Annotated in this window: 54 protein-coding genes, 1 tRNA gene and 1 pseudogene (2 of these 56 cut by a window edge); 23 read left to right on the forward strand and 33 right to left on the reverse strand. The window is 62.2% G+C overall.

What is annotated here, in order from left to right:
• A protein-coding gene (locus AC56QP_RS05625) for a fatty acid desaturase family protein (protein WP_497100639.1) crosses the window boundary here: on the reverse strand, positions 1-578 show its 5' portion. It extends 313 nt beyond the left edge of the window; only the first 578 of its 891 coding nucleotides appear in the window; its start codon is at positions 576-578; the stop codon falls past the left edge of the window.
• Between the two features lie 112 nt (positions 579-690).
• Here AC56QP_RS05625 and AC56QP_RS05630 point away from each other — a divergent pair, with 112 nt between their 5' ends.
• Entirely contained in the window at positions 691-1,602 is a 912-nt protein-coding gene (locus AC56QP_RS05630; protein ID WP_489860581.1) for a LysR substrate-binding domain-containing protein, read from the forward strand.
• An 18-nt stretch (positions 1,603-1,620) separates the two neighbouring features.
• On the opposite strand, the gene AC56QP_RS05635 is transcribed toward AC56QP_RS05630, so the two are convergent.
• From AC56QP_RS05635 to AC56QP_RS05675, 9 genes and pseudogenes are all read right to left on the reverse strand, one after another.
• Positions 1,621-1,893, reverse strand: coding sequence for a DUF3303 domain-containing protein (locus AC56QP_RS05635; protein WP_489860580.1), 273 nt, complete (start codon positions 1,891-1,893; stop codon positions 1,621-1,623).
• Between the two features lie 22 nt (positions 1,894-1,915).
• Positions 1,916-3,379, reverse strand: a complete 1,464-nt coding sequence (locus AC56QP_RS05640) for a RimK family ATP-grasp domain-containing protein (protein ID WP_256749593.1) — start codon at positions 3,377-3,379, stop codon at positions 1,916-1,918.
• Positions 3,376-4,482 (reverse strand): peptidase C39 family protein, encoded by a 1,107-nt coding sequence (locus AC56QP_RS05645; protein WP_489863676.1) that lies wholly within the window; start codon positions 4,480-4,482, stop codon positions 3,376-3,378. Before AC56QP_RS05645 ends, AC56QP_RS05640 begins: the two co-directional genes overlap by 4 nt.
• 207 nt (positions 4,483-4,689) lie before the next feature.
• The gene (locus AC56QP_RS05650; protein WP_489860579.1) at positions 4,690-5,481 is read right to left on the reverse strand and encodes an anti-sigma factor family protein; all 792 of its coding nucleotides are present in this window, start codon (positions 5,479-5,481) and stop codon (positions 4,690-4,692) included.
• Positions 5,478-5,996, reverse strand: coding sequence for an RNA polymerase sigma factor (locus tag AC56QP_RS05655; protein ID WP_091577120.1), 519 nt, complete (start codon positions 5,994-5,996; stop codon positions 5,478-5,480). The genes AC56QP_RS05650 and AC56QP_RS05655 overlap by 4 nt, the downstream gene beginning before the upstream one ends.
• A 174-nt stretch (positions 5,997-6,170) precedes the next feature.
• Positions 6,171-8,914 (reverse strand): annotated as a pseudogene (locus AC56QP_RS05660) (DUF2339 domain-containing protein).
• Positions 8,915-8,987: 73 nt separating this feature from the next.
• Entirely contained in the window at positions 8,988-9,506 is a 519-nt protein-coding gene (locus AC56QP_RS05665; RefSeq protein WP_489860577.1) for a PaaI family thioesterase, read from the reverse strand.
• Positions 9,503-10,279 carry a DNA repair protein RecO gene (gene recO, locus AC56QP_RS05670; protein WP_489860576.1) on the reverse strand — a complete coding sequence of 259 codons (777 nt, stop codon included), beginning with the start codon at positions 10,277-10,279 and terminating at the stop codon, positions 9,503-9,505. The genes AC56QP_RS05665 and recO overlap by 4 nt, the downstream gene beginning before the upstream one ends.
• Positions 10,280-10,415: 136 nt before the next feature.
• Entirely contained in the window at positions 10,416-11,510 is a 1,095-nt protein-coding gene (locus AC56QP_RS05675; protein ID WP_489860575.1) for a porin, read from the reverse strand.
• Positions 11,511-12,261: 751 nt separating this feature from the next.
• On the opposite strand from AC56QP_RS05675, the gene AC56QP_RS05680 reads away from it, so the two are divergent.
• Together AC56QP_RS05680 and AC56QP_RS05685 are read left to right on the forward strand one after the other, a co-directional pair.
• A complete protein-coding gene (locus AC56QP_RS05680) occupies positions 12,262-13,065 on the forward strand; it encodes a CPBP family intramembrane glutamic endopeptidase (protein ID WP_489860574.1) in 804 nt (267 codons plus the stop codon).
• 101 nt (positions 13,066-13,166) lie between these two features.
• A complete protein-coding gene (locus AC56QP_RS05685; protein ID WP_489860573.1) occupies positions 13,167-13,349 on the forward strand; it encodes a hypothetical protein in 183 nt (60 codons plus the stop codon).
• Positions 13,350-13,525: 176 nt separating this feature from the next.
• Here the strand turns inward: AC56QP_RS05685 and era are convergent, their stop codons facing one another.
• The 9 genes from era to rpoZ all read right to left on the reverse strand — a co-directional run bounded on the left by era (position 13,526) and on the right by rpoZ (position 21,066).
• Positions 13,526-14,458 carry a GTPase Era gene (gene era, locus AC56QP_RS05690; RefSeq protein ID WP_489860572.1) on the reverse strand — a complete coding sequence of 311 codons (933 nt, stop codon included), beginning with the start codon at positions 14,456-14,458 and terminating at the stop codon, positions 13,526-13,528.
• Positions 14,455-15,204, reverse strand: coding sequence for a ribonuclease III (gene rnc / locus AC56QP_RS05695; RefSeq protein ID WP_489860571.1), 750 nt, complete (start codon positions 15,202-15,204; stop codon positions 14,455-14,457). Before rnc ends, era begins: the two co-directional genes overlap by 4 nt.
• Before the next feature lie 2 nt (positions 15,205-15,206).
• Positions 15,207-15,956 (reverse strand): signal peptidase I, encoded by a 750-nt coding sequence (gene lepB / locus AC56QP_RS05700; protein WP_269903848.1) that lies wholly within the window; start codon positions 15,954-15,956, stop codon positions 15,207-15,209.
• Positions 15,957-16,034: 78 nt separating this feature from the next.
• Positions 16,035-16,448 (reverse strand): holo-ACP synthase, encoded by a 414-nt coding sequence (gene acpS / locus AC56QP_RS05705; protein ID WP_489860570.1) that lies wholly within the window; start codon positions 16,446-16,448, stop codon positions 16,035-16,037.
• Positions 16,445-17,044, reverse strand: coding sequence for a DUF2062 domain-containing protein (locus AC56QP_RS05710; RefSeq protein ID WP_489860569.1), 600 nt, complete (start codon positions 17,042-17,044; stop codon positions 16,445-16,447). The genes acpS and AC56QP_RS05710 overlap by 4 nt, the downstream gene beginning before the upstream one ends.
• 254 nt (positions 17,045-17,298) lie before the next feature.
• Positions 17,299-17,679 carry a VOC family protein gene (locus AC56QP_RS05715; RefSeq protein WP_489860568.1) on the reverse strand — a complete coding sequence of 127 codons (381 nt, stop codon included), beginning with the start codon at positions 17,677-17,679 and terminating at the stop codon, positions 17,299-17,301.
• Between the two features lie 13 nt (positions 17,680-17,692).
• The gene (gene pyrE / locus AC56QP_RS05720) at positions 17,693-18,271 is read right to left on the reverse strand and encodes an orotate phosphoribosyltransferase (RefSeq protein ID WP_489860567.1); all 579 of its coding nucleotides are present in this window, start codon (positions 18,269-18,271) and stop codon (positions 17,693-17,695) included.
• 30 nt (positions 18,272-18,301) lie between these two features.
• Positions 18,302-20,530: a RelA/SpoT family protein gene (locus AC56QP_RS05725; RefSeq protein WP_489860566.1), complete on the reverse strand. Its 2,229-nt coding sequence runs from the start codon at positions 20,528-20,530 to the stop codon at positions 18,302-18,304.
• A gap of 134 nt (positions 20,531-20,664) precedes the next feature.
• A complete protein-coding gene (gene rpoZ, locus AC56QP_RS05730; protein ID WP_091577099.1) occupies positions 20,665-21,066 on the reverse strand; it encodes a DNA-directed RNA polymerase subunit omega in 402 nt (133 codons plus the stop codon).
• A gap of 327 nt (positions 21,067-21,393) precedes the next feature.
• Here rpoZ and AC56QP_RS05735 point away from each other — a divergent pair, with 327 nt between their 5' ends.
• On the forward strand, positions 21,394-21,975 hold the full coding sequence (locus AC56QP_RS05735; protein ID WP_091577098.1) for a LabA-like NYN domain-containing protein: 582 nt from the start codon (positions 21,394-21,396) through the stop codon (positions 21,973-21,975).
• A gap of 11 nt (positions 21,976-21,986) precedes the next feature.
• Complete coding sequence (locus AC56QP_RS05740; RefSeq protein ID WP_489860565.1) at positions 21,987-22,643, forward strand: uracil-DNA glycosylase; 657 nt, start codon at positions 21,987-21,989, stop codon at positions 22,641-22,643.
• A 21-nt stretch (positions 22,644-22,664) separates the two neighbouring features.
• Here AC56QP_RS05740 and AC56QP_RS05745 read toward each other — a convergent pair whose 3' ends face one another.
• The 3 genes from AC56QP_RS05745 to dapA all read right to left on the reverse strand — a co-directional run bounded on the left by AC56QP_RS05745 (position 22,665) and on the right by dapA (position 24,777).
• Complete coding sequence (locus tag AC56QP_RS05745) at positions 22,665-23,246, reverse strand: glycoside hydrolase family 25 protein (protein ID WP_489860564.1); 582 nt, start codon at positions 23,244-23,246, stop codon at positions 22,665-22,667.
• 144 nt (positions 23,247-23,390) lie between these two features.
• On the reverse strand, positions 23,391-23,870 hold the full coding sequence (smpB, locus tag AC56QP_RS05750; protein ID WP_256749577.1) for an SsrA-binding protein SmpB: 480 nt from the start codon (positions 23,868-23,870) through the stop codon (positions 23,391-23,393).
• A 25-nt stretch (positions 23,871-23,895) separates the two neighbouring features.
• On the reverse strand, positions 23,896-24,777 hold the full coding sequence (gene dapA / locus AC56QP_RS05755; protein WP_489860563.1) for a 4-hydroxy-tetrahydrodipicolinate synthase: 882 nt from the start codon (positions 24,775-24,777) through the stop codon (positions 23,896-23,898).
• Positions 24,778-25,068: 291 nt separating this feature from the next.
• Here dapA and AC56QP_RS05760 point away from each other — a divergent pair, with 291 nt between their 5' ends.
• Positions 25,069-27,099, forward strand: a complete 2,031-nt coding sequence (locus AC56QP_RS05760) for a lytic transglycosylase domain-containing protein (protein ID WP_489860562.1) — start codon at positions 25,069-25,071, stop codon at positions 27,097-27,099.
• 153 nt (positions 27,100-27,252) lie between these two features.
• Complete coding sequence (locus AC56QP_RS05765; protein WP_489860561.1) at positions 27,253-28,155, forward strand: alpha/beta fold hydrolase; 903 nt, start codon at positions 27,253-27,255, stop codon at positions 28,153-28,155.
• Positions 28,156-28,233: 78 nt separating this feature from the next.
• On the opposite strand, the gene AC56QP_RS05770 is transcribed toward AC56QP_RS05765, so the two are convergent.
• From AC56QP_RS05770 to AC56QP_RS05780, 3 genes are all read right to left on the reverse strand, one after another.
• Positions 28,234-29,289 (reverse strand): tyrosine-type recombinase/integrase, encoded by a 1,056-nt coding sequence (locus AC56QP_RS05770; RefSeq protein ID WP_497109025.1) that lies wholly within the window; start codon positions 29,287-29,289, stop codon positions 28,234-28,236.
• A 243-nt stretch (positions 29,290-29,532) separates the two neighbouring features.
• Positions 29,533-30,639 (reverse strand): porin, encoded by a 1,107-nt coding sequence (locus AC56QP_RS05775; protein ID WP_489860559.1) that lies wholly within the window; start codon positions 30,637-30,639, stop codon positions 29,533-29,535.
• Between the two features lie 139 nt (positions 30,640-30,778).
• Positions 30,779-30,869 (reverse strand) — tRNA-Ser (locus AC56QP_RS05780).
• Between the two features lie 451 nt (positions 30,870-31,320).
• On the opposite strand from AC56QP_RS05780, the gene AC56QP_RS05785 reads away from it, so the two are divergent.
• Positions 31,321-32,451, forward strand: a complete 1,131-nt coding sequence (locus AC56QP_RS05785) for a porin (RefSeq protein WP_489860558.1) — start codon at positions 31,321-31,323, stop codon at positions 32,449-32,451.
• 238 nt (positions 32,452-32,689) lie between these two features.
• Here AC56QP_RS05785 and AC56QP_RS05790 read toward each other — a convergent pair whose 3' ends face one another.
• Positions 32,690-34,354 carry a tetratricopeptide repeat-containing sulfotransferase family protein gene (locus tag AC56QP_RS05790; RefSeq protein ID WP_489860557.1) on the reverse strand — a complete coding sequence of 555 codons (1,665 nt, stop codon included), beginning with the start codon at positions 34,352-34,354 and terminating at the stop codon, positions 32,690-32,692.
• A gap of 189 nt (positions 34,355-34,543) precedes the next feature.
• Between AC56QP_RS05790 and AC56QP_RS05795 the strand changes: the two genes are divergently transcribed.
• Positions 34,544-35,656, forward strand: a complete 1,113-nt coding sequence (locus AC56QP_RS05795; RefSeq protein WP_489860556.1) for a pyridoxal phosphate-dependent aminotransferase — start codon at positions 34,544-34,546, stop codon at positions 35,654-35,656.
• Positions 35,657-35,691: 35 nt separating this feature from the next.
• Here the strand turns inward: AC56QP_RS05795 and AC56QP_RS05800 are convergent, their stop codons facing one another.
• Complete coding sequence (locus AC56QP_RS05800; RefSeq protein ID WP_489860555.1) at positions 35,692-36,684, reverse strand: bifunctional helix-turn-helix transcriptional regulator/GNAT family N-acetyltransferase; 993 nt, start codon at positions 36,682-36,684, stop codon at positions 35,692-35,694.
• 163 nt (positions 36,685-36,847) lie between these two features.
• Here AC56QP_RS05800 and AC56QP_RS05805 point away from each other — a divergent pair, with 163 nt between their 5' ends.
• From AC56QP_RS05805 to AC56QP_RS05815, 3 genes are all read left to right on the forward strand, one after another.
• Positions 36,848-37,132: an acylphosphatase gene (locus tag AC56QP_RS05805; protein WP_489860554.1), complete on the forward strand. Its 285-nt coding sequence runs from the start codon at positions 36,848-36,850 to the stop codon at positions 37,130-37,132.
• Positions 37,133-37,203: 71 nt separating this feature from the next.
• Positions 37,204-37,845 (forward strand): TetR/AcrR family transcriptional regulator, encoded by a 642-nt coding sequence (locus tag AC56QP_RS05810; protein WP_489860553.1) that lies wholly within the window; start codon positions 37,204-37,206, stop codon positions 37,843-37,845.
• A 65-nt stretch (positions 37,846-37,910) separates the two neighbouring features.
• The gene (locus AC56QP_RS05815) at positions 37,911-39,074 is read left to right on the forward strand and encodes an isovaleryl-CoA dehydrogenase (protein WP_489860552.1); all 1,164 of its coding nucleotides are present in this window, start codon (positions 37,911-37,913) and stop codon (positions 39,072-39,074) included.
• Positions 39,075-39,091: 17 nt separating this feature from the next.
• On the opposite strand, the gene AC56QP_RS05820 is transcribed toward AC56QP_RS05815, so the two are convergent.
• Positions 39,092-39,484, reverse strand: a complete 393-nt coding sequence (locus tag AC56QP_RS05820) for a hypothetical protein (RefSeq protein ID WP_489860551.1) — start codon at positions 39,482-39,484, stop codon at positions 39,092-39,094.
• A 245-nt stretch (positions 39,485-39,729) separates the two neighbouring features.
• Here AC56QP_RS05820 and AC56QP_RS05825 point away from each other — a divergent pair, with 245 nt between their 5' ends.
• From AC56QP_RS05825 to AC56QP_RS05840, 4 genes are all read left to right on the forward strand, one after another.
• Positions 39,730-41,337: a carboxyl transferase domain-containing protein gene (locus AC56QP_RS05825; protein ID WP_489860550.1), complete on the forward strand. Its 1,608-nt coding sequence runs from the start codon at positions 39,730-39,732 to the stop codon at positions 41,335-41,337.
• 1 nt (position 41,338) lies between these two features.
• A complete protein-coding gene (locus AC56QP_RS05830; protein ID WP_489860549.1) occupies positions 41,339-41,860 on the forward strand; it encodes an O-acetyl-ADP-ribose deacetylase in 522 nt (173 codons plus the stop codon).
• 129 nt (positions 41,861-41,989) lie between these two features.
• Entirely contained in the window at positions 41,990-42,367 is a 378-nt protein-coding gene (locus AC56QP_RS05835; RefSeq protein ID WP_489860548.1) for a hypothetical protein, read from the forward strand.
• A gap of 130 nt (positions 42,368-42,497) precedes the next feature.
• Positions 42,498-44,480: an acetyl/propionyl/methylcrotonyl-CoA carboxylase subunit alpha gene (locus AC56QP_RS05840; protein WP_489860547.1), complete on the forward strand. Its 1,983-nt coding sequence runs from the start codon at positions 42,498-42,500 to the stop codon at positions 44,478-44,480.
• A gap of 249 nt (positions 44,481-44,729) precedes the next feature.
• On the opposite strand, the gene AC56QP_RS05845 is transcribed toward AC56QP_RS05840, so the two are convergent.
• The 3 genes from AC56QP_RS05845 to AC56QP_RS05855 form a co-directional block, all read right to left on the reverse strand.
• Entirely contained in the window at positions 44,730-45,029 is a 300-nt protein-coding gene (locus AC56QP_RS05845) for a hypothetical protein (RefSeq protein WP_497100638.1), read from the reverse strand.
• Positions 45,030-45,522: 493 nt separating this feature from the next.
• Positions 45,523-46,644, reverse strand: a complete 1,122-nt coding sequence (locus AC56QP_RS05850; RefSeq protein WP_489860546.1) for an ABC transporter substrate-binding protein — start codon at positions 46,642-46,644, stop codon at positions 45,523-45,525.
• 388 nt (positions 46,645-47,032) lie between these two features.
• The gene (locus tag AC56QP_RS05855) at positions 47,033-47,299 is read right to left on the reverse strand and encodes an SEL1-like repeat protein (RefSeq protein ID WP_010915070.1); all 267 of its coding nucleotides are present in this window, start codon (positions 47,297-47,299) and stop codon (positions 47,033-47,035) included.
• A 449-nt stretch (positions 47,300-47,748) separates the two neighbouring features.
• On the opposite strand from AC56QP_RS05855, the gene AC56QP_RS05860 reads away from it, so the two are divergent.
• The 5 genes from AC56QP_RS05860 (at position 47,749) to AC56QP_RS05880 (ending at position 51,432) form a co-directional block, all read left to right on the forward strand.
• On the forward strand, positions 47,749-48,093 hold the full coding sequence (locus AC56QP_RS05860) for a DUF2147 domain-containing protein (RefSeq protein WP_256749558.1): 345 nt from the start codon (positions 47,749-47,751) through the stop codon (positions 48,091-48,093).
• 225 nt (positions 48,094-48,318) lie between these two features.
• Positions 48,319-48,477 carry a hypothetical protein gene (locus tag AC56QP_RS05865; protein WP_489860545.1) on the forward strand — a complete coding sequence of 53 codons (159 nt, stop codon included), beginning with the start codon at positions 48,319-48,321 and terminating at the stop codon, positions 48,475-48,477.
• 39 nt (positions 48,478-48,516) lie between these two features.
• Entirely contained in the window at positions 48,517-48,711 is a 195-nt protein-coding gene (locus tag AC56QP_RS05870; RefSeq protein WP_091577065.1) for a hypothetical protein, read from the forward strand.
• 116 nt (positions 48,712-48,827) lie between these two features.
• Positions 48,828-50,291 (forward strand): AMP nucleosidase, encoded by a 1,464-nt coding sequence (locus tag AC56QP_RS05875; RefSeq protein ID WP_489860544.1) that lies wholly within the window; start codon positions 48,828-48,830, stop codon positions 50,289-50,291.
• A 106-nt stretch (positions 50,292-50,397) separates the two neighbouring features.
• Positions 50,398-51,432 carry an endonuclease/exonuclease/phosphatase family protein gene (locus AC56QP_RS05880; protein WP_489860543.1) on the forward strand — a complete coding sequence of 345 codons (1,035 nt, stop codon included), beginning with the start codon at positions 50,398-50,400 and terminating at the stop codon, positions 51,430-51,432.
• 93 nt (positions 51,433-51,525) lie between these two features.
• On the opposite strand, the gene AC56QP_RS05885 is transcribed toward AC56QP_RS05880, so the two are convergent.
• Both AC56QP_RS05885 and AC56QP_RS05890 read right to left on the reverse strand, forming a co-directional pair.
• The gene (locus AC56QP_RS05885; RefSeq protein ID WP_489860542.1) at positions 51,526-52,122 is read right to left on the reverse strand and encodes a DUF922 domain-containing Zn-dependent protease; all 597 of its coding nucleotides are present in this window, start codon (positions 52,120-52,122) and stop codon (positions 51,526-51,528) included.
• A 143-nt stretch (positions 52,123-52,265) separates the two neighbouring features.
• Positions 52,266-53,945, reverse strand: a complete 1,680-nt coding sequence (locus AC56QP_RS05890) for an electron transfer flavoprotein-ubiquinone oxidoreductase (RefSeq protein WP_489860541.1) — start codon at positions 53,943-53,945, stop codon at positions 52,266-52,268.
• 218 nt (positions 53,946-54,163) lie between these two features.
• Here AC56QP_RS05890 and AC56QP_RS05895 point away from each other — a divergent pair, with 218 nt between their 5' ends.
• Both AC56QP_RS05895 and AC56QP_RS05900 read left to right on the forward strand, forming a co-directional pair.
• A complete protein-coding gene (locus AC56QP_RS05895) occupies positions 54,164-54,808 on the forward strand; it encodes a hypothetical protein (RefSeq protein WP_489860540.1) in 645 nt (214 codons plus the stop codon).
• Between the two features lie 50 nt (positions 54,809-54,858).
• Positions 54,859-55,666, forward strand: partial view of a uracil-DNA glycosylase gene (locus AC56QP_RS05900; protein ID WP_489860539.1) — the 5' portion only. The gene runs 71 nt beyond the window's last position; the window shows 808 of its 879 coding nt (coding positions 1-808); it begins with the start codon at positions 54,859-54,861; its stop codon lies beyond the right edge, outside the window.

Raw genomic sequence — 55,666 nt, forward strand, 5'->3', positions numbered from 1 at the left:
CGGAAATACACCGCGAGGAAAATGACGACCGCATAGAAGGCAATCATGGCGCGCGCCTCGACCCGCACCTTGGCGTGGCCTTTTGGCGGAACGTAGCTTTGCCGGGCTCGATCTATCGCATTGGCATAAAGCGTCTTCAGGTGCCCCCACCATAACGGGATGCCTGATATGTGGATCAGATATTGCCGCAGGGTTTCCGGTTTGGGGAAGGCCAGTTCCGGGTCGTTCCGTGGGTCCTGCGTGTATCGATGGTGAGCGAAATGGAAGTAGCGGAACCAGTCCGCTGGCAGCGCGATCGCCAGGCTACACACCCGCGCCACGGCATCATTCAGCCACTGCGTCTCAAAAGCCGTGCGATGAACCGTCTCGTGCAGCGGCGTGAACAGGAACACGATCAGGATGCCTTGCGGCAGCATCAGCAACGGCCAGAACGGCACCTTCGCGGCAATCAGCGATCCAATGATCACGATCGCCCCCCAATGAGCGCCGAGTTGGACGAGACCCGCAACGTCGGACTTGGCGGTCAGGCGATTGCGCTCTTCGGGCGTCATGGATGCAATAATGTCGCGATGGTCCATCGGCCTCGATCCCGGCTTGGATTTGACGAAGCCCACCGTAGCCGATGAAAAAACTTTCCAAAAACGACGATTTCTGCGATTTGGATAAGCTGAGCTTATCTATCTGGCAATCATGGTCGCACTTCCATCCCTGAAAGGACTTCAGGCCTTCGAGGCCGCGGCACGCACGGGCAGTTTTGCCGCGGCGGCGGAAGAGCTTTCGGTCTCGGCCGCGGCCGTCAGCCAACTCATCCGCACGGTGGAGGAGCAGATCGGCCGCAAGCTGTTCCACCGCGTCAACCGCCGTGTCGTCCTCACCGGGGCCGGCGTCGAGATGCTGCCCAGGCTGACCATGGCCTTCCAGGAGATTGGCGGCGTCTCACGCGAACTGGGCGGCGACGCATTCCGCCCGCGCCTGGTGGTCTCGGTACCGCCATCGATGGCCATGGGCTGGCTTTCCCGGCGTCTCACCGGCTTTGTCACGAGCCACGGCGCCGTCGACATATCGCTCAGAGGTGATGACGATCCGGTATCGTTCGACCGTGAGCTGATCGACATCAGGCTCTCCTACGGTCCACATTATCGCGAACACCCGACCGAGGACATTGTTCGTGACGCCGTCTATCCCGTCTGCGCGCCCAGGCTCACCCACGCTACCGAACCCGACAGCCTCGGCGGCCTGCCGCTCATCCATACCGATTGGGGACCGACCGGTGCATCCTTTCCGTCCTGGCGCAACTGGTTCGAGGCGGCCGGCATCGAGCCGGGCCGGGCAGCGCAGCGTGGCCTCTCGGCCAACTCATCGCGGGCAGCACTCGACCTTGCCATTTCGGGGTTGGGCGTAGCATTGGCGCAAGGCGTCTATTGTGCCGAAGCGGTGGAGGACGGCAGGCTGGTCCGGCCCCTCGCCCGCGCGCTGGAGCTGCGCCAGCCTTATTGCCTGACGATCCCGGAGCGGAGCGCGAGGCGCGACGTCGTTGCGGCGTTCCGTGCCTGGCTGATCAACGAATGCAGGCGCGCAGTGGGCTCGCCAGCGCTGCGTTGACCCGACTGGCGACAATGGTCAGAGGTGCCCGCTCAATGCCTCCGCCATGTCCTTGCTCGTCGCCACGGGAACAATCTCGAATTCCACCAGATCCGCCCATTCGATGACCCAGCGCTGCAGTAGCGTGACGTCATCGGCCTCCACCAGCATGAAGCAGCGGCTCATATCCGCCGCGATCCAGCTGTGGTGCACGACAAGCTCATCCGGCTTCAGGCGGCCCCGGTCGCGAAAGCGGCGATAGATATCCTTGCGGTCGCAGCCGGTGAAATCCTCGATCACGATGAACTGCATGGTTCCCTCTCGGTTGAAACTATTATCGCCCCGGCCGGTCCAGCCGCTCCAGGAACCACTGCGTCAGCCGCACCCAGACCTCGTCCTTCTCGCCGGAATCCTCCCAGCCATGATCGAGGTTCGGATTGTCGTTGACCTCGATGACGAAGACACCGTCCTTGGTCTCCTTAAGGTCGACGCCGTACAGGCCATCGCCAATGCAGCGCGCCGCCTTCACCGCCGTCTCGACGACATGGGCCGGCGTTTCCTTCAGCGTGAAGGTCTTGATGCCGCCCTGGTCGGGCTTGCCGTTGGCCTTGTGGTTGACGATCTGCCAGTGCTTCTTGGCCATCAGATAGTGGACGGCAAACAGCGGCTGGCCGCCGAGCACCCCGACGCGCCAATCATATTCGGTCGGAATGAATTTCTGCGCGATCAGAAGATCGGAATCCTCCAGCCACTCGGTGGCGAGCGTCTTCAGCTCCTCGAAGTTGGCGCATTTCTTGACGCCACGAGAGAACGACGAATCCGGGATCTTCAGCACCAGTGGAAAGCCCAGCGTCTGCGCCGCCACCTCGAGATCCGACGTACCGGCAATCATCACTGTCGGCGGCACCGGCACCTTGTTGTAGGCCATCAACTCGTTGAGATAGACCTTGTTGGTGCAGCGGATCATCGACAGCGGGTCGTCGATGACCGGCATGCCTTCCTGCTGGGCGCGGCGGGCGAAGCGATAGGTGTGGTTGGAGATCGAGGTGGTCTCGCGGATGAACAGCGCGTCGTAATTGGCGAGCTTGGCCAGGTCCTTCTTGGTGATCGGCTCGATTTCGACGCCCATCTTTTCGGCGATCTTGGCCCAATAGCGCAGCGACGAGATCTCCGACGGCGGCAATTCCTCATGCGGATCGACCAGCGTGGCGAAGGTGTAGCGCGCCGGCGTGCGGCCCTTGGTGTCGCGCCACTCACGGTTGGTGTAGGTCTCCAGGCACTGGATGAAGCTTTTTTCCTCGTCTTCGGTCATCCGCGCCAGAGGATGGAAGCCGATCTTGCGGATCGAGGCCCATTCAGCGCTGTCCTTGATGTGGACTTCGAGCGCCGGCGCCCGGAACCAGTCGAACAACAGCTTGGCGAAACGGTCCCAGACCTTGGACGGGCCGATACCGAAGAAGATGCAGACCTTTGCCGGAAAGGCGCCGCCGAGATCCTTGCGGCACTTGTTGAGCGCCAGTTCCAGTTCCGGCAGCGCGTGCTCGTAGAGCTTGCGCTCCGACAGGTCGATCATCGTCTCGACGGTGGGGATGACCTTGTGGCCGCGCGAGCCCGCCAGCAGCGAGGCATAGTAGCCGCGGCTCTGGTAGGCGTAGTTGTTCGACAGGTTGATGACCTTCGGCCGCTGACCGCGAAACAGCGACGGATGCGCGAGATAGTCACGGTTGGTGATGATCTTGTGCGGCGTTGCCACCTGGTCGAGATCGCTTTGCCGGCCGGTAAGGATGACCCAGGTCATTGTCTGTCGCGCTTCCCCAGAGTTATGGCTGCACGCAGCCCGTCGCGGCCGAACTGCGCCATGTTCATGAAGATGCCGTAGGGCACCGGAATGTTGGCGGCATCAAGGATGGTTTCTTGCCTTTCGTCCTCGACCCAGGGATCGTGGATCAAGATATGGTCGCCGTCGTCGCCGATGGCCAGCACCCAGTGCGGCACCTTCTTGCCGAACATAAGGAAGCCGCTGATCAGCACCAGCACCAGTTTTCCCCCAGCGATCGCATCACGAATGTCGTCGATGGTGAACGGACGGTAATTCACCGGGATGCCGTATTGTTCCGCGCGACGGCGAAAGTCGACCTGGGCCAGTTCCATCACCCGGCGCTTGTCCTCGCTGCGCACCGATTGCAGGAACAGCGCGCCGTAGAACGAAACGTAGATCTCCGCCGCGAGCCCGCTTTCATAACCCGAGACAGCCAGGCCGAACGGCTCGCAACCCCCAGGTCCCGACATCATGAACACGGTCGTTGCCTCGCGCCACAGGCGGATTTCCATGACCGGATCCGGCACGAAGTCGGGGTCGAAATTGGCCATGGCCATCATCAGGCAGCATGGGCCGCAGGTGAATTCGCAGGTTTGCTGGTAGAACGGCACCCTGGTGGCGATCGGAACATCGCCGCGCAGGGTCTTTTCATAGCGAAGCGCGGTCTGGCCGTCCTCGTAGTAGCCGGGTTCACGGCCGATCTTGCGATAGCCGCCCTGCTCGTAGATGCGGATGGCACGGCTGTTGTCCTCGCGCACCTCCAGACGCAACATCATGCGGTCATGTTCGAAGGCTGCGTCTTCCGCGGCCCCGAGCAACTGGCGGCCGACACCGAGCCCGCCGAAGAAAGGGCCGGTGGCGATGGAATAGAGCCGTGCCACACCGCTGCCCTTGCGGAACAGCACGATCGCATAGCCGGCAACGCGGCCATCGACTTCGGCGACCAGCGTCTCGGCGGTCTCGCGCTCGATGAACAGGCGGAAGGAGCGGCGGGAAATGCGATCGCTCGAGAAAACAGCTTTCTCGATGGCGGCGAGATCATCGACGTCAGACGCGCGGGCCGTGCGGATCTCGGCAGGCATGCGGCTTAAGAAAACCCCGATTTCGTTGCCGAAACGGCCCCGGCCAAAGACGTCGTAAACACCGGCCGAAGCGCCGGTATTGATCAAGCGCTATCGCACCTTGATTAGGGCCGAATTGTGACAGGTTCCGTGGCGGTAAGGAAGCGCGCGGACTTTGAACGGGATTGCCGTTTTGAAAGGCCGCCGGCTGCGGAAGTCGCTGCCGACTCAGCTCGCGAGACCCGCCAAAAGCTGGCCATAGGCGCTCTTGGCCACGACCGCCAATTGCTCGCGCGGCAGCGAGCCGACGACGGCGCAGCCATAGCCCTTGTCCAGCCAGTAGACGGCCTGCGGGCCGTCCTGCGCCGCCATGTAGGTGCCCTTGGCATTCTCGGTCGATTCCGTGGTGACGAAGAGCGATATGCGCTCGCCTTTGTCGTCCTCGTAGAGCAGCATCGCGGCCTTGCTCTCGCCGGCCGGCAGCAACCGGCCGCCGACCAGTTGAAAACCGTTCGCGGTCAAATCCGGCGCCACCAGCTTCAACCCAACTCGGTTGGACAGCCAGGTCTGCAGATGATCCTTGTCGCTGGCCGGCACTTCCACCGCATGGCGCTTTTCGGCGGCATAGATGACATGGGCGGCAATTGCCTGTTCGGCGAGCCGATCCTCCGCCGGGTCCTCCTGTCCGATGCCGTCGATGCCGGCAAGATAGCCACTGAGCCCACCGGCGACCAGAAGCACCGCCGCAGCGGCAGAAAGCCACCAGCGCGAGCGCGAAGCCGCAGCCTTGACCGGCGTCTCGCCAAGCACGACCTTGCGCAACCGCACTGGGACGGTCTCGTCCAGCACGCCGGCGAAGGCGGCCTGCAATGCCGCCCGGTCGGCGGTGAAGCGCGTGCTCCTGGCCTTCATTTCGGGATTGGCGTCGAGCCAGGCATCGTAAGCGGTGCGCTCATCGGCTGGCAGCTCGCCGTCGAGCGCCATGTGGATGTCACGTTCGGAAAAATCGCGACGGATCATTTCTCGACGATCCTTATTGCGCGGCGGCGTGCTGTGTCGTCCAGCAGCCCGCGCAGTTCCTCACGCCCGCGCGCAATGCGCGACATCAGCGTGCCCGCGGGCACGCCGAGAATGTTGGCGGCTTCGGCATAGGAAAAACCTTCGATGGCGACCATGACGAGAGCCGCGCGGCGGTCGGGGCTGATCGCCTGCAATGCGTCGATGATCTCGCGCGAGGCGATGCTCTCCATCTGCTCGGCCGGCTGGGCAACTGCCTCGCCAGCCTCCAGCGGCAGCATCGCCGCTTCGCCGCGACGGTTCACCTTTCGCATCTGGTCGATGAACAAATGATGCATGATCGTAAACAGCCACCTCCTGGGGCTTTCTCCTGTCTGCCAGTTGTCGAGCCGCACAAGCGCCCGTTCGAGGCAATCCTGGACGAGGTCGTCGGCAGAATCGCGGTCGCGCAAAAGCGAGCGCGCATAGCGGCGCAGACGCGGTATTTCGCCAAGGATCGCTGCCTTCTTTTCGTCCATGACCGCTGGTTCTGAGGTCGCCTTTGTTGAGCCCAATTGAACGCGCCTTCCCGGCGCGGCGCAAGCGGCCAGCGCGAAGCGGTCCGCCGCTCCGGTCACCCAGGCAATCAGATAACGAGCCCATTGGCCGATTTATTCCCGGCTGGACTGAAATTTTATTGCTCTTGCTTGCCTTTATCCGCTTTCCTTCGCCGCCCGCGTCAGCAGCCGCTGATAAAACAGGCCAATGCCGATCAGCACCGCGCCGAGGCCAATGAAGGACAGCGCCCTCAGCACGCCTTCCAATTCCGACATGTCGAAGATGAACACTTTCAGCACGGCGATCGAGATGAGCGCCGCCGAGGCGATGCGCAGCACCTGCGACTTCAACCAGACGCCGGCGGTGAGCAGCGCCACGCCGATAATCAGCCAAAGCGCCGAATAGGTGTAGGTCTCCAACTGGCCGAGGCCGCTCCACAGGCCGATGAACTCGCCCTTGAACAGCCGCCTGACCGACAGCGTGGCATAGGCCAGGGCAAGCACGGTCGCCACCACGGCCAGCATCTGCGCATACCATTTCGGCCGCTTGTCCCTGGCGTAGAGCGCCAGCCCCCGGCGGCGACCGCCGGCAGGAGATAGGCGAGGAACAACAGGTTGAACACCGGGATCCGGCCTGTCGATTCGTCGGTGAACAGCGGATTCAGCACCACGAAATGCCGGATGACGATGAAGGCGACCGAAACCACGCCGGCGGCCATCGAACCATAGCGCAGCACCGAGCTTGGCGAGCGCCTGTCGATGGCGACCAGGATGGCGCCGGCGCCGATGGCGATCAGCGTATAGATCGCCTGCTCGGCGAGCGTCATCGCACCCGTGTCGATGACGCCGCCATGCATGGCATGGCGTACCAGCATGGCGAGCGTGAGCAGCGCAAACAGTGCCGCCGCCGCTTCCATGGCGAGGCGCGGCCGGCCATTGGTGGTGCGGGCGAGTTGCCAGGCGGCGAAGCCGAAGGCGAGCGCCGGTATGCCGTAGCCCGGCAGCAGCCAGTTGAAGACAGGTGTCCTGGAGAGGAATTCAGCGCCGACGATGGTCGGGTCGAAGGCGACGCGGCCAAGCACCGCGATCACCGCACCGACCGAAATCCAGCCGAACGCCGGATAGGAGCGCCAGCGCGTGGCCAAGGCCGGCACGATAGCCGAAGCACCCAGCAGGATGGTGGTCCAGCCGGAATCGAAAGCCATGTGCAGCATCAAGAGGCCGGCTATCGCAGCACCGCCCAAGGCAAACGACACCGCCGCGCCGCCCTTGAGCGGCGGCTCTTCACCGCGCGCGATCCACTCGGCGCCGGCGGCAAAAATCACGACGAGCAGTGCCGAGACCGCTCCGTAGACAAGATCACGGTCGAGATTGCCGAAGGTGAGCCAGAGCGCGAGCAGAATGACCAGAGGCACGATGACGCCCCACGCCCCCCATGAGGCGGCGCGGATCTGTGCCGAGGCAGCGAAGCGGCGCGCGGCCCAGAAGCCGGCGCCGATGAAAGTCAGGCCAAGCGCAATGCCGATGCGCAACGTCGAGGCATCGGACACCACCACCGGCTGGCCGTCGACACCCAGAGCGCCGCTGGAAAAATCCGATGCCACGGACGTCGGTGGGATGATGCCGAGATAGATCAGCACCGTCACCAGTCCGGCCGCGTAAAGCAGCGGCAGCGCCAATGGGCGATAGAGCGCGACAGCCACCATTGCGGCGAGGATCACGGCGCCCGGCAAGGCATCGCCGGCGGCGGCGAAGGCCGGGTCGACCGACAGGCCCAGCGCCGAGAATGCGACGAACAGGCCAGGCGCGATGGACGGCCAGTCGAAGGCCCTGGTTGGTCCGGTTTCGTCGTCACGGCGGCCGAGCCAGACAAGAGCGAGCACGGCCAGCGTGACGGCATCGATGAACAGGATGGCGGAGAGGTTCGCTCCCGGCGCATCCGTCATGTAGAGGATGGTCCATATACCGGTGCCGACAAAGGCCGCCGCCATCAACAATTTCCAGTCGCGCATGCGGGCGATGACGCCGGTTGCAACAAGCACGATCGAGAGATAGCCGAACAGCGCCCAGGGATTAGGCGCCTGCGAGGCGACGAGCATTGGTGTCACCATGGCACCGATGAGGCCGATGCCGGCCAGCGCCTGGCCATGGACAAGGGCCGCCGCGATCGTCGCCACGCCGATGGCGCCAAGCAGGGTGAAGGCAAGCGCCGGGCCGATGAAGCCGTAAATGCCGTGCGCGGCATAGACGGTGCCGAACAGGATGAAAGCGCCAGCCGCCGTCAGGATCGCCGGAATATAGGCGCCGGCGGCACCTTGCACCGGCACCTGGAAGCCGGTGCGGCGAATGAACTCGCCGCCGGCGACCAGCACCAGCCCGAGAACCGCGGCCATGGCAAGCCGCACGCCGGGACCGAAAATGCCGGCTTCGATCGTGTAGCGGATCAGGAACAGGCCGCCCAGCGCCAGCGCTATGCCGCCGACCCAGACCGCCCAGCGGGTGCCAAGCGCGGTTTCGATGTCCGGTTTGCCGGGCGCCTTCGCCGCCGCGGCGGGCTCGGCAGGTTCGGCTGCTTTCGGCTCGCCTGCGGTCCACGGCCCGGGCACGGCCTCGCCTAATGGAGCTTCCGCTTCCAGAGCCGGCGCCTGCGCGGTAACCGGCTCGCTCACCGCTGGCGAGGCGATTTCGGACGCTGCCGCAACGGCCGCGGCAGCGTCGGCAGGCCTGTTGTCGATCGCTGATTGTTCAGACGGCTTGGCTACGGGCGGCACCGCGCCGGAAAGGACCAGGCTGCGCAACGCGCCAAGCTCGCGCTCGATCAGGCCAATGCGGCTCTGCTGGCGCGAAATGATGACGAACAACGCGATGATGGCGACAAGGCCGATCAGGCTTTCAAACATGGCGGTTCCCCCAAACCAGGCCAGTTTTCACTGACGTTGACATTCAAATGCGGCGGCCAGACGGCCAGAAAACTCACCGTGCCGCCAGATTGGCCGCCGGAAAGATCGAACATGTTTCGGTGCCGAAAGCCAGCAGCTTGCCGCTGGCGTTCTTCAATGTCGCTTCCGACACCGCCAGCGTGCGGCCCTTGTGGACGACCTTGCCTTCGCAGACCACCTCGCCGGTCCTGGGCGTGATCGGCCGCGTCAGGTTCACCTTGAACTCCGCCGTCGTATAGGCTTCGCCCTTGCCGAGCAGAGTCTGCACGGCGCAGGCCAGTGACGAATCGAGCAGGGTCGCCGCCCAGCCGCCATGCACACCGCCCAGCGGGTTGAGATGGCGCTCGTTCGGCACGCCGCGGAACACGGCGCGGCCTTCCGACACTTCGGTCAACGCGAAGCTGAGCTGGAAGGAGATCGGTGGCGCCGGATACTTGCCGTCGATGATGCGCTGCAGCAGTTCCAGGCCGGTGTATTTCAGGATATCGGCGTGCGGAATGGTGCCGAGGCCGAGCGGCGAGACCCGGCCCGGATAAAATTCTACTTCGCTCATGTGATGATTTCTCTGGCCGCGTTCTCTTCGGCCAAGGCCCTGCCGCGCGCATGGTGCTTGCGCAGAGCAGCGAGGAAGCCGGAGCGGGCGTCGGGCGGCTCGATGCCGCGTGGCTCATAGACGTGGCGCGTGAAGAAGAAGCCGGTCAGCCGGAAGGCATCTTCCACCGCCGCCGGGTCCGCCCGCAGGCCAGAGCCGCGCTGCAGGAAGGCCGGCAGCGCCAGCATCTTGTCACGCCATGGCGCGCCGGCTTCGCGCGATACCGCACGGCCCGATTTCGGCGAGACATAGGCAAGGTCCTGCCGCGTGCCGGTGGCGGCACACTGGCTGAGATCGAGGCCGAAGCCGAGTTCATCGAGGATCAGAAGCTCGAAGCGCGCCACCAGTTCGCCGGCGGCGTCGGCATCGTCGAGATGGCCGATCATCACGGTGAGCGCCTCATAAAGGCCGCCATGGGCGTCACGCTCGGGCAACAGGCGCAGATGCTGGGCCATGGTCTGCAACCCGTAGACGGCAACGGCGCTGTCCATCAGCCGGGCGGCGTTCATCTCGATCGCCTCGGCCTGGAAGGTGCCAAGATGTTCGTCAAGCCGCGCCCGCCACAACAGTTCGACGCGATTGCCTGGCTGGAGAACGGGCTGCTGCTTGCGCGAGCGGCCGCCTCGGACAAGGCCGAGATGGCGGCCATGCGCACGCGTCATCACCTCGAGGATGGCGCTGGTTTCGCCATGCTTGCGGGTGCCGAGAATGATTCCCTCGTCGCGCCATTCCATGCCTGGAGCATTTCACCGGTTGGATGGCGAAATCAAGGTATGGGTTTGTGCGTGGCGGGCCGGCACCTCACATCAGCACACAAAAAGCCGCCCGCAGCGATGTGCTGCGGGCGATCTGGTAAGGTCAGTCGATTAGTTAGAACGAGCGCTGGAAGCGAACGATGCCGCCGACGCCATCTTCGAACTTGTCGTCGAAATTCTTGAAGTAATCGACTTCGGCCGTGATCGTGTAGCCGGGGACGATGGTGTAGGCGACGTTCGCGGCAACCGCGAAGTCCTGGAAGTCAGTGTAGGAGACCTGGGCGTTGAGCTGGACCTTCTTGTTGACGGTGTAGGTACCGCCGCCCCAAACGGCGAAGTTGCCAGTCCACGGCTTGTAGAAATTGGTCGCCTTGTTATCGTCGGTGCCGTAGCCGCCCATGATGAAGAGCGTCAGGTCCGAGGTCGCCTTGACATCAAGACGGACCTTGCCGGCCCATTCTTCCCAATTGCTGTTGTAGGCACCGACGGCGGTGATCGCACCCCAGTCGCCCTTGTACTTCACACCGCCCACGACATGCGGAACGTAGCTGTCGATGGTCTCGGAGCCCGAACCTTCTTCAAGCGAGGCCACCGCCGAGAAGCCGTTGCCGGCATCGAAGTAGTAGCTGATCAGGTTGGTGTCCTTGGTGCCGTAAGGAATGATCGTATCCTGGACGACATTACCGGCATAGCCGATGAAGGAGTCATAGGCCGTTTCGTCCTTACCGACGCGCAGCCCGCCAAGCTGGATCCAGGCGAAATGCAGATCCGCGGTCTTGTTGCCGGCCTCGCTGTCAATCGCGAAGCCATTGGCGTCCTTGGCCGTGGTTACGCTACCGAAGTTGAAGCGCGTCTCGGTGTAGGTCTTCAAGGTGCCGAGTTCGGTTTCCTGGCCAGTCCATGTCTTCAGCGTGAAGCGCGCGTTCTTGTTCCAGGTGTCGTTGGTGCCGCCATCCATTGAGTCTGTGGCCTTGGTGCCGTCCAACACGCGATTGCCGTCGCCAATGCTGGCGTCGTAGCGAATGTAGCCGCCGATGCGCAGGCAGGTCTCGGTGCCTGGGATGTAGAAGTAGCCGGCGCCGTAGACGTCGCAGATCTTGACGTATTCGGCCGGCTCCGGTTCGGCGACGACGACAGCGTCGGCGGCGCGCGCGCCGGACACCGCGATCAGTGCCGCGGCTGAGCCGAGAAGGAGGCTCTTGATGTTCATTTTCTGACCTCTCCAGTCATAGTTTTAAATTGGCTTCGGATTTGTGGCTGGCGGCAGTGTTTTCCCGCCTCATCCCCACAACGAAAAAGGCTCGCACCGCTCGCCCTTTTCAGCGGCGAACATACCCATCGATCGTCCGCCTTCAATGACGGTTTTAGAAATAACCACGATTCTCTAAACAGATTAATCGCGTGTTGCACAAATAACACTCGCGATAATGTCGAATGGCACAATTGGAACAACGTCATATTTTCAATATATATTCAGATAGTTTCTCGGCTAAGTATATCTCACTGGTGTTATAATTCCAATTGTGAGCTGAAAATGGGGAATATCCGCCTTTTTCCGTAAGAAATACCTGATAATTTCGTTCCAGCTCGTCATCAGACGACACGGCGCGCCAGACCGCACTCCGGCGTTGTGGCGAAAGGCCGGCAGCGCCTGCCAAGCCCTTCGGCTTTTGGTCGAGGCACTCGAAACCCGCCTGGAGCGCTGCCCGCGTACTTGATTGCGACAGCCCAACCGTCGGGCACCGCGCCAAGGAAGATCGGCCACTCCTTCAGAAATATCGGAAATTTTTCAGGAACTGCTCGGGATTTTTTGGCCACGCAGGCGCCAATAAGCGCGGGTTGACCGGCGTGGTCGACACGGCCTGCCGAACAACTCGGCGGCGACCGCTCCAGATGCATGTCGACCGATCGGGCAGCCCGGCGACCTCTCTTGACCCATCTGCCCACCGAGAGGATCTGATATGACTTCCGTCCTGAGCCTGGTGCGAAGGCACCATTTGACCGCCTTCTTTTCGCTTGCGCTTGGCCTGACCTGGCTGGCCTTCATCCCGTTCTTGCTGTCGAACGGCGACAGCATTCCCTGGTTTACCTTTGGACCAATGGTTGCCGGCTTCGTCGTTGCGGCCCTGACCGGCGGCTGGAGCTCGGTCAAGGCCATCCTTGCCTCGATGGTGAAATGGCGAGTTCATCCGGTGTGGTATCTGGTGGCGTTCGGCCTGCCATTCGGAACGCAACTGGCTTCAATCCTGATCAATCCGTTGTTTGGCGCGGCAACACCGGCCTGGAGCAATATCCCTGCCTTCTCCGAGATGCTGCCGGTCATCGCGCTCTACGCAGTCTTCAGCGGCCCGTTCGGCGAAGAGCCGGGATGGCGCGGCTTTGCAACGCCACGCCTGCTTGCCAGCCATTCGGCACTGGCCGGCAGCCTGATCCTCGGCGTGATCTGGGCGATCTGGCACTTTCCGCTCGGCCTGGTCGGCGACCTGAGCCTTTACAGCACGATCAACGTCGTGCTGGCGGGCGTGGTGTTCACCTGGCTTTACCAGAACACCGGCAGCGTGCTTCTCGCCTTTATCATGCACGTCACGCACCAGAACAGCGTGCGTTTTCTCGGCAAGGTGTTCACCGGCAGCGACTATCTGCAACAGCAATGGATCGGTGTTGCGATCTGGGCGATCATCGCGGTTGCCATCGTCGCCTGTTATGGCGCCGAGAGCTTCGTCCGCCGGCCAAAGACGCACCTTGCAATCGCCGACGCTGCCTAAGCTGCTCGCAAGGAGCGCGGTGTCCGAATCCGGGCGCCGCCCCCTTTCTTGTCGTCCGTGCAAATTTGCAAGCCCTTGACCCAGCCCCCTGACATAGGCCAATGCCGGCATGGCTTTCAGGGAGCGGGTACCAGTACGACAGATCGCTGGCGCTCTACATGCTGGGTGAGTACCGGCCGGCCGCCGAGGCGCTGGAACTGGCGACGCTGCCGACGCCGTGGATCCGAACGCGGCTTGCCGCCTGCTATGCGCAACTCGGCAACATGGAAGCGGCAAGCCACTAGGTCGCGCTGATCAACACCGACGGCTCCAATTTCTCCCCGCTCGACTATGCGAGAACGATCGTTCCGTTCGAAAACGCCGCCGATGCGGAACATCTTGCCAATGGCGTGTTGCTGGCGCTTGGACCGCGGCGGTAGTCCCGCCATTCAGGCGCCTCACGCCCCGTGGACGTGGTCGGCTAATGCGGGAACTCGAGCCCCATCTCGCGGTAGCGCTCGGGGTCGTCGCCCCAGTTCTCGCGCACCTTCACGAACAGGAACAGGTGCACCTTCTGTTCGAGGATGCCTGCTATCTCCATGCGCGCTGCCTGGCCAATGGCGCGGATGGTCTCACCCTTGTGGCCGAGGACGATCTTCTTCTGGCTGTCGCGCTCGACGTAGATGGTCTGGTCGATGCGCACCGAGCCGTCCTTCTTCTCTTCCCATTTCTCGGTCTCGATATGCGAGGAATAGGGCAGTTCCTGATGCAGCCGCAGATAGAGCTTTTCGCGGGTGATCTCGGCAGCCAGCTGGCGCATCGGCAGGTCCGAGATCTGGTCTTCCGGATAATACCAGGGGCCGGCAGGCAGTGCTTCGGCGAGATAGTCGAGCAGGTCCTTGCAACCGGAACCGGTCAGCGCGGAGACCATGAAGGTACGCTTGAACGGCACCCGTTCATTGGCGGCGGCCGTCAGCGCCAACAGCGCTTCGTGCTTGACCCGATCAACCTTGTTGAGGATCAGCACCATCGGCTGGCGAACGTCCTTCAGCCTTTCAAGGATGGCGTCGGCGTCGCCCCTGATGCCGCGCTCGGCGTCGATCAGCAGCAACACGATATCGGCATCCTTGGCGCCGCCCCAGGCGGTGGTCACCATCGCCGTATCAAGCCGCCGCTTGGGCTTGAAGATGCCAGGCGTGTCGACAAAGACGATCTGCGCATTGTCATGCGTGGCGATGCCGCGCACGATGGCACGCGTCGTCTGCACCTTGTGGGTAACGATCGACACCTTGGCGCCGACGAGCTGGTTGACCAGGGTCGATTTGCCCGCATTGGGCGCGCCGATGAGCGCGACGAAGCCGGAGTGCGTGGCGGCGGCTTCTGGTGCCGCAGAGGTCTCTTCGGTGGCGGTCATGCCGCACTCCCTTCATTAACGCGCCGCGCGCCCGATACGTTGTTCCAGACGCCTTCGCGAACTAGCATTGCCGCCGCGGCGGCCTGCTCGGCCTCGCGCTTTGAACGACCACTACCGCTCGCTGGCTGAAATGCTCCAACCCTGACGCTGACCGTGAAGAGCGGATCGTGGTCCGGCCCCTCTCGGCTGTCGATGCTGTAGGCCGGGACAGCACTTGCCGCCTGGTGCGCCCATTCCTGCAATTCGGTCTTGGCATCGCGACGTGCGGCGCCTGAAGCCTGCGAGCGCGGTTGCCAGTATTTATGGATGAAAGCGCGCGCCGCCTCCAGCCCGCCATCGAGATAAAGCACCGCGATCAGCGATTCCAACGCGTCGGCGCGCAAATTGACACGCTTGCGGCCCTCGAGCCCGCGCATGTCCGATCCGGCGCGGATCAGGTCCGGCAGGCCGATATCCTCGGCGATTTCCGCGAGCGCCTCGGCGTTGACCAGCGCATTGAGCCGCAGCGACAGTTCACCTTCCGCAGCATCAGGAAATGCGGCCAGCAGCATGTCGGCGACCACCAGGCCGAGAACCCGGTCGCCAAGAAACTCGAAGCGCTCATAATCGGTGCCGGCATTTGCGCCGCGCGCACTGGCGTGGGTCAACGCACGCTGCAGGCGCTGGCGGTCGGCAAAGGCGTGGCCCGTGCGTTCCACAAGCGCTTCGGCGAGCGCGTCGGCGGTAAGCCGTTTTGCCGCTACCATCCCTAATTTACAAAATGGAACAGGCGCGAAGCGCGCATCAAGGACGGCCATTTCCAGATTTCAAGCGGGCTTGCCTTGCCGGCGATCGAGAAGAAAATCAGATTGGCGCGGCCAACCAGATTCTCCGCCGGAACGTAGCCGACCGTGAACCGGCTATCACTGGAGTTGTCCCGGTTGTCGCCCATCATGAAATAATGGCCGGGCGGCACGTCGAATTCGCGGGTATTGTCGCCGATCGAATCCGGTGACAAATCAAGCGTGTCGTAGCTGACACCGTTCGGCAGCGTCTCGCGATAGACGTCAATGGGACGATCCGTCTCGGTGATGTCGGGATTGTCGATCTGGCCGGCCTTCACGCGCGGCACGCCGACTCCATTGATGAACAGCTGGCCGTCCTTCATCTGGATCTTGTCGCCGGGCAAGCCGATCACGCGCTTGATGTAATCAACGGAAGGGTCCGGTGGGAATTTGAACACCACCACGTCGCCGCGCTTCGGCTCGGAGCCCCAGATGCGGCCCGAGAAAATGTCGGGGCCGAAAGGCAGCGAATAACGCGAATAGCCGTAGGACCACTTGGTGACGAACAGATAGTCGCCTTCCAGAAGCGTCGGCCGCATTGATCCCGACGGTATCGAAAACGGTTGGAACAGCAGCGTGCGGATGACCAGGGCGAGCAAAAGCGCCTGGACGATGACGCTGACGGTTTCGCCAAGCCCGCCGGATTTCTTCTCGGATTTTTCAGCCACGCTCATGTCGTCCTCGATTGTGCGTTGGATGGTATAGAGTCTCGGCGCGCGCTGGGCAACGTCAATGCCGGTCGTCAGATGCAATCAATGTGGCGCTTCTTCGACGGGCAACGCCTCAATGATCACAAAGGCTTGAGCAAGCGGAAAATCATCCGTGATGGTAAGGTGGATTGCCACCCGATGGCCGCTTGGCAGGATTTTGTCCAAGCGCGCCAAGGCCCCGCCGGTCAGCGCCATGGTCGGCGCGCCGCTGGGCAGGTTGATGACACCCATGTCGCGCCAGAACACGCCCTGCGCGAGACCGGTGCCGAGAGCCTTGGCACAGGCCTCCTTGGCGGCGAAGCGCTTGGCGTAAGAGGCAGCGCGGGCGCGTCTCCCCTCCGAACGTGCCTGCTCGACCTCAGTGTAGATTCTCTGGATGAAGCGCTGGCCGTGCCGCTCCAGCGACTTCTCGATGCGTCTGATATCGATCAGGTCGCTGCCGATGCCGATGATCATCGTGCCGTGGTACCGATGCTTTCGGCGGGACGAGACGATTGCGCATGCCGGGCGGACCGCTCGGCTAGGCGCTTGCGCCGCTGCTCGCGGAAAGCGTTCATACCCCAGCGCGTGATGCCATAGAATAGGAGCCCGAAGACCAGCCCGAGCGGTACCGCGCCAATCAGCATCGGCTCAAGCACGGGCTTCCACAGTTGCGCGAAGGAAAGCTTGTGCAGCATCTCGCCCAGATGCGCCGGCGGGCCGTGCACCGGCAGGCGATCGTGCAGGATGAGTTTGCCGGTCTCCCAGGAAGCGCCCCATAGCAACGGGAAGGTCAGCGGATTGCCGAAGAACACCGCGCCGAGTGCCGCTGCCACCAGGTTGCCGGCGATCACCCAGCACACAACGGCGGCGATGGCAAAGTGGAAACCGACAGGAAAGAACGAAGCGAAGACGCCGGCGGCGACACCGGCCGCCACCGCATGCGGAGTGGCCTTCAGCCGCAAGATGCGCTTGGAGAAATACTGAAGCGAGCGCGAAAAAGAGCGGCGCGGCCACAGATAGGTACGCACCCGCTCGAAAAGACCATCAGGCTTGCGACGTCGAAAAAGCACTCTGTTCCCGTTCCACGGCTCCCGCACCGGCAACTTCAGCCGGGCGCGCGACAGCCACATCTTGCGCTTGACGATCGCCCAATGGCAATCGCAACCTTGATATAGCCATACGCAACCCCAACAACAACTGAAGGCCGACAGCACAGCAGCCACGTGGCCATAATTTTTGGTAAGGTCCGCCCCTCCAACGCCGGACAATCGCGGCGAATTTGAGAAGCTGCCTGGATTTATTGTCGCAGCCAATGCTTCGGATCTTACGATCGGTATTCGCTGACCTCGACCAGATTGCCGTCCGGGTCACGGAAATAAATCGACATCATCAGCCCTCGCGCACCAAGACGTTCGACCGGACCGAGTTCGACCGCCACAACGTTGGCCGCGAGACGGGCACAGACCTCATCCAGCGGCCGGTCAGTGATCAGGCAGAAATCACCGGATCCGGGCGTCGGCGACTTCGCCTTCGGCTCGAAGGTGCGGCCGACCTCATGCACATTGATCTTCTGATTGCCGAAGGCCAGCGCTGTCGGCCGGCCCGGCGTATCGATGCGTTCAAAACCCAGCACGCGTTGATAAAAGGCGCAAGTCACTTCCAGCGAAGCGACCGTCAACACGAAATGATCGATGCCTGCGATCATTTCGGCCTCCTCGTCAGATGTTGCGGCTGCCGGGCTTGATTGCCGGTATGGCGGCAAGCTCCGGCGGCAACCGGTCGGCCGGATAGGCCGGAACCTCATATTCGGCGAGCGCGATCAGCGGCACACCGACATGGGTCTTGCCGGCCGAACGGTCGATGATGCAGGCGGCGGCAACCACTTCGGCGCCCAGTTCGCGCAGGCACTCGATGGTTTCGCGGATCGACAGGCCGGTGGTGACGATATCCTCGACGATGACGACACGCGCACCGGCGGCGATCTCGAAACGGCGCAGGCGGAACTCGCCCCCTTCCCGTTCGACCCAGATCGCCGGCACGCCGAGATGGCGCGAGGTTTCGTAAGCCGGGATCAGCCCGCCGATCGCCGGACCGACGACATAATCGATCTTGCCTGGCACCGCCGCACGGATCTTTTCGGCCAGCGCCTTGCACAACCGCTCGGTCTTGTCGGCATGCATGAACACCCGCGCCTTCTGCAGGAAGACCGGGCTTCTCAGGCCCGAGGTCAAAATGAAATGCCCTTCCAGAACAGCACCCGCCTCGCGGAAAATGCCCAGCACTTCATCGGTATTCATCTGCGCCTGTCCCCACATAGATCAGCCGTGTCAGCCATTCACACGCCTTGCATCGCTGACGCTCGAATTGTCCTTGAGCTGCGACAGCAGCCGGTTGAGGTGCTTCAGATCCCAGACTTCGAGATCGATCAGCATTTCGGTGAAATCGGGCGCGGTGCGCACCATCGACAGCGTATGGATATTGGCGTCGTTCGACGCAACGACCTGGGCGATATCGGCGAGCGAACCCGGCGCATTGATGGCGGTAACCGATACGCGCGCCGGAAAGCGCTCCTTGGTGCGCTCGTCAATGTCCCAGCGCACATCGATCCAGCGTTCCGGCTGGTCGTCGAAGGCCTGCAGCGCCGGCGACTGTATCGGATAGATGGTGATGCCGGTGCCCGGCTGAACGATGCCGACGATGCGGTCGCCAGGCACGGCCCCTTCCGGCGCGAAACGCACCGGCAGGTCACCGCGCACGCCGCGGATCGGCACGGCGCCGTCCTTCGGCTGATCCTTGTCCTTGCGCGCGGCGCGGCCCGGGATCTGGAACAGCATGCCGGCGGCGTTGCGGATCTTCGACCAGCCCTCCTCGCGCTGCTTGGGCGCGGCCGTGGTGACGCGCTCGTCCTTGTAGTCGGGGAATACCGCCTTCATGACATCGGTGGAGGCAAGCTCGCCACGGCCGACCGAGGCCAGCACGTCCTCGATGTCCTTGCGCGCCAGCCGGTGCAGCACCTGCTTGAGGCTTTCCTTGGTAAAGGTCTTGCCAGCACGCTCGAAGGCGCGTTCCAGGATGCGGATGCCGAGGCCCGAATACTGCTTGCGGATGGCGTTCTTGGTGGCGCGGCGGATGGCCGAGCGCGCCTTGCCGGTGACGACGACCGATTCCCACGCAGCCGGCGGCACCTGCGCCTTGGAGCGGATGATCTCGACCTCGTCGCCGTTCTTCAGTTCCGTCATCAGAGGCATGATGCGGCCGTTGACCTTGGCGCCGACGCAGGTGTCGCCGACATCGGTGTGCACCGCATAGGCAAAATCGATTGGCGTCGCACCACGCGGCAAGGCAATCAGCATGCCCTTCGGCGTGAAGCAGAACACCTGGTCCTGGAACAGTTCCAGCTTGGTGTTTTCGAGGAAATCCTCCGGATTGTCGCCTTCGGCAAGCTGCTCGATGGTGCGCCGCAGCCAGGCATAGGCGTTGGTCTCCTTCGAGATCGCATGCGCGGCTCCGTTGGTCTTGCCGCCAGTGTCCTTGTAGATCGAATGCGCGGCGACGCCATATTCGGCGATCTTGTTCATCTCGCGGGTGCGGATCTGCAGCTCGACGCGCTGGCGCGACGGGCCGACGATGGTGGTATGGATCGAGCGGTAGTCGTTCTGCTTCGGCGTCGAGATGTAGTCCTTGAAGCGGCCTGGCACCATCGACCATGTGGTGTGGATGGCGCCAAGCGCCCGGTAGCAGTCCTCGAGCGTGTCGACGACGACGCGGAAGCCGAAGATGTCGGAGAGCTGCTCGAAGGAAAGCGCCTTGGCTTCCATCTTGCGGAACACCGACCACGGCTTCTTCTGCCGGCTCTTCACGCTGGCTTTGATCGCATGTTTCTCGAAGAGGCCGGACAGCGCCTTCTCGATTTCGGTCAGCACATCCTTGTTGCGCTCGAAGATCTCGGCGAGCCGTGCGGTGACGGCGCGATAGGCCTCCGGGTTGATATAGCGGAAGGCTATCTCCTCCAGCTCCTCGCGCATGCCTTGCATGCCCATGCGCCCGGCCAGCGGCGCATAGATGTCCATGGTCTCCTCGGCGATGCGCAGGCGCTTGGCCTCCGGCATATGGTCCAGGGTGCGCATGTTGTGCAGGCGGTCGGCGAGCTTGACCAGAAGGACACGGACGTCTTCGGAGATCGCGAGCAGAAGCTTGCGCAGGTTTTCCGCCTGCTCGGCCTTCTTCGACACGAGGTCGAGCTTCTTCAGCTTGGTCAGACCCTCGACCAGCTTGCCCATTTCCGGCCCGAACAGCTCGTCGATCTCGGCCCGCGTCGCCGTGGTGTCCTCGATGGTGTCGTGCAACAGGGCGACCGCGATCGTCGCCTCGTCCATGTGCATTTCGGTGAGGATGGCGGCGACTTCGAGCGGATGCGAGAAATAGGGATCGCCGGAAGCGCGCTTCTGGTGGCCATGCTTCTGCATGGCATAGACATAGGCCTTGTTGAGCAACGCCTCGTTGACGTCAGGCTTGTAGCGCTGGACGCGCTCGACAAGCTCATACTGACGCATCATGGGCGGGATCTCACAGCGGTGAAATGAATCATGCGCCGCACTGCTGTACGGCGCATGTCATAGATAGCCACGAAACTGCCGATACGGAAGGGCCGGACGATTAATCCAGCGACCTTGGCAACAGTGGTTCGCTCTTAGTAATCGTCGCTCTTTTCCGGGGGAACCAGGCCCTCGATGCCGGCCAGCAGATCTTCCTCGGTCATCCGGTCGAACGTGACATTCTCCTCGGCGTCGTCGGCATTGGTGGCCGCGACAGCGCCGCCGGTCTGGTCAGCGATCGCCTCGCCATCAGCTTCGGGCTCGTCGACCTCGACATGCTTCTGCAGTGAATGGATCAGATCTTCCTTGAGGTCGTCGGGCGACAACGTCTCGTCGGCGATCTCGCGCAGCGCGACGACCGGGTTCTTGTCGTTGTCACGCGGCACGGTGATCGGCGCGCCCTGGCTGATCTGACGCGCGCGGTGGCCGGCAAGGAGCACCAGCTCGAAGCGGTTATCGACCTTGTCGATGCAATCTTCAACGGTTACGCGGGCCATGGATTGCCCCTTTCATGCGATGGATTTGATGGAAAACAGGCGCGGTCCTTAACCTGAACGCCATCAAAATACAAGCATCATGGCAATGGCGGGGCCGCCAGGCACCCAATCCCTCGTTCAAACACCTGATTTTGCAAAATCAGGCAGCATCCCTGAGCTCCGTGCCTCGATCACAATTGCTTGCAGTGCGACAACACGCCCTTGGATTGCCACGAAACTGGGGGTATCTCGAATGATGCCAGGTCAGCCGGTTTATTATGAGCCTGACCGATAGTCGCTATCGCATTTCGTTTAGACGGCCGCCTATTTCGAAAAGGACTATTTTCCATGTTCGATCCCCGTGAAAAAATCGCCCTATTCATCGACGGCGCCAATCTCTACGCCACGTCGCGCGCGCTCGGCTTCGACATCGACTATCGCAAGCTTCTGTCGAGCTTCCAGAAGCGCGGCTATTTGCTGCGCGCCTATTACTACACGGCGCTGGTCGAGGATCAGGAATACTCCTCGATCCGTCCGTTGATCGACTGGCTCGACTACAACGGCTTCAAGGTCGTCACCAAGCCGGCCAAGGAATTCACCGACTCGACCGGCCGCCGCAAGATCAAGGGCAATATGGACATCGAGTTGACGGTCGACGCGCTGGAGCTCGCCGATGTCGTCGACCACTATGTCATCTTTTCCGGCGACGGCGACTTCCGCACGCTGGTCGAGGCGCTGCAGCGGCGCGGCCGCAAGGTATCGATCGTCTCGACCATGGCCTCGCAACCGCCGATGATCTCCGACGATCTGCGCCGCCAGGCCGACCATTTCATCGACCTGACGACGCTGAAGAACGAGGTCGGCCGCGATCCGTCCGAGCGGCCGGTGCGGCGGCCCGAGCCGGCTGAAGTCGACGAGGACGACTTTTGAGGGCGGTCGCCTTGACCGCCCTTTCCCCTTCCGAACCCGGCCGCGACTGCCCGCTTTGCCCAAGGCTGCATGATTTCATCGCCGAATGGCGCCAGCGCGAACCATCCTGGTTCAATGCACCGGTGCCGACCTTCCTGCCGCCGGAAGGTGAAGCAGCGGTCCAGTTGCTGATCGTCGGGCTGGCGCCCGGCCTGCGCGGAGCCAACCGCACCGGACGGCCCTTCACCGGCGACTTTGCCGGCGACCTGCTCTACTCGACTCTGATTTCGCACGGTTTCGCGCGCGGTGCGTTCAAGGCGCGGCCAGATGACGGGCTTGAGCTTGTCGGCGCGGCCATAACCAACGCGGTGCGCTGCGTGCCGCCGGAGAACAAGCCGGTGGGTGCCGAGATCGCCACCTGCCGGACATTCCTGGTGCCGACGATCGCCCGGTTTCCCAACCTGCGCGCCGTGCTGGCGCTGGGATCGATCGCGCATCAATCGACCGTGCGCGCGCTTGGCGGGCGCGTCGCCGCCCACCCGTTCAAGCATGGCGGACAGCAACCGGCCGGCGGCATCACCCTGTTTTCGAGCTACCATTGCTCGCGCTACAATACCAATACCGGTGTCTTGACCGAAGCAATGTTCGTCAGCGTTTTCAGCGAGATCGCGGCGTTCCTGCAGAAATAGAGTCGGGTGGCTGCGGGCTCATCAGCGTGGCGGCGCAACCAGCGCGGCCAACACCGCCGGACCACCCTGCAGCACATTCAGATCGACATCGCCATTGATGCCATCGACACGTCCCCTGTTGTGGTACTGCCAGTAGACCCAGTCGTCGCGGACTGGCTGCAACAGCAATGAGCGAAGCCACAGCGGCCGGGCAGCGATGCGACCGGCATAGGCCTCTGCCGCCTCGTCGGTCAGGTAGACGATCGCCGGCTTGCCGAACGCTGCCTCCACAGGTGCGAGGAACGCGGCCAGTTCGGTACTCAGTTGCTCGGGCGTTGGCCGCTGCGGGCAATTGCCGCCGAACTCGATGTCGACAACCGGAGGCAGCAAAGGCTGATCGTGCGGCACCACCGAGATGAAATTGCGTGCCTGATCGCCGCCCGGCCGGCAGAAGGTGAAGAAATGATAGGCGCCGACGGCAAGACCGGCGGCGCGGGCCTCACGCAGATTGGTGGCGAAGGCGTCGTCGACATGATCGCCGCCTTCTGTCGCCTTGATAACGGCGAAGGCGACATCGTCGGCGGCGACGCGCCGCCAGTCAATCCGGCCCTGATGATGGGACACGTCAATGCCCCTGACCGGATATTTGCCGCGGTCCGGCGAGAATGCCCTGAAATAGAGATATCCGCACGCGGCGACCAAACATGCCAGAACTAGGCTGGCCAAGCTCAAAAGGATAATCCGGCTCTTCAAACGAATGGCCCCAGCCTATCCGCGCTCCTTCAAGAGCCTGCCCTTCTCACGAGACCAGTCACGCTGCTTCTCGCTTTCGCGTTTGTCGTGCAGCTTCTTGCCGCGCCCGACGGCGAGCAGCATCTTGGCGCGGCCCTGGTCGTTGAAATAGATCTTTAGTGGCACCAGCGTCATGCCTTCGCGATCGACGCTCTGCGACAATTTCGCCATCTCGCGTTTGTTAAGCAGCAGTTTGCGGCGGCGGCGCGGCTCGTGGTTGAAGCGATTGGCCTGCAGATATTCCGGCAGATAGGAATTGATCAACCAGATCTCGCCGCCTTCCACCGAGGCATAGCTGTCCTGGATGTTGGCCTGGCCCTGGCGCAGCGACTTGACCTCGGTGCCGGTCAGCACCAGGCCGGCCTCGACCGTGTCGAGCACCTCATAGGAAAACCGCGCCTTGCGGTTTTCCGCCACGGTCTTGTTGTTGGGATCGGCTTTTCTGACTTGATTCATGATGTGGAGAGGTGGCGCCTCATCCCTAGTTTATCAAGCCGGCGTGCTTCATAGCCGCATCGATCTTTTCGGCCGTCGACTGCTCGACGGTGACCAGCGGCAAACGCAGCACGTTCTCGACCTTGCCCAGCTTCGACAGCGCGTATTTCGCGCCGGAAACGCCAGGATCCATAAAGATCGCCTTGTGCAGCGGCAGCAGACGGTCCTGCAGTTCCAGCGCCTTGACGCTGTCGCCGGAAAGCGTCGCTTCCTGGAACTCGGCGCAAAGCCGCGGCGCGACGTTCGACGTCACCGAAATGCAGCCGACGCCGCCATGCGCGTTGAAGCCGAGCGCCGAAGCGTCCTCGCCCGAAAGCTGGATGAACTCCTTGCCGCAAGTCGCGCGCTGCTCGGAAACCCGCTCGACCTTGCCGGTGGCATCCTTGACGCCGACGATGTTCTTGAAGTCGTGCGCCAGCCGGCCCATCGTCTCCGGCGTCATGTCGATGACCGAGCGCGGCGGGATGTTGTATATTATGATCGGCAGCTTGGTCGCCCTGGCGACGGCTGCGAAGTGCTCGTAGAGGCCGCGCTGCGTCGGCTTGTTGTAGTAGGGCGTGACGACCAGGGCGGCATCGGCGCCTGCCTTCTCGGCATATTGCACGAGCCCAACCGCTTCCTCGGTGTTGTTGGAACCGGCGCCGGCGACCACCGGTGCCCGGCCCCTGGCCACCTCGATGCAGACCTTGACGACATGGCGGTGCTCGTCATGCGACAGCGTCGGCGACTCGCCGGTGGTGCCGACCGGGACCAGGCCTGTCGTGCCCTCGGCGAGTTGCCACTCGACGAACGCGCGAAAGGCTTTCTCGTCGAAACGCCCGCTCTTTTCGAACGGTGTCACGAGCGCGGTAAGCGAGCCTCTCAGCATGTCGTCCAACTCCCTGGGACTTCTTGTCTATGCATGTCGCTTCCCCAAAACCGGTATCCACTTTTGGGGCGACATGCATCGGTGTTTTGTCGTGCGCGCCTTCTAGCCGAAAGCGAAGCGGCGCACCATAGTCTCGACATTGTTGCGCGGCAAGCATTGCCATGGTGCCAGCAAGCGCAATTCGGGCGACCTCGATAACCTTTTGTTTACGGGCTCTTCACGACCTAAGTCTAGGCTTCGAGGCCTCTCGGCCTGCTGGTAGAATGCCAGGACAAGGAAAGACACAAGATCATGCCGGCCAGTCGGCCTCACCTTTTCGCGCTGCTTGGCGCCACGCTCGCGCTGTTGCCGGGCATAGCGATCGGCGGCAGCGTCGATGTGCAGGTCACCTCGGCGATCCCTCCGCCGGGCCTGCAGGCCCGGGCGCAACCGGATGCCTCGCCCAGCGTCGCCCAACTGAAGAGCGGGCTGGATGCGCTGGCGGCTGGCGACATTCCCGGCGCCCGCGCCGTGCGTGATGCTCTTCCCGCCAACTCGCTCGACCAGCACATCCTTGCGTGGGCGATTGCGCTGTACGGCGGCGACAAGGTTCCGAGCGGCGACATCGCCGCAGCCGCTAGGATGCTACCCAACTGGCCGGGCACCGTTGCCTTGCGCAAGAACAGCGAGCGCGCGCTTTATCGCGAGAACCCTGCCCCGGATATCGTCATTCCGGCATTCGACGGCAGCCAGCCGCAGACATTCGAAGGCGTGATGGTTCTCGCCCGCGCCTATGTCTCGTCCGGCAACGCCAAGGCGGCGCGTTCGGTGCTGTCGCCGTTCTGGCGTACCGCGATCCTGGAAGCCAAGGACGAAACGGCGCTGATCAAGGAATTCGGCGGCCTGATCCCGGCCGCCGACCACCGTTTTCGTATGGAGCGCATGTTCTATGCCGACCGGGTTGGCTCCGCGCTACGTCTCGCCAGCCTCGCCGGCGCTGAACAGCTCGCGGACGCCTGGGCGGCGGCGGGCAGAGGCGACAAGAACACCGCCAAACTGCTGAAGGCAGTGCCAATGGCCCAGCGTTCGGCCGGCTATTTCTTCGCGCAGGCCGAATATCTGCGCAAGCAGGAGAATTTTGCCGGCGCCGCTTCTGTCGTGATGCAGGCGCCGACCGATCGTGAAGCGCTGGTCGATCCGGACGCTTGGTGGGTCGAGCGCCGGGTGTTGTCGCGCGAACTGGTCGACCAGGGAGACATGAAGACGGCGTACCGGATTGTCGCCATGCATGCCGCCGAAAGTGCCGCCAATGCGGCGGATGCCGAATTCCACGCCGGCTGGTACGCGCTGCGTGGCCTGAACGACCCCAAACTTGCTGCAACGCATTTCGTGCGCATCGCCGACCTCGCCCAGGGGCCAATGACCCTGTCGCGCGCCTACTACTGGCTCGGCCGTGCCGCCGAAGTCGGCGGCCCCGGCAACGCCAAGGACTATTTTGGGCGCGCCGCTGCCTATGGCACGACATTTTACGGCCAGCTTGCCGCCGAACGCGTCGGCCGACAGGCGCTCAACATCGTCTACCCGCAACCTGATACCGCCGACCGGCGGAATTTTGCCGGCCGCGAAGCCGTCAGCGCCATCAAGCGGCTGCAGGAAGCCGGCTACGACCGCTATGCCGAAACGCTCTATCGCGATCTAGCCGGGCAGTTGACCAGCCCAGGCGAACTGGCGCTGCTGGCCGTTCTCGCGGAAAAGCAAGGCAACCATTTCATGGCGCTGAAGGTCGGCAAGATCGCCGGCGCGCGCGGCATCGATGTCGGCGCGCTGTCGCATCCGCTCGGCGTGATTCCCGATTCGGCCAATATCTCCGGCTCCGGCAAAGCGCTGGCCTATGCGATTGCCCGGCAGGAAAGCGAGTTCAACATTGGCGCCGTGTCGAGCGCGGGCGCGCGCGGGCTGCTGCAGCTGATGCCGGCGACCGCCAAACAACTGGCGAAGAAGGCCGGGTTACAGTTTTCGCAGACAAGGCTGACCACCGACGCCGGCTATAACGCGACGCTTGGTTCGGCCTTTCTTGGCGAGCAGCTTGACCGCTTCAACGGTTCCTATGTGCTGACCTTCGCCGGCTACAATGCTGGCCCTAACCGGGCAAGCCAATGGGTGGCGAAATACGGCGACCCACGCGGCAAGGACATCGATGCGGTCGTCGACTGGATCGAGCGGATTCCCTACACGGAAACAAGAAGTTACGTGCAACGCGTGATGGAGAATTACGAGGTCTACAAGATGCGTATTTCCGGCAAATACGACATTGTTGGGGATCTTGTGAACGGGCGTGGCTGACCGAAGCAGCCGGATCGAGAGCGATTTCACCGAAGCTGCCGCCCCCTTAGGGGAGATTTGGCCGTCTTCTCCTAGCCAGCTCCTATTTGACCCTCCTCGCCCTCGCCTGTAGCAGTCAGGGAAGATTCGGCGGCGGGAAGGAATCGCGTCCAGATGTCGAGCACTGAAGGCTTTTCCGATTTTTTCCATAGCGCTCCGGATGGGCTAGAACTTCATGCGCGCGTCTATGGTGAAGCAAATTCCGACCATTGGCCGGTGGTCTGCCTACCTGGCCTGACCCGCAATGCCCGGGATTTTCACGAATTGGCGCTCCATCTTTCGGCGCGGCCCACGGCTCCGCGCAAGGTGGTTGCCTTCGACTATCGCGGGCGTGGGCAATCCGCCTACGATCCCGATGTCAGCCATTATAATGTCGGCGTCGAAGCCGGCGACATTCTTGCTGGGTTGACGGCATTGGGAATTGAGGCAGCCGCCTTCATCGGCACCTCGCGCGGCGGGCTGATCATCCATGTTCTCGGCGCGCTGCGGCCGACGGTCCTGAAAGCCATTGTTTTCAACGACATCGGGCCGGTGATCGAGCTGGCCGGCCTTGCCCACATCCAGTCCTATCTTGAACGCGCACCAAAGCCGAAAACTTTCGCTGCGGCGGTGGATGGCCAGCGCGATGTTCACGGCCAGGATTTTCCCGCGCTCACCGACGCCGACTGGAGACGGATGGTGGAGGCGCTTTACCGCGAGACTGATGAAGGGCTGCTGCCCGATTTCGACCCGAAGCTGGTCGACACTGTTGCCAACCTCGATCTGACGCAGCCGCTCCCGGCCCTGTGGCCGCAATTCGAGGCGTTGCAGGCCATTCCCTTGCTCACACTCCGCGGCGCCAATTCGAGACTACTGTCCGAAGACACGCTGAAGCAGATGCAAGAACGCCATTCGCAGATGGAGACGATCACCGTCGAGGGTCAGGGGCACGCCCCGTTCCTTGAAACCGGCGACTTGCCAAACAGGATCGCCACGTTCTTCGACAATGCCGAGCAGCGCAGCACGACCGCGGGCTGAGAACAGGCACAGCCACCGCCGAAAACGAATGCGCCCCTCAACCAAGCTCAGGTCGAGGGGCGCGCCGAAATATCTATGCTATTGGGATTTCGCGCTTTTCCGTACCTTGGCCTTTGCCGCGACCGGCTCGCTCTTTCTGTCCTGCGTCACGGCGCAGGGAGACGATCCGGGCTTTGCCGCCGCGCTGTCGGACCCGCTGCTTCGAGGTGTTTCCAGCACAATGACGCAGCCGTCGAGGTCATTCGTGGCCAGATGCGCGTAGCGCATGGTCATCGACAGCGTCTGATGGCCGAGCCACATCTGCACACGCCTGATATCGATGCCGCCCTGGACAAGACGCGAAGCACAGGTGTGGCGCAAGATATGCGGCACCACCTGGTCGTCGGCGCCTAGGCCGACCTCAGCCTTTGCGTCATTCCAGATGGCACGAAACTGAGCCTGGCTGAGCTTGGTGAAGGGACCTTTGGGCCGGCGACCTTCGGCGGCGGGCAGCTTGATGACCTCCTTCACCCGTTCGGTCATTGGAATGGTGCGGCTGCGGCCGGACTTGGTGATCCAGAAACTAACGCGATGCTCCTGGATGTCATTCCAGATCAGCCCCAGAGCCTCACCGAGGCGGCATCCGCTATCGACCAGGAAGACCGAGAGCCTGTAGGCATCCTCGCTGCGGCTCTTGATGGCTGCGAACAGCCTGGCCTCTTCGTCCCTCTCGAGGAAACGAATCCGCCCCGCCCGCTCCTTCTGGCGGCGGAACTCGGGTAGGCTATGGATATCCCCCATCTTGTGAGCCTTGCGCAGCAGTTTGCTGAGGGCAGCCATCTTTCGATTGATGGTTGCATTGCTGTTGCCGCGCTGGCGCAAGGTGCCGATAAGATTGTCCAGGGTACTCTGGTCAAAGGCGCTGAAACGCTCCCCGAGGAGAATCTCATCTATCTCGCCGATGAAGGAGCTGACATTGTATTTATGTCGCCCATCATCCCATAATATGTCCCGATATGCTGAAAAAAGATCCCCAACCCTATGTGACGTTACTTCTCGTATCTTGTTGTAGGTATATTTAAACTTCGAATTTTGAGAAGAGAACACCGCAAAATGATCAGAGGGATTACCCTCTTGAATCGCTTCGTTTGTCATTATGAGCCACACCCCCGAGTGGATAGGTCTGACCTAGCCCACATCGAGGCGTCCTTTCAAGAGTTTTGAATCACACGATTGTGATTTCATCCGCCAGATGGGGATCCCACGAAATCATATCGCAGATTCAATTCAGCTACCGATGCCCCCTTTTCCTTCTGTCTGCCCAAGCCCAGTCACGAAACAAAAACAGCCCGGGCGTTTGTGCGCCCGGGCTGGATTTCACCTGTATGGAACCAGCCCTTAGAAGGAGCGCTGGAAGCGGAGGATACCGCCGACGGCATTGCTCTTGCCGGCCGGGATATCCGTCCAGCTCTGACCAAACTTGGTTGCGTGAGCCCAATCGACTTCGGCGGTGATCGTGAGGCCGGGAACGATGTCGTAGGCGATGTTCGCCGCGAGACCGAATTCCTTCGCTTCATCATAGGAAACCTGCACGTTGAACGAGGTCTTCTCGTTGAACTTGTAGGTGCCACCGCCCCACACTGCCCAGTTGCCGCCCCACTGCTTGTAGAAGTTGTAGGTGGTATTGTCGTCCGAGCCATAGCCACCCATGATGAACAGCGACAGTTCGTTGGTCGCATTCACGTCCAAGCGGACCTTGCCAGCCCATTCTTCCCAATTGCTGTTGTAAGCAACGACGCCGGTGATGGCGCCCCAGCCCTGGGTGTACTTCACGCCGCCGACAATATGCGGGACGTAGCTGTCGATGGTCTCGTAGCCAGAGCCTTCTTCAGCCGAGATCACAGCCGAGAAGCCGTTGCCGGCATCGAAGTAATACTGGACAACGTTGGTGTCGAAGTCGCCGTAGGGAACCAGGGTATCCTGGATGACGTTGCCGGCGTAGCCGATGAACGTGTTGAAGGCCGATTCGTCCTTACCGACGCGGAGGCCACCGAGCTGGATCCAGGCGAAGTTCAGCGAAACCCGATTGACGCCTTCACCGGTGGTGTTGCCAGCGTAGGGACCGCCACCGTTGCCGAAATTGAAGCGGGTCTCGGTGTAGGTCTTCAAGGTGCCGAGCTCGGTTTCCTGGCCGGTCCAGGTCTTCAGCGTGAAGCGGGCGTTCTTACCCCAGGTATCCTGGCTTTCGCCAGTCATACGGTCGAAGGTACGGGCGCCGTCGAAGCTACCCTGCTGGCCAGCGCTCATATCGTAACGGACATAGCCGCCGATGCGCAGGCAGGTTTCGGTGCCGGGGATGTAGAAGTAGCCAGCGCCGTAGACGTCGCAGATCTTGACGTATTCAGCGGGTTCCGGCTCGGCGACAACGACGGCGTCGGCGGCGCGCGCACCGGAAACTGCGATCAGGGCCGCAGCGGAGCCGAGAAGAAGGCTCTTAATGTTCATTTTCTGACCTCCAGTCAGAATCGAACAGAACAGCGGTGTTTGGGGTGCATTTTGCGCGGCCCGGGGTCGCGTCCGCTTTAGCTATCTATCTGTTTTAGTGAGATAATTTCTGCCTTGCCGCCATCGCGGTAGGCAAGAGTGGCGGAGAGGATGGGATTCGAACCCACGAGAAGCTTTTGACCTCTACTCCCTTAGCAGGGGAGCGCCTTCGACCACTCGGCCACCTCTCCGTTGCGCCGCTGGATAAAGAAAAGCGCCGGCACAATCAACAAGCCCGCATCATTATATGGAAAAATAAGAACGCACCGAACCGCAGCTCTCCATGGATGCGGCGGTTCTGCGGCAGTTTCCCGGCTGGCGACTCGAGGCCTCGCCATGATTCCGTCGGCTGATTGCCGGATTCGCCCGCAAACAAAGGGTTGCGGAGGGGCGGATGGTTAACGAGAGCTTTCTGAGTGAGGCCAAATCGTGTCATTTGTGCAACAACGCCAGGGGATAGCAGCCGAACAGCCCTTTCGCCGGTACGATCGTGGTTGAACGCCGCCGCCTCATGAGTAATGTCGATTTCGAAGGAGCGGCGCGGTGCGCATCTTTTTCGGTAGTGGGGATGGGGCAGGGAACGCTGTCCTTCAGCAAAGAATACCCAGACCCGTTTTTTAACTTTTGACTGGAGGTCAGAAAATGAACATTAAGAGCCTTCTTCTCGGCTCCGCTGCGGCCCTGATCGCAGTTTCCGGTGCGCGCGCCGCCGACGCCGTCGTTGTCGCCGAGCCGGAACCCGCTGAATACGTCAAGATCTGCGACGTCTACGGCGCTGGCTACTTCTACATCCCCGGCACCGAAACCTGCCTGCGCATCGGCGGCTATGTCCGTTACGACATCGGCGTCGGCGACATCGGCTCGTTCGATGGCGCGAGAAGCGCAGATCACATGACCCCTGGCGACAACAACGCTACTTACTACAAGAATGCCCGCTTCACGCTGAAGACCTGGACCGGCCAGGAAACCGAGCTCGGCACCTTGAAGACCTACACCGAGACCCGCTTCAATTTCGGCAACTTCCAGACCGATACGGGTAGCTACATCAACGACGCCCATAACAAGGACGTTTCGCTGAATTTTGCCTGGATCCAGCTCGGTGGCCTCCGCGTCGGTAAGGACGAATCGGCTTTCGATACGTTCATCGGCTACGCCGGCAACGTCATCCAGGATACGCTGGTTCCCTACGGTAACTTCGACACCAACGTCGTTCAGTACTACTTCGATGCCGGCAATGGCTTCTCGGCCGTGGTCTCGCTCGAAGAAGGTTCCGGCATCGATACGATCGACAGCTATGTTCCGCATGTCGTCGGCGGTGTGAAGTACACGCAGGGCTGGGGCGCCATCACCGGCGTTGCCTCGTATGACAGCAACTACGAAGAGTGGGCCGGCAAGGTTCGCTTGGACGTGAACGCCACGAACGAACTGTCGCTGTTCATCATGGCTGGCTATGGTTCCGACGACAACCTCAATGACTTCCGCGGCGGACGCGGCTTCTACAAGCAGTGGGGCGGCAACTGGGCAGTGTGGGGCGGTGGCACCTACAAGTTCAACGAGAAGACCTCGTTCAACCTCCAGGTGTCGGCTGACGATGACAAGAACTGGGGTGTCGCGGCTAACGTCGCCTACGACGTCGTCCCCGGCCTCACGGTCACGGCCGAAGTCGACTATGCCCACGACGGCAAGTTTGGCGATCCGGACAATTTCAACTGGACTGGTGCGGACAAGAAGAACAGCGTCGGCGGTATGCTCCGCTTCCAGCGTTCGTTCTAACAGGTTTCGTTTCGTCGAAATCGGAACCCGGCGGGCAACCGCCGGGTTCTTTTTTTGGGATTGCCAAGCGCAGCCGATGGAATTCAGCATTGTAAGTGCGAAGTCTGACGAAGGAAGCGTTAGCTCCCGAGGAGGTCGCCCCGGACCTCTCGGGATTGCTTTTGAATACTTTTCGCCCGTCTTTTCGCTCGGACATATTGCTCGAGAATAGACGTACTACCGCTGGAGCGAATTCAGCTTACGCCTCGGCAAGGTCACCCAGAGACTGTATCAACGGCTGAATCTCGTTCTCATAATTCTTCCATCGCTTGACGGACGACTTGTAGATCGGCTGACGAACCTGCCAGCGGCTGTAGGTATTTACCGAGCCATCCCGGTCAAAAAAGCGCAGGCAGGCATCGTCCCAGGGCAATCCGAGATAATCGATGAGCCGGCGCGACTGCTCCTCCTGATTTTCGATCAAAGTCTCATAGCGATTTTCGAAAATACGTCCGGGGAAAACCCTGCTCCAATGGCGCATCAAGCGATCATATTCCCTGTAGTAAAGTCCCAGCGTTTCAAGATCGGCGCTGTAGCTGTGCGCTTTACTGAATTGCAGGACGAAGCAGGAGAGGCAATTGTCAATGGCATCGCGGCGGCAATGAATGATGCGAGCGTTGGGGAAGAGAATGCCGATCAGACCGATCAGCTCGAAATTGTGAGGCATCTTGTCGACGATCCGAAGCGCCTCAGGAGCCCGCTCACGCAGGTAGGCTAGGTGCTCCTCGGCCAAAGTCCTGGTCAGATCGGGAGTAATCGTCGCGATCGATTCGCCAAAATTCGCTTTGGAACGGTCTCCGAGGCCAATACCATTGGCTATTCGTCTAAGCTTGCTGAGCTCGCCGGCGCCATGAACATCGGGATGGCTGGCACAGATCTGCTCCGTCAGCGTCGTGCCCGAGCGAGGCATGCCGACGACGAATACAGGCAGCTCCGAGGGATTGCCATAGGTGGCCGTTGAAGCCACCAGTTCCGGCGTGAACGTCTCGATCATGGCATCGACCCAACGACGGTAGTTTTCCAGATCGAATTTATTACCGGCGGCTTGATTTCCCTTTTTGAAGTGGTCCATCGCCTCCTTGTAGCGACGCATGTCATTGAGCACCTTCCCGGCCGCGTGATGAAGCGCTGCCGCTCCCTCCGACCCGTGGTTCGGGTCTCGAAGCTCTGCCAGGATTGCCGCGAGTTCCGGCGGCTCTTCCGTGTATTTGCGCGTGTGTACAAGCGCATTATACGCAGCCGGCACCTCGATGCGCCGCTCTACTGCCTTTTTCAGATGAACCGCGGCTTCGTCCATACGACCGAGACTTGCGAGTGCTTGGGACAGCCCCATCCGAGCCAAAGAATGATCTCGCGCGAGTTTCAGCGCCTTCTCGAAGAGCGGCAGCGCCATCTCCCCCTTGTTAAACATATTGTAGGTGTTGCCGAGGGCGCAAAGCGCCTCCACCAGATCCGGCTTCATGGCCAAGGCGTACTGAATGTGCCGTATCGCTGCCGAAAACTCGCTGACCGTGAGATAGGCTTCCCCCAAGCTAAGGTGGTAATAGGGGTTGCGAGGCTCGGCTCCCACCGCGCGTGCGAAATACCGCAAGGCCTTTTCGCTATCGAACTCGAGTCCCAGCGTCCCCAGTATGTACAGCGCCAGGGGATGTTCGGGCGTTCGCGCCAGAACCCTGAGGCAAAGTTCCTCGGCCTCAGGCAGCCGCTCGGCCTGCTGCAGTTCGAGCGCCTGCCTCAACAGCATGTCGTCAGCATGCGTAAGGGACAGGGCGACTTTTGGTGGTTGGGCTTTCGGCAGGTTGATCTTCTGCGCGGGTTGGGCCTTGAGATGCTTGGACCAAGCAGGGGGCAATCGAGAGTTCATGGCCCGTCGTTAGCAAAAAACTCCATCCGAATCTAGCATCGGAGGCACGTCGGCGCAGGCGAATCTTACGCCCCTAACCGCTCTGACAGCGTATTGTTGCATTGCCGAAGGCTCTGTCTTCCGATCCTGAACTTGCGCCCGCTATCCGGTCACGTTAGCAAGAAGGCCCTTTTCAAGCGAGCCTTCGCCATGCCCCAGCGCCCTCCCCTCACGCCGCTCATCGCGGCACTTCCGTCGACGGTCCCGTTTGTCGGGCCCGAAGCACAGGAGCGCGAGCGCGGCCGCGCCTTTCGTGCCCGCATCGGTGCCAATGAGAGCAGTTTTGGGCCTTCGCCGCGCGTTATAGAGCGCATGGCTGGAATTGCCCGCGACATGTGGATGTATTGCGATCCCGACAATCATGATCTCAAGGTTGCCGTTGCCGGGCATCTCGGCGTGGGGGCCGAAAACGTGGTTGTCGGCGAAGGCATAGACGGCCTGCTCAGCCTCGTGGCACGCATGTATGTGGCAGCAGGCGATGCCGTGGTGACCTCGCTCGGCGCCTATCCGACCTTCAACTTCCATATTGCCGGTGTCGGTGGGCGGCTAGTCACGGTCCCCTATGAGAACGATCGGGAAAGCCTGGACGGCCTGCTCGCGGCGGTCCGCAAGGACAAGGCGCCGCTGGTCTACCTGTCCAATCCCGACAATCCGATGGGCAGTTGGTGGGAAGCGGGCGAACTCATCCGCTTCATCGAGGCACTGCCGGAAACCACCATGCTGGTGCTCGACGAGGCCTATGGCGAACTCGGACCGGCTTCGGCAATGCCGCCGATCGATATCTCACGGAAGAACGTCATCCGCATGCGCACCTTTTCGAAGGCCTACGGGCTGGCCGGCATACGCTGCGGTTATGCCGTTGCTGAGGCCGAAGTCATCCGCGACTTCGAGAAGATCCGCAACCATTACGGCGTCAGCCGCATGGCGCAGATCGCCGGTGTCGAGGCGCTTGCCGACCAGGACTATCTCGAAACCGTGGTGGCGCGGGTCGTGGCCGGCCGCCGACGCATCGCGGCAACCGCCGAGCAGAACGGGCTGAAGCCGCTGGCTTCGGCGACCAACTTCGTCACCATCGATTGCGGCCGCGATGGCGCTTTCGCGCTGAAAGTGCTGCAGGGCCTGCTGTCGCGCGACGTGTTCATCCGCAAGCCGATGGTGCCGGTGCTCGACCGCTGCATCCGTGTCAGTGTCGGCCTCGACCACGAACTCGACATCTTTGCCGAGGAACTGCCTGGCGCGCTCGCAGCGGCGCGGGGCAATTAGGATCCGTTCGTAAGCAAACAGCGAGCATACGAAGCTCACAAATCCAGTTCCCAGGTCTGACCGGTCAACTCCTTGCCGAAACTGTGATGGCGCTCCTGCGAGACCAGCTTGAAGCCTGCGCGCTCGTAGATCGCGCGCGCCGCGACGAGGATATCGTTGGTCCATAGCATCAGCCTGATGTAACCGCAGGCGCGGGCCTGGCTCACGCACTGCGCGACCAGGCGTTTGCCGATGCCCAGGCCGCGGGCCGCCGCCTCGACATGCAGCATCCTCAGCTTCGCAACCTCGTCGTCCAGATGCACCAGGAACACGGCGCCGACCGGCTCGCCGCCGCGTTCGGCGATCCAGCAGAAATCACGGCCGGGCACGAAATTGCGGATGAAATCAACGCCAATCTCGGCGAGCATGGCTTCGAACTCGATGTTCCAGCCATATTCCTCGGCATAGAGCTGGGCCTGCCGCTGCACGACCCAGCCGACGTCGCCGACACGGTGCGGCCGGACCGCCACCGCGTCATTCCCACAGGCAGGATCGCCCAGCAATTTCCCAACCTTGCGCAACGCGTCGCCCAACTCATGCAGCCTGTCGTCGGGCACACTTTCGATCAGCCGCGCCGTGTCCCGGTCGGCCGCCGACTGAAGCCTCGCAAGTGCTGCCTCGCCCCTGGGCGTCAGCGAGAGAACCCTTCGGCGCCGATCGGTCGGATCCGTTCGGGCCTCGGTCAGCCCCTCGCCCGCAAACTTCCGCAGAATCCGCGTGAGATAAGCGGGATCGACACGCAATTGCCTGGCGATTTCGGACGCCGCCGGGCCGTTCTCCAACCGAAAAGCCCCGGCCAGGAACCCTCGCTCGCCGGCGATTTCGGGAGCGGCGGGACTGCTGTGATGGCCCAATTCGAACAGCACGCGCGCCTCGGTCAGGGTGAACGCGCTCTGTGTCAGGGTCTCGTCGAGAAGGCCAACGGTCCGGGTGTAGAACCGGTTGAAGTGGCGTATCTGCGCCACCAATGCGTTGCGTTCGTCCAACATCTGCTTCCAACTCCCGACAAGGCAATTGCATTTTCCAAAATTAATGGACTGAGTCAATTAAGTTTCAAAACCTGTGCCCGGCTATTGCGTCATGCGCGCAATTCTCGGGTTGCATTCCCTGAGCCGTGCACCAGATTCCACGGAGACAGGCTTGGAGAGATTCATGGCTGGTCATCGCAGGGAAGTGCGGGCGCGTGTCTACGGTAATGTGCAGGGCATCGGCTTCAGACTCTGGGCTCGGAGCGAAGCCACACGCCTTGGTCTTGCGGGCTGGGTTTGCAATGAAGCGGACGGATCTGTAACGGCCCATATTGCAGGCCGCGATGAAGCGGTCTCGACAATGATCGAGCGACTCTGGAAAGGGCCGACCGGGGCTTCGGTTTCAAAGGTCGACGTCGAGGAGTTGGCCGCCGGAAACGCCCCTGTTGGGTTCAGGATCATTGCATGACGGCGGAATTGACTCGGTACCCTTGAATTAATTGAACGTTCGTTTTAATATCGTTCCGCGAAGGGACGACAATGGCGCGCACCACCGGATCCGATGGCGAAAAAACCGAAGCGGCGATCCGCGAGGCTGCGGTCAACCTGATCGCGCGCTTTGGCTACGAGGCGATGTCGATGCGCCAGCTTGCCGCCGAGGTCGGCGTACAGGCAGCCGCGCTCTACCGCTATTTCCCGACCAAGGAAGACCTTCTGTTCACGCTGATGCGCGAACACATGCAGGGCCTGTCCCAAGCGTGGGAAGCAGCCAAGCCGGCCGATGCGGATCCGGCACAACGGCTTTCGGCCTATGTCGAAAACCATATCGCTTTCCATATCGAGCGTCGCCATGCCACGCATGTGTCGAACATGGAATTGCGCAGCCTCTCGCCCGAAAGGCTGACACAGATCCTGCGCATGCGCACTGCCTACGAAAAGGAACTGCGCGCCATCCTGCGCGATGGCGCCGAGGCTGATGTCTTCAGCATCGACGATACCGGGCTGACGGCCATGGCGCTGATCCAGATGATGACCGGCGTCATCGTCTGGTTTCGGCCGGGCGAGCGGCTGTCGATCGCTGAAGTGACGGCGACATATCTTTCAATGACAATGCGCCTGGTCGACGCGGCATCCGCTACAGCGCCGCACGTCTTTTTAGACGCGCAAAGGACGCTGTTTTAATTCGCGCATGATCCCTTTCCGAAAATCAAAGTCGATTTTCGGGGTCATGCGGCAGGAGGAACGACATGTACACGAACACGCTCAGCTTCGGGCATGACGAGGATATCGAGGCGCTGCGCGACATGGTGCGGCGCTTCGCCCAGGACAGGATCGCGCCGATCGCCGCCGACATTGATCGGTCGAACGAATTCCCGGCGCATCTGTGGCGCGAACTCGGCGCGCTTGGGCTGCTCGGCATTACCGCCGATCCCGATTTCGGCGGCAGCGGCATGGGCTATCTTGCCCATGTGATTGCCGTGGAGGAGATTTCCCGCGCTTCGGCTTCGGTCGGCCTTTCCTACGGCGCCCACTCCAACCTGTGCGTCAACCAGATCAACCGCTGGGCGACACCGGCGCAAAAGGAAAAATTCCTGCCGCCGCTGTGCTCGGGCGAGCGCGTCGGCGCGCTGGCCATGTCGGAATCCGGCGCCGGCTCCGACGTCGTCTCGCTCAAGCTGCACGCCGAAAAGCGCAATGACCGCTATGTGCTGAACGGCACCAAGATGTGGATCACCAACGGGCCGGACGCCGAAACGCTGGTCGTCTATGCCAAGACCGATCCGGAGCGGAAATCGCACGGCATCACCGCCTTCATCATCGAAAAGGCTTTTGCCGGTTTCTCCGTGGCGCAAAAACTCGACAAGCTCGGCATGCGCGGCTCCAACACCGGCGAACTGGTGTTCGAGAATGTCGAGGTGCCTTTCGATAATGTGCTGCATGAGGAAGGGCGAGGCGTCGAGGTGCTGATGTCGGGCCTCGACTATGAGCGCACGGTGCTCGCCGGCGGCCCGATCGGCCTGATGGCGGCGTGCCTCGACGTGGCGATCCCCTATGTGCACGAGCGCAAGCAGTTCGGCCAAGCGATCGGCGAATTCCAGCTGGTGCAAGGCAAGCTGGCCGACATGTACACGACCATGAACGCCGCGCGCGCCTACGTCTATGCCGTGGCCGCCGCCTGCGATCGCGGCCAGACGACGCGCAAGGATGCCGCCGGCTGCGTGCTGTTTGCCGCGGAGAAGGCGACGCAGATGGCACTCGACGCGCTGCAGCTGCTCGGCGGCAATGGCTATATCAACGACTATCCTACCGGCCGTTTGGTGCGCGACGCCAAGCTCTATGAGATCGGTGCCGGCACCAGCGAAATCCGCCGCTGGCTGATCGGCCGCGAGATCATGGCGGAGGGGCTGTGATGTTCCCCTCCGCCACCTCAGCCGAATGCCTTGGGCAGGTCATCGGTTGGCTTGGCAACGATCTGGTGCGGGTCGCGCCACAAAACCTCGCGCTGACGCGCCGACGTGATCGAACGCACCGGCAAACCGCCCTCCTCGATCAACCAGGCGCAATAGCGCGCCCGGCTGATCGCTTCCTTGGCGTCCGGATGGAACCAGCAGATGCCCCAGATCGAGCTACGGCGCTTGAAATGCCGGCCAACCCGACCTGGAATGGGCAAATGCTGGTTGAACCAGTCGAACTGACCCTCCAGTTCGTCATGAACCCAATCCGGGCAGCCGTTCCGGTGCAGGTACCAGGACGCGTGGAAGAAGCCGGTCTCCACCCGGCTCTTCGGATGGATCAGCGGCGTTACGAACCGCAAATACATTTTGACACCCACCGTGCCTCAAAGCGCGGTGTTCCTCTTGCTCAAATTCGGGACGTGGAAAGCCGCCCTCCGGCGGCGTCAGGCCATAGCCGAAGGGAGACATCTGGTGAAATGCAAAAGCATGCCTTTCATCGTCGCCTCCTGAGGGTGTCATTCGTACAAAAGATGCCACGCTTGGCACGCGGCATCCGGGCGCGGGCTGTTACACTGGTTCCACAGCGGCATCAAGAGGTGTGATAAACAACGTGGCTACACTGCAAACCCAGATATCCCCCTCCTCCGACACCTTCCGCGCCAATGCCGAACGCATGCGGGCACTGGTCGCCGACATCGCCGAGAAGGCCACGGCCGTCGAGCGCGGTGGCTCCGAGGAGGCGCGCGCGCGCCACGTTTCGCGTGGCAAGCTGTTGCCGCGCGAGCGCCTTGCCCTGTTGCTCGACACCGGCTCGCCCTTCCTCGAGATCGGCCAGTTCGCCGCATGGTCGATGTATGGCGAGGAGATTTCCGCGGCCGGCATGATCGCCGGCATCGGCCGCGTCGAAGGCACCGAGGTGATGGTCGTCGTCAACGACGCAACGGTGAAGGGCGGCACCTACTATCCGCTGACCGTCAAGAAGCATCTGCGGGCGCAGGAGATCGCGCTGCAAAACAATCTGCCTTGCATCTACCTCGTCGACAGCGGCGGCGCCAATCTGCCCAACCAGGACGAGGTGTTTCCCGACCGCGAGCATTTCGGCCGCATCTTCTACAACCAGGCCAACATGTCTGCCGCCGGCATCCCGCAGATCGCCTGCGTCATGGGTTCATGCACGGCGGGCGGCGCCTATGTGCCGGCGATGTCGGACGAGACGATCATGGTGCGCAACCAGGCGACCATCTTCCTCGGCGGGCCGCCGCTGGTGAAAGCGGCCACCGGCGAGGACGTCAGTGCCGAGGATTTGGGCGGCGCGGACGTGCACACGCGGCTTTCCGGTGTCGCCGACCACTATGCGCTGGACGACGAACATGCACTCGCCATCTGCCGGCGCATCGTCAGAAACCTGAATCGGAACAAGACGGTAAGCCTGAACTTGAGGAAAGCGATTCCACCGCTTCATCCGGCGGATGAGCTCTATGGCATCGTACCGACGGATCTGCGCCAGCCCTATGACGTGCGCGAGGTGATCGCGCGCATCGCCGACGGCTCCGAATTCGACGAGTTCAAGCAGAACTATGGCACGACGCTCATCACCGGCTTCGCCCACCTGCATGGCATGCCAGTCGGCATCATCGCCAACAACGGCGTGCTGTTTTCCGAAAGCGCGCTGAAGGGCGCGCACTTCATCGAATTGTGCTGCCAGCGCAAGATCCCGCTGGTCTTCCTGCAGAACATCACCGGCTTCATGGTCGGCAGGAAATACGAAGCCGCCGGCATCGCCAAGGACGGCGCCAAGCTGGTGATGGCGGTGGCCACCGCCAGGGTGCCGAAAGTAACTGTCATCATCGGCGGTTCGTTCGGCGCCGGCAACTACGGCATGTGTGGCCGGGCCTACTCGCCGCGCTTCCTGTGGATGTGGCCGAACGCCCGCATCTCGGTGATGGGCGGCGAACAGGCGGCGACGGTGCTTGTCATGGTCAAGCGCGAAGGCATCGAGCGCAAGGGCGGCGAATGGAGCGCCGAGGAGGAAGCAAAATTCAAGAAGCCGATCCTGATGAAATACGAGCATGAAGGCCATCCGCTCTATTCCTCGGCAAGGCTTTGGGATGACGGCATCATCGACCCGGCGAAGACGCGCGAGGTGCTGGCACTCAGCCTTTCCGCCGCGCTCAACGCCGAGATCGAGGACACGCGCTTCGGCGTGTTCAGGATGTGACATGGACGGCATCGGCGACAGGGTCCGCATCCAAACCGGCGACATCACCAGGCTGGCCATCGACGCCATCGTCAATGCCGCCAATTCCTCACTGCTGGGCGGTGGCGGGGTAGACGGCGCCATCCACCGGGCAGCCGGGCCGGAACTGGAGTTCGAATGCCGCATGCTCAATGGCTGCAGGACCGGCGATGCGAAGCTGACGAAGGGCTATCGGCTGCCAGCGCGCTATATCATCCACACGGTCGGGCCGGTCTGGCAAGGCGGTGGCAAAGGCGAGGCCGAACTGCTCGCGTCCTGCTATCGCCGTTCGCTCGAACTCGCTGCCGCCAATGACTGCCGCACGGTAGCGTTTCCGGCGATCTCGACCGGCATCTATCGCTATCCGAAAGACGAGGCGGCAGGGATCGCCGCCAGGACGGTCAGTACATTCATCGAACAGAAGACAATGCCGGAGACCGTCATTTTCTGCTGCTTCGACGATCAAATGGCGGAACTATACCGGCAGGCCGTTGCTGCCCTGTGAGAAAGCTGAACTGTATGGACCAACCGATTCACCAGCATAGGCAGCCAAGAATCTCCACCAACGAACTGGCAGCGAAGCAAAATATTCGCTACTGCTGGTCGTGCTTAGCGCAATGGGGACAGGGTGGAAATGAAACTGAAATATTGCCGCAAGTCGGCGGCGTCGATACTTGCAGGATTTCTAATATTAACGACAGCCGGCATCAGCTCGGCGGAATCGCTCGCGGGCAGCAAGGGAGACGTGCGTTTTCCAGCAACTCGGGGCTCGGATCCGAAGAGCGAATGCAACGTTGCCTACAAGGCCTATGTGGCGGCGAGCGGTCATTCGGCCTACGCCACGACCTTTTATTCGCGCGTTGTCGACCTCTACATTGTCTGCGCCTCGAAGCTCAACGCGCCCTCCCAGAAGGCAGCGGAAGAGATGGCGCTGCGCAACTGCCAGGCCGGCTTGACGAGGTGGAAGCTCAAGACCGCAAGCGGCGGCTGCGCAATCTCGGCGTCGAAGTAGGCAGGCGTGCCTCTTCCGTAGGGCACTCCCTTGGCAAGGGAGAGCTCTACGCCAAGTGCGGAACTGCAAAGCAGCCCCTGTCAAAGGAACGCCTGCGTCGCTTTACGCAAACCCTGGCTGCGGAGGCTCCATGTTCGGCAAGATCCTGATCGCCAATCGGGGCGAGATCGCATGCCGTGTCATTCGCACGGCCCGAAAGCTCGGCGTGCATACCGTTGCCGTCTATTCGGATGCCGACGCGAGATCCCTGCATGTCGAGATGGCCGACGAGGCGGTTCATATCGGCGCCTCGCCCGTCGGCGAAAGCTATCTGCGCGGCGACAGGATTGTCGACGCAGCGCTGGCGACGGGGGCGCAGGCCATTCATCCCGGTTACGGCTTCCTGTCGGAAAACCCTGATTTCGTCGACCAGGTAGTGGCAGCGGGGCTTACCTTCATCGGTCCGTCGGCGGCCTCGATCCGTGCGATGGGACTGAAGGACGCCGCCAAGCGGCTGATGGAAAAAGCCGGGGTGCCGGTGGTGCCGGGCTATCATGGCGAGGCGCAGGAGATCGTGCTGCTTGCCTCCAAGGCACGCGAGATCGGCTATCCCGTGCTGATCAAGGCGCGCGCCGGCGGCGGCGGCAAGGGCATGCGGCGGGTCGAACATCCCGATGAATTTTCCGAGGCGCTGTCCAGCGCACGACGCGAGGCAAAGGCCGCCTTCGGCGACGACCGCGTGCTGGTCGAAAAATATGTCGACAAGCCGCGGCACATCGAAGTGCAGGTGTTCGGCGATAATTTCGGCAATGCGGTTCACCTCTATGAGCGCGACTGCTCGGCGCAGCGCCGCCACCAGAAGGTGATCGAGGAGGCTCCTGCCCCCGGCATGACGGAAGCGCTGCGCAAGGCGATGACGGAGGCGGCGGTAAAGGCCGCCAAGGCGATCGGCTATTCCGGCGCCGGCACCGTCGAGTTCATCGTCGATGCCTCGCAAGGCCTGAAAGCCGACCGCTTCTGGTTCATGGAAATGAACACCCGCCTGCAGGTCGAGCACCCCGTTACCGAAATGGTCACAGGCACCGATCTGGTCGAGTGGCAGCTCAAGGTCGCGTCGGGCGAGAAACTACCGAAGACGCAAAGCGAGATCGTACTCGCCGGCCATGCCTTCGAGGCGCGCATCTATGCGGAGGATGCGACAAAAGGCTTCCTGCCCGCGACTGGCACGCTGCACCATCTGAAATTTCCGGACGCAGCACTTGAAGGTGCTCGCATGCGCATCGAGACCGGCGTGCGGGCCGGCGATGCCATTTCGCCCTATTATGACCCAATGATCGCCAAGCTGGTCGTCCACGCAAAAGACAGGCAGGCGGCGCTGAAAGCGCTCGGCGCGGCGCTGTCGCAAACCGAGATCGCTGGCTCGACCGTCAACACTGCCTTTCTCGCCGCTCTTACCGCGGATCCAGACTTTGCGGCGGGCGATGTCGACACTGGCCTGATCGCCAGGCACCAGCCGGCGCTGACCGAGGTCACGCCGCCGAGCGGCGAAACCATCGCGGCGGCGGCCCTTGCGGCCGCTGGCGCGGGAGCACTGCCGCTGTCCAGCGAGCCATGGTCTTCGCTTGCCGGCTATGCGCATTTCCACAGCGTGGCGCGGCGCTCACGGCTGAAGTTCGGCGAAGATGATATCGTGGCGCGGGTTTCGGTGCGGCCGGACGGGCGGTTCCAGGTGGCGCTCGATGCACCCTATGACAGCACCAATTCGCATGACCTTCGCGCCGTCCCTCGCCTCGCCCTCTGGCCAGGCCACGTCACCGTATTCGAAGGCGCCGTCGGCTATACTTTCACAGTCACGGACCCGCTGGAGAGAACCGACGAGGCGGCTGGCGCCACCGGCAGCCTGCGTGCGCCGATGCCGGGGCTGGTCAAGCTGGTGCGTGCGGCACGGGGCGATGCCGTGACCAAGGGCCAGCCGCTGCTGATCCTCGAGGCGATGAAGATGGAGCACACCATCGCCGCGCCGCATGACGGAGTGATCGCCGAGATCGCGGCTGAGGGAGCACAGGTTACCGACGGGACAGTGCTGGTGCGATTCGTCGAGGAACAGAGCGCTTCGACCGCTGCCACGAACTGACAGTTCGGAAGCAGACGACGGATCGCCAGCAAAAATGGCTGGGGAGAACCCGGCCAGACGGACGTTCAGGCGCAACTCCCGAACAGACGCGTAAAACCGTCAACATGGGCAATAGCCCTGAATACGAAACCCATGCCGATGTTCCTGGCGAGGCGTTGGCAACAGCGCTCAATCACAGTACCGCATGAGCGGAGGAAGTCGCCAGCCTACAACATTCGTCGGGTTGCCTTGGTGCAAGTTCCCGACCTGTCATTGCTGGACAAATTTGGCCGGCATTCGAATGTCGGTCTGTATTCCCAGAGCCTCCGCCGCCCAATCTCTCATTTCGGGGGAGACATCATCTGATCTTAGTATTGACACGGCCAGCGCCGCGACGTCCGCGGGGGGTTTTTGGTTGGCGCCTCTATACATGAAATAACCAGCCAGGATGGCACATCCTATCGAGATGGCCGGTGGTGCAAACCGTATTGCCGTCAAAGCCATGGCGCGCCAGCGGGCGGTTGGGCTGATCTTGGGAAGCATATCTTCGTCGTCAACAAGCTCAGTCATTCCAATCCTCCCGCGGTCGGTAGAATGCCTTCCAGTAGAATGGTCTACATTAGTTAAATTGCGATAAAACTTATCGGGAATGGCGGGAGGGGCGAGTTATCCTAGGCGTGTTCGCGGCGCCGCATTGGCAAACTGCGCTGACTACGAAGGACAAGGCCACGGCGTTCGCCATGACCAAGGAGATTGGCGACAAGGTCCGGGGCGAGAAAATCAGGCCGAAATGAAACGCCGACGGCTATCCCTGATATGCAAACGCAAGCGCATTCAGTCCGCTGTGATAGATTCGCCTCAGCACGCTTTCCGCAGCGTTAGCTCGCTGGGATGTGGCGATCTTCCATGAAGGCCCACCACATGGGTTTTGGCTCCGCCTTGTCGGACAGGCGGTCAACGCCGCCAAACGCGTTTGCGTCAGCCACAATCTTTTCAATGACAAATGGCCGGGACGAGCCCGGCCATTTCCTTGGTTATCCGGTCGCCGAAGCGACGCCAGCGATTACTGCGCGATCGGCGCGTATTTGCCGTCGTGCCACTGGTTGATGTCGTAGCTGGCATTCTTGAGATCGCCCTTCTCGTCGAAGGTGACATCACCGACAACCGTGCTGATCGGCGTGCCGTTCTTCAACGCTTCGGCAACCTTGGCCGGATCGTCGCTGCCGGCGCGCTTGACGCCCTCGGCGAAGGCCTGGATCACGGCATAGGAGAACAGCGTGAAGCCTTCCGGCACGAAGCCGCTCGCCTTGATCTTCTCGACCGCGGCCTTGGCTTCAGGCTTTGCCTGCGGATCCGACGGGAATACGAACATGGTGCCTTCGCCGGCCGGGCCGGCAACCTGCCAGAATTCCGGCGAGGCGATCGAATCCGGCATGATCAGCTGGAACTTGACGTTCTGCTCCGCCGCCTGGCGCAGGATCAGGCCAGCCTCGGGGTGGTAGCCGCCGAAATAAACGACGTCGGCCTTCAGATCCTTCAGCTTGGTGACGAGTGCCGAGTAGTCCTTCTCGCCAGCATTGATGCCTTCGTAGTCCACCTCCTTGAGGCCGCCGGCATTCATGGTTGCCTTGACGGCGTCAGCCACGCCCTGTCCGTAGGCGCTCTTGTCGTGCAGGACGACGACGTTCTTGCCGGCATACTTCTTGGCGATCCACGGGCCGATGAAGGCGCCCTGCGCATCGTCACGCGTATAGAGGCGCATGATCGTCGGCCAGCCGGCCTTGGCCGCCGCGTCGGTCAGCACCGGGTTCGAAGAGGCCGGGCTCATCATTAGGGCGCCGGCTTCGGCATAGACAGCAGAAGCCGGAATGCTCGAGCCCGAGCAAGCATGACCGTCGATGAACTTGACGCCGTCGGCCACGATGCGATTGGCGACCGACACGGCCTGCTTGGGATCACACTGGTCGTCCTCGATGTCGAGCTTGATCTGGCGACCACCGACACCACCTGCCGCGTTGATCGCGTCGGCAGCGGCCTGTGCGCCCTGCTTGAACTGATCGCCAATGGTGGCGAGTTGCCCGGTCATCGGGCCGACCACCGAAAAGGTGATGTCGTCGGCGAATGCGACCGGCGCGCTCATCATCAGGCCAAAAACAGCCGCGCTCAAAATACTCATTTTTTTCATGATAATAGAACTCCTCCACTCACGCGCGGCCGCCCCGGCCGCGCTTCTTCCAGAGAGGCGGGACAATTTCATCCTTCGTTGGGCCTGTCTAGGCGCATTGGCGGCACTCGATTGGGCCTGCATGACCTCATCAACGCCAAAAGAGCCATGCCAGCCTTGTCCCGGCTGGTCATGGCTCTTTTGCCCGTCGAGCAATTTCCAAGCGCCCCCGCGCCAGAAAATCCCACTCGCCTTCCCCGTGTTGCGCGGCTCAGCCCTGCAGGCCTGCCGCGTTCTTTTTCTTTACGTCGTTGACCGTCTCGCGCGGCCTTCTATTCCGCCGGGTCCGGCCGTCTGTGCGGCCTTGATCCCGGAGCTTCCCTGTCTTCGATAGGTCTGTGGGCGGATCTCAGTGCATGGTCATCCATTCGCGGGCTTCGCGCAGCGCCTTGGCGATCTCCACCTTCGACATGGCGGCCGACAGTTCCGAGCGCAATTCCGCGGCGCGGGCCGAGCCCTTGATGGCGGCAATGTTGAACCATTTGTGGGCGGCAACGACATCGGTCTCGCAATCGCGGCCAGTCGCATACATCATTCCCAATTCGAAAAGAATGTCGGCCTGGGCAGTTGCCCCCATGGCGCCGAAGCCGGCTTCAAGCATTTCAAAACGTGCCATTTTCAATCCCCTGTTCTGGCCCTGTCTGGCTCCCGAGAGCTGCCTCCGTTTGTCTTGCCGGGCCGCTCTTTCGATGTTTTCGAGAATGCCGTGCAGGCTTGAATCCGTCGTTAAATGGCGTGCTTAATTTGAGGAAAACAAAGCTAAAACAAGAGGTAAACGCGGAAATTCGTTAAGGATACGAAGCCAGCAACTCAGCCCGTTTGCGCCAAATTTGACGAAAATTTTAGCGGCGGACATCAACACTCCGCTAACCACGAGAGACAAAGGCAATGCGCCGATCGTTTCAGTTTCTCGCCAACGGGGCTTATTCAGACGTGTTTAAAATCCCGAAGTCTTCCGCAGCGGCACCGCTTTTGTTTTGCCGGGAGCTGGATTAACTTACGTTTGCGTAAACGGCAGACCGGCGAGGCGGTGCATCCGGCCGGATATCCAAAGGGAGGAAGAGCATGTTTCGAAAAGTGAGCCTGGCCCTTGCGGCCACGTTGATCATGGCTGGTGCGGCGTGGGCCGATCCGATCGAAGGCAACTGGAAGACCCAGGCCGGCTCAACGGCCGCCATCACGGGCGGCGGCGACACGTTTTCCATCACGCTGAAGTCGGGCAAATATGCCGGCAAGAACATCGGCTCGTTCAAGGTGGCCGGTGACAACAAGTATACCGGCACCATTACCGACCCGGAAAACGACAAGACCTATTCGGGCAAAGCGTCGGTCTCCGGCACCTCGCTCAAGATGAGCGGCTGCGTGCTCGGCGGGCTGATCTGCAAGAGCCAGACCTGGCACAAGCTCTGATCTATCGCATGCTTGCGACATGACGACGGGGCCCCGGCGGGCCCCGTTTTTGTTTGTGGAGGCGCGGCACGTCCGCTTCGGCCGCTCTCGTACCGGCGCCCGTCGGAACCAGCGCCGGCGCATCAAAACACCGTCAACCAATTTGAACCGCAGATGAACGCCGGCATCAGAGCCGGTTCAGTCGCGCTCGGGCATTCTCCTGCGTGTTGAAGGAGACACGACCCAATGCTCGCCCGCCGCTTCACCATCGTCTGCCTGCTGATGAGCCTGTTTGGAATGTTTTTCGCCATCCTCGTCGCCGAAGCCGGTCGTCCGGCCCGCGCCTGGGACGAAGCCAGCTCTAGAACCTGCCGCCTCGGCTGCCCCACCCACTTTCGCAACTGAACCAAAGACCCAAGATCTCGAAAAGAAAAGCAGAACACCATGAACCGCATCGCCGCCAACGCTCTCAAGACCCTTCGGCTTCTGCCGCGGGCGGCGCTTATCCTGATGGTTCTGGCCGCTCCGGTCCTGGCCGTGCCGATGATGCGTGCCGATGCCGGCTCGACGATCGACGCACCGGCCCTGAAGAAGACCGGCGTCGGTTTCGTGCTTCTGGTCAGCCTGCAGCGTGGCTGAAGAAAAACGACGCTTTGGCCACCTTCGGTCGAGACACCCCTCCCAACATGTCGCCCAAGTCTCTATATTGAGACATGGAAAAGCGAATCTACCCTCAAGCCATCGAATCTGTCGTCATGCCGGAGCCTTTTGGCCGGCAAAGCTTCAACAGCGCCGAAAAGGCCGTCGCGGCGCTGCAAGCGCTTTACGACCGCAACACCAGGTTCCTGCGCGACTCCTTTGCGGCGCTTGCCGCAGCGGGCGGCGACAACGGCAAACGCTACCGCGCCTTCTATCCAGAGATCGGCGTCACCACCAACTCGTTCACCCAGATCGACTCGCGGCAAGCCTACGGGCATATGCCGACGCCAGGGCATTTTTCGACCACCATCACCCAGCCGGGCCTGTTCGAAAGCTACCTCATCGAGCAACTGCGCCTGATCATGCGCAATCATGGTGTCGCGGTCACCGTGTCGGAGTCGACCACTCCCATCCCGCTGCATTTTGCCTTTCTCGAAGGCACTCATGTCGACGGCGCGGCGGCCGAGCGCATCAAGCGGCCGATCCGCGACCTGTTCGATGTACCGGACCTCGACGGCACCGACGACCAGATCGCCAACGGCACATTCGAAGTGCCATTCGGCGAGCCGAGGCCGTTAGCGCCCTTCACGGCGCAGCGCATCGACTATTCCCTGCACCGCCTGTCGCACTACACCGCGACAACGCCGCAGCATTTCCAGAACTTCGTGCTGTTCACCAACTACCAGTTCTACATCGACGAGTTCGTCGCCCGCGCCCGGGTACAGATGGCGGAAGGCGGGCATGGCTATGCCGAATTTGTCGAACCGGGCAATGTCGTCACCAAGGCCGGACAGAGCGCGCCCAGCGAAGGCGTGGCGCCGCCGCGCCTGCCGCAGATGCCGGCCTATCATCTGAAGAAGCCGAACCATGGCGGCATCACCATGGTCAATATCGGCGTCGGGCCTTCCAACGCCAAGACGATCACCGACCACATCGCCGTGCTGAGGCCGCATGCCTGGGTGATGCTCGGTCACTGCGCTGGGCTGCGCAACACCCAAGCGCTGGGCGACTATGTGCTGGCGCATGCCTATGTACGCGAGGATCATGTTCTCGACGACGATCTTCCGGTCTGGGTACCGATCCCGCCCCTAGCCGAAATCCAGGTGGCATTGCAGGAAGCCGTCGCCGAAGTCACCGGCCTGTCCGGCTATGACCTCAAGCGCATCATGCGCACCGGCACCGTCGCCACCATCGACAACCGCAACTGGGAACTGCGCGACCAGCGCGGACCCGTGCAGCGCCTGTCGCAGTCACGCGCGATCGCGCTCGATATGGAATCGGCGACGATCGCCGCCAACGGCTTCCGCTTCCGCGTCCCTTACGGCACGCTGCTATGCGTCTCGGACAAACCACTGCATGGCGAATTGAAGCTGCCCGGCATGGCGACCGAATTCTACAAGCGGCAGGTGGCGCAGCATCTGACCATCGGCATCAAGGCGATGGAGAAGCTGTCCGAAATGCCGATGGAGCGGCTGCATTCGCGCAAGCTCAGGAGCTTTTCCGAGACGGCGTTCCAGTAAGACGATCCGCGCGCTGCCATGGGGCATTGCGTCATCTTGATTGGGCCGCATTCTTGCCGATAACCGAGCCCGTATCATATCTGGCAACCCATGCAGACCTGACCCAATGAGACGCAATCGAGACATGGCGGCTTCACTGGCATTCATCGCGATGATGATGTTCTCGGTTGCCCTGGTGGCTGGGTTCTTCGGCGCCCTGCATCCGGCCTTCGATTCTTTTTCGCATTTCCGCGTCCATCTGGCCGTGTTGATGGCGCTTTGCGCGCTGCCGCTGCTGGCCACGACATTTCGGCTGCAAGCGGCCGCGGCGCTGCTTTTCGCCGTGGCGGCCCTTGCCACCACCTTGAACGCGCTGCCCAGCCCGTGGCCGGTTCAGGCGGCCGATGAAGCCAAAACGGGGGACGACGCGGTTTACCGACTGCTGCAGATGAACCTGCGCTACGACAATCCGACCCCGAAGAAGGTGCTGTCGCTGATCGGCCGGACCAACCCCGACGTGATCACCCTCGACGAGGTGTCGGCGATGTGGACGACCGAGCTCGGCTATATCGGCAGCGCATATCCCTACCGGGTTCTCTGTCCTTACCCGAACGGCATATTCGGCGTGGCGCTGCTCTCGCGGCGGCCCTTTGCCGCTGGCAGCGAGCCGCGTTGCGAACGGCGCGGCGCCATGGCGATAGCGACCGTCGACTTCGGCGGCATTGGCGTCGATGTCGCCGCGATCCATCTGAGCTGGCCATGGCCACGCGAGCAGTACTGGCAGATCGGTGAACTCACGGAATCGCTCTCATCGCTCGGCGAGACCGCCATCATGGCGGGCGACTGCAACGCTGCGCCATGGAGCGCGGCCGTGCGGCGTGTAGCCTCGCTCGGCGGGCTGACCGTCATGCCGTCCGCCGGACCGACCTGGACCTACATCAAGTTGCCGGACTTCCTGCGACGCTTTGCCGGTTTGCCCATCGACCAGGTGTTCAGCAAGGGAGCGGTGCTGATCCATGGCGCATCCAGGCTTGAGGAGACAGGCTCGGACCATCTTCCGGTCCTGGTGGAGTTCTCAGTCCGGGCCGACGGCAAGCAGCCTGACGACGATCACGCGACGGCGCTCGCTGCGAGCGATCTGCCCAGCAGGCCCCACGGCTGACACAGGCTCCTCGTCATCTCAGGGCAATTCCAGGAAAGAGCGGAGCGGCAATGAGACGCCGCAAGGACCCGGGATGATGAACGGATCGCTCGCTCAAGGCTTTCCCACCAGGGCGGCGATCAGATGTTCGACATGGCCGCCGTCGCTATGCTCGCGTTGATCGAAGGCGTTTTGCCTGGCCTCGTATTCGGCATAGGCGACCTTGATGCGTCGCCGCGCCTCGCCACGCGTCTTGTAGCAGGACGGGTCGTCGGCGATGCTGAGGCCGGTGATCGACCTTTCCGTGGCGCGCATCATCTCTCTGGCGATGCGGCCATGGGTTTCCTCATGGGCGCGAACGCCGGCGAAGAACCGGTTCCAGCGCCTCTTCAGCGCCGGTGTCATGGGTGAAGCAACGCGAGGGAAGGTGTAGAAGAGGTTGAGCTTGCCGTTGACCCGCCGCAGCCGGCAGAAGCCATTTACCTGGCCGGGGTCGAGATCCCAGTCGACGGTATAGGCGGTTTGGGCGATGGCATGCGTCATGAAGCCGTGCTTGGGGCCCTTGCTGTCCATGGCGTCGACGAGGGTGGCGCCCGAACCTCCCGTGATGTCGTAGGTCCGTGTCTGGACCACGACCCTGGTGCCGGCCAAGGCTTCCGGCGCACAAAGAGCGCCGATGGCGACGAGGCATGTCAGAACGGTCCGGCGCATGGGTCTTTCTCCCTATCCGTAGACAAGGGAACCACAAGCCGGTGACCGTTTCAACGGTTCTGCTGTCTACATGCCTTGGCGGACCGCCGCTTCGCCGGCTTCCTTGCTGCCGGTGGTCGACCCGGCCCAGCCGGCGCCGTGGCTCACATGTTCTGGTAGACCGGCCCTTCACCGCCTTGCGGCGGCACCCAGTTGATGTTCTGGTTCGGGTCCTTGATGTCGCAGGTCTTGCAGTGGACGCAGTTCTGCGCGTTGATGACGAAGCGTACGTCCTTCGCCGCGGGATCGGCTGCGGCATTGCCGTCCTTGTCGACCCATTCGTAGACGCCGGCCGGACAATAGCGTGTCGAGGGTCCGGCAAAGACATCGTGTTCGGAACGCTTCTGCAGGTCCATGTCGCCGACCAGCAGGTGGACCGGCTCGTTTTCCTCATGATTGGTGTTGGACAGGAACACCGAGGACAGCCGGTCGAATGTCAGCACGCCATCGGGCTTCGGATAGGTGATCTTCTTGTGCTGGGCGGCAGGTTCGAGCGCGGCATAGTCGGCCTTGCCGTGCTTCAGCGTGCCGAAGGGCGAGACACCGAACAGCGTATTCAGCCACATGTCGAGGCCGCCGAGGCCTACACCGACAATGGTGCCGAAGCGCGACCAGAGCGGCTTGACGTTGCGCACCTTCTTCAGGTCCTTGCCGATGTCGGTCGCCCGCCACGCCGCTTCGTAGGAGGAAAGCTCGTCATTGGCACGGCCGGCGCCGATCGCCTCGGCGACATGCTCGCCCGCCAGCATTCCCGACAGCACCGCATTGTGCGAGCCCTTGATGCGCGGCACGTTGACGAAGCCCGCGGCGCAACCCATCAGCGCACCGCCTGGAAAGGACAGTTTCGGCACTGACTGCCAGCCACCCTCGGTTATGGCGCGCGCGCCGTAGCCGAGCCGCTTGGCGCCTTCGAACGTGGCTGATATCGCCGGATGGGTCTTGAAGCGCTGGAATTCCTCGAAGGGCGACAGCCAGGGATTCTTGTAGTTGAGATGGAGGACGAAACCCACGGCCACCTGGTTGTCCTCGAGATGGTAGAGGAAGGAGCCGCCGCCGGTCTTCATGTCGAGCGGCCAGCCGAAGGAATGCTGAACCAGGCCCGGCCGATGGTTCTCCGGCTTGACCTGCCAGAGTTCCTTGAGGCCGATGCCGTATTTGCCGGGCTCGCGGCCGTCGGAAAGATTGTATTTGGCGATCAGTTGCTTGGCGAGCGAGCCGCGCGCGCCCTCACCGATCAGCACATACTTGCCCATCAGCGCCATGCCCGGCGCGAAGCCGGGGCCGTGCGTGCCGTCCTTCTCGACGCCCATGTCGCCGGTGACGACGCCGGTGACGGCGCCTTCTTCATTGTAGAGCAGGCCGGTCGCGGCAAAGCCGGGATAGATCTCGACGCCAAGCGCCTCGGCCTTGGTCGCCAGCCAGCGGCAGACATTGCCGAGCGAGACGATGTAGTTGCCGTGATTGTTCATCAGCGGCGGCATCAGGATGTTGGGCAGGCGGAACGAGCCGGCAGGGCCGAGCACGAGGAAATGGTCCGCCGTGACCGGCGTCTTGAACGGATGGCCCTCTTCCTCGCGCCAACCGGGTAGCAGCCGGTCGATGCCGATCGGATCGACGACGGCGCCGGAGAGGATGTGGGCGCCGACCTCACCGCCCTTTTCCAACACGACGACGGAAAGCTCGGGATTGACCTGCTTGAGGCGGATGGCCGCGGCGAGGCCGGCAGGGCCGGCGCCGACGATAACCACGTCGAATTCCATGCTTTCGCGTTCGATGTCGCTCATCAACCCCTCCGCACTGGCTTGCCGCTGTTGCGTATCTTGCTGGCTCCTGCGCTGCATAGCGCATCAATTGGCGACAGGAAACCGGCGCATACGTGACAATGCGGATTTGGCCAAAAAGTCGCGCATCGTGCGCCAGGGCGGCGCTTTCGTTCAGCCTGGCCCGCGGCGCTTGCGTTTTTAATTGTTCGACGGCTTGCTTATCGGCCATACTTCACGCCATGCGCATTCCTGGGCCAGCCGGCTTGTCATCGACGCGCTTTCCATCAACGCCCGGCCGGGCCCGCCGGGCGCTCCTTTTGGCCCTTCTGCTGCTGGCACCGGTCGACGCCGTCGCCGACGAGGTGAAAGTCTGGGCGACAGGCGCCTATTCCTTTTCCGACGAGCTTGGCGGCTTCCGCATCACCGGTGCCTCCGGCATCGGAACCAAGGAAGACCCGCTGGTGATCACCGAAGAGCTCAATTCGGCGACACCGGTGACTTTGACCATCCGCACGACAAAGCCGATCCAGGCATTCGGCAAGGCCGGCGAGTTCGCCAACGGCGTCATGTACATGCGCATCGACGTGCTCAACAACAGCGGCCAGGCGTGGATCGAATTCCAGTTCGAGCTTCAGGAGATACTTGACCAGCCGAGCGTGTTCGGCGACGGGCTTTCGTTCGACCAGCGCAACAAGACGCCCGACAATATCTGGTCGAGCAATTTCGCCGAATTCGATCGTGATTTCGAACCCTATGATCGGTTGCTGTTCAAGAACGGCAAGGTCGACCCGCTGAAAACCGCCAGGTTCGAATTCCTGATGACCGACTACACACCGCGATGGACCTTCTATCTGGTGCAGGATCCGCGCATTCCGACAGGCTAGGGCAAGCGGCCAGCCTTGCAAATTGCCGCCATGCGGACGAATGTGAATCCATGACTGCCGCTTCCCCCAACAACAGACAGGACCTTGCCGACCTGCTGGCCTTCTATGCCAGCGCGGGCGTCGACGAGGCGCTTGAAGACCAGCCGGTGAACCGGTTCGCCGAGGCTGCGCCCAAACCAGCCGAGCGCGCGCCGGCGGCGCCCTTGGGCGACAACGCCGCACCGCCTCGCTCGGCTGGCGTACCCAGTGCCGAGGCGGGTGACAGATCAAACGCGCCGCCCGTCGCACGCGCACCGGCCAAGACCTCTACGGTCCCCGATGAAGCGCAAGCGGCGCTGGCGCGCCAGCTGGCGACGATGGCAACGACGCTGGACGAGCTTCGCCAGCACATGGCGGCGTTCGACGGCTGCAACCTCAAGGCCACCGCCAAGAACCTGGTGTTCGCCGACGGCAATCCGGAGGCCGCCGTCATGCTGGTCGGCGAGGCACCAGGCCGCGACGAGGACATCGAAGGCCTGCCCTTCGTCGGCCGCTCGGGCCGGTTGCTCGACCGCATGCTGGCCGCGATCGGCCTCGACCGAACCTCGGTCTACATCGCCAACGTCATTCCGTGGCGGCCGCCTGGCAATCGCACGCCAACGCCGCACGAGACCGAGATCTGCCGGCCGTTCATCGAGAGGCAGATCGAACTGGTCAATCCCAAGGTGCTGATCAACCTCGGCGGTCCGTCCGCTAAAACCTTGCTCAATACCAGCGAAGGCATCTTGCGGCTGCGCGGCAACTGGCGCGTCCACACGACGGCATCCGGCATCGCCATTCCCGCCATGCCGACCCTGCATCCAGCCTATCTCTTGAGGA

It is taken from the genome of Mesorhizobium sp. RCAM 05104 (assembly GCF_059683645.1).

What these genes read in the sequence shown, in the direction of transcription:
- AC56QP_RS05725 (WP_489860566.1), bottom strand. Translation starts at nt 20,530, where the DNA reads ATGATGCGTCAGTATGAGCTTGTCGAGCGCGTCCAGCGCTACAAGCCT.
- AC56QP_RS05735 (WP_091577098.1), top strand. Translation starts at nt 21,394, where the DNA reads ATGTTCGATCCCCGTGAAAAAATCGCCCTATTCATCGACGGCGCCAAT.
- AC56QP_RS05675 (WP_489860575.1), bottom strand. Translation starts at nt 11,510, where the DNA reads ATGAACATCAAGAGCCTCCTTCTCGGCTCAGCCGCGGCACTGATCGCG.
- AC56QP_RS05680 (WP_489860574.1), top strand. Translation starts at nt 12,262, where the DNA reads ATGACTTCCGTCCTGAGCCTGGTGCGAAGGCACCATTTGACCGCCTTC.
- AC56QP_RS05805 (WP_489860554.1), top strand. Translation starts at nt 36,848, where the DNA reads ATGGCTGGTCATCGCAGGGAAGTGCGGGCGCGTGTCTACGGTAATGTG.
- AC56QP_RS05765 (WP_489860561.1), top strand. Translation starts at nt 27,253, where the DNA reads ATGTCGAGCACTGAAGGCTTTTCCGATTTTTTCCATAGCGCTCCGGAT.
- acpS (WP_489860570.1), bottom strand. Translation starts at nt 16,448, where the DNA reads ATGATCATCGGCATCGGCAGCGACCTGATCGATATCAGACGCATCGAG.
- era (WP_489860572.1), bottom strand. Translation starts at nt 14,458, where the DNA reads ATGACCGCCACCGAAGAGACCTCTGCGGCACCAGAAGCCGCCGCCACG.
- AC56QP_RS05785 (WP_489860558.1), top strand. Translation starts at nt 31,321, where the DNA reads ATGAACATTAAGAGCCTTCTTCTCGGCTCCGCTGCGGCCCTGATCGCA.
- rnc (WP_489860571.1), bottom strand. Translation starts at nt 15,204, where the DNA reads ATGGTAGCGGCAAAACGGCTTACCGCCGACGCGCTCGCCGAAGCGCTT.
- AC56QP_RS05830 (WP_489860549.1), top strand. Translation starts at nt 41,339, where the DNA reads ATGGACGGCATCGGCGACAGGGTCCGCATCCAAACCGGCGACATCACC.
- AC56QP_RS05650 (WP_489860579.1), bottom strand. Translation starts at nt 5,481, where the DNA reads ATGATCCGTCGCGATTTTTCCGAACGTGACATCCACATGGCGCTCGAC.
- AC56QP_RS05875 (WP_489860544.1), top strand. Translation starts at nt 48,828, where the DNA reads ATGCCGGAGCCTTTTGGCCGGCAAAGCTTCAACAGCGCCGAAAAGGCC.
- AC56QP_RS05845 (WP_497100638.1), bottom strand. Translation starts at nt 45,029, where the DNA reads ATGACTGAGCTTGTTGACGACGAAGATATGCTTCCCAAGATCAGCCCA.
- AC56QP_RS05895 (WP_489860540.1), top strand. Translation starts at nt 54,164, where the DNA reads ATGCGCATTCCTGGGCCAGCCGGCTTGTCATCGACGCGCTTTCCATCA.
- AC56QP_RS05635 (WP_489860580.1), bottom strand. Translation starts at nt 1,893, where the DNA reads ATGCAGTTCATCGTGATCGAGGATTTCACCGGCTGCGACCGCAAGGAT.
- smpB (WP_256749577.1), bottom strand. Translation starts at nt 23,870, where the DNA reads ATGAATCAAGTCAGAAAAGCCGATCCCAACAACAAGACCGTGGCGGAA.
- AC56QP_RS05880 (WP_489860543.1), top strand. Translation starts at nt 50,398, where the DNA reads ATGAGACGCAATCGAGACATGGCGGCTTCACTGGCATTCATCGCGATG.
- AC56QP_RS05840 (WP_489860547.1), top strand. Translation starts at nt 42,498, where the DNA reads ATGTTCGGCAAGATCCTGATCGCCAATCGGGGCGAGATCGCATGCCGT.
- pyrE (WP_489860567.1), bottom strand. Translation starts at nt 18,271, where the DNA reads ATGAATACCGATGAAGTGCTGGGCATTTTCCGCGAGGCGGGTGCTGTT.
- AC56QP_RS05665 (WP_489860577.1), bottom strand. Translation starts at nt 9,506, where the DNA reads ATGAGCGAAGTAGAATTTTATCCGGGCCGGGTCTCGCCGCTCGGCCTC.
- AC56QP_RS05795 (WP_489860556.1), top strand. Translation starts at nt 34,544, where the DNA reads ATGCCCCAGCGCCCTCCCCTCACGCCGCTCATCGCGGCACTTCCGTCG.
- AC56QP_RS05815 (WP_489860552.1), top strand. Translation starts at nt 37,911, where the DNA reads ATGTACACGAACACGCTCAGCTTCGGGCATGACGAGGATATCGAGGCG.
- AC56QP_RS05835 (WP_489860548.1), top strand. Translation starts at nt 41,990, where the DNA reads ATGAAACTGAAATATTGCCGCAAGTCGGCGGCGTCGATACTTGCAGGA.
- AC56QP_RS05870 (WP_091577065.1), top strand. Translation starts at nt 48,517, where the DNA reads ATGAACCGCATCGCCGCCAACGCTCTCAAGACCCTTCGGCTTCTGCCG.
- AC56QP_RS05850 (WP_489860546.1), bottom strand. Translation starts at nt 46,644, where the DNA reads ATGAAAAAAATGAGTATTTTGAGCGCGGCTGTTTTTGGCCTGATGATG.
- dapA (WP_489860563.1), bottom strand. Translation starts at nt 24,777, where the DNA reads ATGCTGAGAGGCTCGCTTACCGCGCTCGTGACACCGTTCGAAAAGAGC.
- AC56QP_RS05790 (WP_489860557.1), bottom strand. Translation starts at nt 34,354, where the DNA reads ATGAACTCTCGATTGCCCCCTGCTTGGTCCAAGCATCTCAAGGCCCAA.
- AC56QP_RS05685 (WP_489860573.1), top strand. Translation starts at nt 13,167, where the DNA reads ATGCCGGCATGGCTTTCAGGGAGCGGGTACCAGTACGACAGATCGCTG.
- AC56QP_RS05810 (WP_489860553.1), top strand. Translation starts at nt 37,204, where the DNA reads ATGGCGCGCACCACCGGATCCGATGGCGAAAAAACCGAAGCGGCGATC.
- AC56QP_RS05645 (WP_489863676.1), bottom strand. Translation starts at nt 4,482, where the DNA reads ATGCCTGCCGAGATCCGCACGGCCCGCGCGTCTGACGTCGATGATCTC.
- rpoZ (WP_091577099.1), bottom strand. Translation starts at nt 21,066, where the DNA reads ATGGCCCGCGTAACCGTTGAAGATTGCATCGACAAGGTCGATAACCGC.
- AC56QP_RS05865 (WP_489860545.1), top strand. Translation starts at nt 48,319, where the DNA reads ATGCTCGCCCGCCGCTTCACCATCGTCTGCCTGCTGATGAGCCTGTTT.
- recO (WP_489860576.1), bottom strand. Translation starts at nt 10,279, where the DNA reads ATGGAATGGCGCGACGAGGGAATCATTCTCGGCACCCGCAAGCATGGC.
- AC56QP_RS05715 (WP_489860568.1), bottom strand. Translation starts at nt 17,679, where the DNA reads ATGATCGCAGGCATCGATCATTTCGTGTTGACGGTCGCTTCGCTGGAA.
- AC56QP_RS05885 (WP_489860542.1), bottom strand. Translation starts at nt 52,122, where the DNA reads ATGCGCCGGACCGTTCTGACATGCCTCGTCGCCATCGGCGCTCTTTGT.
- AC56QP_RS05630 (WP_489860581.1), top strand. Translation starts at nt 691, where the DNA reads ATGGTCGCACTTCCATCCCTGAAAGGACTTCAGGCCTTCGAGGCCGCG.
- AC56QP_RS05820 (WP_489860551.1), bottom strand. Translation starts at nt 39,484, where the DNA reads ATGTATTTGCGGTTCGTAACGCCGCTGATCCATCCGAAGAGCCGGGTG.
- AC56QP_RS05640 (WP_256749593.1), bottom strand. Translation starts at nt 3,379, where the DNA reads ATGACCTGGGTCATCCTTACCGGCCGGCAAAGCGATCTCGACCAGGTG.
- AC56QP_RS05760 (WP_489860562.1), top strand. Translation starts at nt 25,069, where the DNA reads ATGCCGGCCAGTCGGCCTCACCTTTTCGCGCTGCTTGGCGCCACGCTC.
- lepB (WP_269903848.1), bottom strand. Translation starts at nt 15,956, where the DNA reads ATGAGCGTGGCTGAAAAATCCGAGAAGAAATCCGGCGGGCTTGGCGAA.
- AC56QP_RS05855 (WP_010915070.1), bottom strand. Translation starts at nt 47,299, where the DNA reads ATGGCACGTTTTGAAATGCTTGAAGCCGGCTTCGGCGCCATGGGGGCA.
- AC56QP_RS05890 (WP_489860541.1), bottom strand. Translation starts at nt 53,945, where the DNA reads ATGAGCGACATCGAACGCGAAAGCATGGAATTCGACGTGGTTATCGTC.
- AC56QP_RS05655 (WP_091577120.1), bottom strand. Translation starts at nt 5,996, where the DNA reads ATGGACGAAAAGAAGGCAGCGATCCTTGGCGAAATACCGCGTCTGCGC.
- AC56QP_RS05770 (WP_497109025.1), bottom strand. Translation starts at nt 29,289, where the DNA reads ATGACAAACGAAGCGATTCAAGAGGGTAATCCCTCTGATCATTTTGCG.
- AC56QP_RS05800 (WP_489860555.1), bottom strand. Translation starts at nt 36,684, where the DNA reads ATGTTGGACGAACGCAACGCATTGGTGGCGCAGATACGCCACTTCAAC.
- AC56QP_RS05860 (WP_256749558.1), top strand. Translation starts at nt 47,749, where the DNA reads ATGTTTCGAAAAGTGAGCCTGGCCCTTGCGGCCACGTTGATCATGGCT.
- AC56QP_RS05775 (WP_489860559.1), bottom strand. Translation starts at nt 30,639, where the DNA reads ATGAACATTAAGAGCCTTCTTCTCGGCTCCGCTGCGGCCCTGATCGCA.